Here is a 57,671-nt window from a genome sequence, read left to right as displayed (position 1 = left end):
ATAGAGGATAACGACGCCCTTCGGGAAAATACAGCCGAGATTCTGGAACTGAGCGGCTATCAGGTATTAACGGCCGAGAACGGGAAAATCGGTGTCGAAGTAGCTATTCGGGAAAAACCGGATCTGATTATCTGTGATATTATGATGCCGGTTCTGGACGGATACGGCGTTCTGCACATGCTCCATAAGCACGACGATACAGCGCATATTCCGTTTATTTTCCTGACGGCCAAAACCGAACGGAACGATTTCCGGAAAGGTATGGAGATGGGAGCGGACGACTATGTGATGAAGCCATTCGAGGAAATTGAACTGCTGAGCGCAGTAGAGAGCCGCCTCCGCAAAGCCGATCTGACCAAAAAACACTATGCTCCCACACTCGAAGGCCTTGACGCCCTGATCCGCGATGCCGGTGGTAGTTCCGAACTGAATAAACTAATTGAGAACCGGGAAATCCGGACTTATCGTAAAAAGGAAGAGATCTACGCAGAAGGCCGGCCGAGCCATTACCTGTTTTTCTTACAGAAAGGCCGTGTTAAAACCTTCAAATCAAACGAGTTAGGCAAAGAACTGATCGTTGATTTATTGGCGGCACCTACCTACTTCGGCTATAAATCACTGCTTCAGGAAACGTTTTACGCAGACACCGCCGTAGCGATGGAGGATGCCGAAGTTTGCCTGATTCCAAAGCAGGACTTTTTTATGCTACTTAACAAAAACGTGGATGTTGCCCAGCAGTTTATCCGGATGCTGGCCGAAAACATTGACGAAAAAGAAGATCAACTGATCAAATTGGCCTATAACTCGGTCCGGAAACGGGTAGCCGATGCGCTGTTACGGTTCTATGAATCCGTTAAGGCAAACGGGGCTGCCAATCCGGGATTACCGTTGCTACGGGAAGATCTGGCTAATGCAGCGGGTACCTCGCTGGAAACCGCCATCCGGACACTGAGTGATTTCAAAGACGAGAAACTAATTGATATTCAGGCAGGTCAGGTAATTATTCTGTCGGCAGACCGGTTGCGGAAAATGAAGAACTAACTATAAAAAAGAGACAAGGCGTACAGGCTCGCCGGAATTTCCGAATTCCGGCGTACATAACCGCGGATTTGCAAATCCGCAGTTAGCAGCATCCGGATTTTAAATCCGGATGAGCAAAACGTACGGTTTGTTTTTAATTAACGATTGCGTCAATGATCCAGGTAACAACCGACACGACGAAACTGAATAACAGCGCGGCAATGAAGCCGCTGACGGCAAAACCACTGACCAGATACGCTGCCAGATAGACCATCAACACGTTGATGACCAGGTAGAATAACCCCAGCGTCAGGATAGTAATCGGAATAGTCAGAAACACCAGTATTGGTTTGAGGAATGCATTCAGCAAACCCAATACAATGGCGACAAGCAAAGCCGTTCCGAAGCTGGAAACGATAATGCCGGGAATAATTTTACTGGCGATGAACACAGCCACCGCACTAATCAATATGCGTACGAGCAGTCCCATGGTTGTTGAGAGTTGTAGTTTATGGTTCAGACAGGCCCTATATACAGGTGTTCCTGCACACAGGTATCCCTGCGCAAACTACAAACTCTAAAGGTCAAACCAATGTTCAACTGTACTATTTTGCGTGCCGTTTTTTCAGCACCGCAATTACCTCGTCGAGATCGATATTTTTATGTTCGAGCAACACGAGGAAGTGGAACAGCAAGTCGGCCGCTTCGCCCTTAAACAGATCGTCGTTTGAATCTTTCGCTTCGATTACCAGTTCAACCGCTTCCTCCCCTACTTTCTGCGCAATTTTATTAACGCCACGCCCGAACAGCGACGTAGTATAGGATTTTTCGGAGGGGTTTTCTTTCCGGTCACGGATAACGGCCTGCAGGTAATTCAGGAATTGCCCTTCGCCGGTATTCGTTTCATTGAAGCAGGTATCCGCACCAGTATGGCAGGTCGGGCCAGCCGGCAAGGCTTTGATCAGGATCGTATCCTCGTCGCAATCACCCAGAATTTCCTGCACATGCAGGAAGTTGTTGGATGTTTCGCCTTTGGTCCAGAGGCGTTGTTTACTACGGCTGAAAAACGTGACAACACCTTCAGCTTTTGTTTTCTCATAAGCCTCCTGGTTCATGTATCCCACCATGAGTACTTTCCCCGTATTCGCATCCTGAATGACAGCCGGTATCAGGCCATCGGGTGATTTATCGAAAGTAAGCATTGATTGCATTGATTGAGTGATTGAACAATTGAATAGCGTATACCTATATATAGGGCCGCCATCAATCGGTCAACCTGCCGGATCGCCGGCAATGGTCAGTACAAAGGTACGGAGTATGGGGGAAAGGATTACCAACGCATCGGGCGAAACTATGGTTTCTATTCATTTTCAGCCTCCAGAGCCACCTCTTTATTACGTCGCTGAATCAGCACCGGAATGATCAGGAAGCTAATACTGCTCAGGACAAGATTAATGGCAAACCCGACAGCATGCATGAAGGTGGCAACCACGGCACCTTCAGCGGTACTGAGGCCATATAATACCAGTGCCCGGCTAACGAGAAAGTGGTAAGTACCAAGTCCGCCTTGGGTCGGCACAGCAAGCCCGCCGATGGAAGCAACAACGAGAATCGTGAGAGCCGCTACAGGAGGCAGGTGGCTAGTTACAGTTTGAGACTGTAAAAATAAATAAACGATTAAGCAAAATAAACCCTGAATCAAAAAAGTTAATGAAACAAATAATATAGGATTGGGCAATTCTTTTAAAGCAACAAATCCATTCCAAATTTCCCGAATAAATAAGGTGATTTTTTTAAAATACAAATTGGATTTTAAACCAGGACTTTGAAAGATTTTCTTCAACAACAAAAACAACACTGGGGATAGGCTACAAACAAGTAAAAGAAATTTAAATAAATCCATAGCCTTAAACATTTTTGCATACTCATATATACGACCAAACTCTATTATTGTTGTTACAAATAATAATATCAATAATATCAAAAGATCAAGCACCCTTTCTGCTACAATCGACCCAAGGCTATGGGCCAGGGGAACATTATCAATACGTTGAAGTGATACCCCACGAGTAAACTCGCCAGACCCTGGAATAACCATGCTAGCAATCATCCCAGATTGCAATGCAATCATAGCTCTAAAAGCAGTAGTATGATGGCCAAGTACAGCTAATGGCTGCATCCAGCGAAGGCCTCTCAGATAATCAAGACATGCAACAACAAATATAATTGCAGTTATGTAATAATAGTTTGCTTTATAAAATTCACCTGCCAAATCTTTATATCGTATGTCTTTGAGCGCATAGTATAGCAAGCAAACAGCTAAAATGGAAGGGGCTACCCGTTTTATCAACTTCATCATAAAGAACCTTTAAAGCGAAAGTTATTACTTTTCTCACATCATTTGATGTCAAAGTATTTGGTGTAACACAAACATAAATGTATTTTTGGCATTACATTTGAGAATTAATGCATCATTAACTTATTACTTGATCTAGCTATTATTTATTGTCTTTATGTCAAAGTCTAATAAGAAAAATACAACACAGACTAGGAATAGTACAACAAAGAACCTTGGTAAGCCGAATGCAAACACTGATCCGTCTAAGACAGACAATAACCATCTATCAAATGGTATACCCATAAAGGATACTGCTTTCGCACTAATCAGCTTCGACACAAAGGTAAAGCGTTTACTATTCATAACTTTAGGACTTTTCTTTATATTAGTTTTGGCGAAGATTAATTACTCTTCAATTTCTATATGGAACCAAGTGTTACCAGATGGATCAGACATGAGAAGAGGCTTGATATCAGGAACGCCTAAACAAATAAGAATGGATGACTGGGCAGGGGGAACTCCAATGACCATGTCGCAAGTAAACAATAATTTTGCTTTAGTAAATCCATCACTCGGAGGTGAGATGCCGTCCATGGTGTGTGGTGTGCCGAATAAGCATTTTTCTACATTGTTTAGGCCCGAAAACTGGGGTTATATAGCTTTCGGTCTGGAACACGGTTTTGCTTGGCGATGGAACTTTGTTGTCTTTGCTGGATTTCTAGCAATATTCTTTACCTTCTTAATTTTAACAAGAAATAAATTCTGGTTATCACTATTTGGAGCCTTCTGGCTTACTTTTTCTCCCGGTATTGCTTGGTGGTCTTTGAATAACCTTACCTTCCTTTATAGCGGTTGTACTCTATTAATTGCCTCGTTACATATATTTTATTCTAAATCAATAAAATCTTTACTATTGGCCTGTACCATTTATATATGGTCTTTTGTTGTCTTTTGCCTTTTATTGTACCCTCCATATCAAGTCCCAATCGGTTACATGCTAATTATTCTATTGATTGGCTTTTTATGGAGGAACTTTCATAAAGAAATATTATTTAATCAATTAGGCTACAAAATTTTGCTTTTAACATTATCTCTAATCACAATTGTATCAATTTTATATTTCTATTATAAAGATGCAAAGTCTACAATTGAGATAATGTCAAATACTGTATATCCCGGACGTCGTAGTGAAACAGGAGGAACAGGTTTTGTAGCCAACTGGCTGTCAGAATATTTTTCTGGATGGTTATTATCAGAACAATCTATCCCTAAAGGCTGGATGAATATATGTGAATTATCACACTTTGTAACACTAACACCTACAATTGCACTTTGTTGTATCGCATATTTTAGCACTCAAAAAAAAGTAGATCCCTTATTGACGATGCTAATAGCTTTTATTGCAATACTAATGATATGGATAGAAGTAGGTTTCCCTTCTTTTCTAGCGAAGCTAACATTGATTGATATGAGTCCTACTCGTAGGACTCAAGTTCCTCTTGGAATAGCAAATGTTTTTACGGCTGTCTTATACTTAGCTTATATTGATGAGAATAAAATAAAACTACCCTCAAAATACAGCTTCTTAATATTTGCGTTTATTGTAATATTCATGTTTTATGCAGTTTGGTTGAATATAACAGATTCGCAAGGGTATTATAAAGTTCATCAACTTTTTATCCCAACAATATTCTTTATTGTATTAAACTCACTCCTAGTACCTTATATTGAGTTTGCAGGGAAAGAAATAATTGTAGCTGGTTTACTAGCTGTGTTTACCTTACCAAGCCTAAAAATAAATCCAATCGGTATTGGAATGTCTCCGATAACAGAAAATGCATTTTATCAGAAAGTTAATGAAATACATCAGAAGGATAAAAGTGCCAGATGGGCGGTTTTTGGTAATCAATACCTTACATACATAGTTACAGCAACAGGAGCAAACCAGCTAAGCGGTATGAAATACATGCCTGATTATAAAACGATGAGAGTATTGGATCCACAAGCAAAGAGAGACTCAGCGTATAATCGATTTGCTCATGTCGTTTACAGCTCATACATTGATGGAAAAGATTCAGTTGTTATATTTAATCCGTATGAAGACGCTTACACTGTTGCAATGGATGGTTGCTCCCCAAAACTAAAAATATTGAATACAAAATATTTTGTTTTTGATAAAGCTCCACAACCAGTTGAAGTTAGATGTATGACATTATTATCGGAGATGGGAAACATAAGAATTTATAAACGCAATGACTTCTAAAGTATTTATCATTATTCCCTCTTTCAATGAAGGAATTGTAATACGACAAACGATATTGGGTCTAGATGGAAAATATAATATTGTTGTCGTAGATGATGCATCTACGGACAACACTGACCTGATGATAAGTGATTTGCCAATATATTATTTAAAGCATCCAATAAACCTTGGGCAAGGTGCATCACTGCAAACAGGAATGGAATTTGCTTTAAAAGAAGGAGCAGATATAGCTGTTCACTTCGATGCAGATGGCCAACATAACCAAGATGATATTGAGCGTTTTATTCATAAACTCCAAAATGAGAATTTAGACATAGTTTTAGGTTCACGTTTTATAAAAAGAGAGCATACTAACTTAGTTCCTCCATTTAAACGGTTAATTCTTAGAATAGCAAGATTACTAAATGGTCTTATGACAGGTATGTGGTTAACAGACGCACATAATGGTTTCAGAGTGATGAATAGAAAAAGTCTCAAGCTTATACGGCTAAAGGAAAATCGAATGGCTCACGCAACCGAGATACTATCTCAAATAAATATAAATAAATTATCGTACGCTGAACTAGACACTCAAATTATTTACACAGAGCATAGCATTAGAAAAGGTCAGTCATGGACAAATTCATTTAATATACTTTTTGAATTATTGGTCAATCGTTATCTTAGATAATCAGGATATGTTGTCACCTATACAATATCTACTCTTAAGCTTAGCCATAGTTCTAACTGTGGCTTCCATTAAACTTTTTCATAATAAGCTTTATTATAGGCTCCTTATTATTAGTGGGCTTTTACTTGCTTTTCTCTTTATATTATCCCCCGGAATTACTACTAACATTGCGTTAATATTAAATGTAGGACGGGGCGTTGATTTGATATTTTATTTACTTTTTTTTATACTGGGATTTGCTTTAATAATTATTTATAAAAGATTATTGAAACTTGATGAAACAATTACAGCAATGAATCGTCAAGAAGCTATTCGTAATGCAAAGCGCCCAATTTTATGAATATTCTCATAGTGGCATTTACCTTTCCACCAGATACCAATGGTGTATCCTATGTTGCCTATCAACATGCAATCGGTTTATCTAAAAAAGGATATAATGTTGAAGTAGTCACAACCTTTTCAAATAAAAGAGAAAATAAATTCATTGATGATATTAAAATAAATGAATTTAAAATTACTGGAAATGGATTACTAGTTAATCCATTTAGAGGAGAAATAAATAAGTACCAGGAATTTATAAAGAAAAACAATTATGACTTAATCTATGTTCATGCTTGGGAATCTTGGCCGTCTGAGCTAATCCTTCCATTAATCTCTAGCCTTAAAACACCAGTAGTTTTAGTAAGTCACGGCACATCTTTTAATTGGTTAACAGCATCTTTATGGGGCTTTATTAGATGGATTTTATATCGTCCCTACGCTTGGACATTGAAAAATAAAATGCAACTTTTTTCGCATTTTGTGTTTTTAAGTAGTATAGATGATAAGGTTAGATTTAGTGATGTCAGAATGGTTCGAAAATTAAATTTAAAGAATTATACAGTCATTGCTAATGGATGTACGTCCACATTGTATACAAAAACAAAATCTGAATCAAGTTTCAGAGAAAAATACAAAATAACACAAACTAATATTCTATTATGTGTTTCAAACTATATACCATCTAAAGGGCAAGATATTATTTTAAAAGCTTTTCAAGAATTATCTTTGATAGACACTGCATTAGTATTTATTGGTGGAGAAAAGAATAAATTCTGTAAGTCCTTAGAAAGGCAAATACAAAAAAAGAATCTTAACAACGTGTATATAATGCATAATATTGTAAGAGATGATATTTATGAGGCCTATTTAGATTCGACACTATTCGTTACGGCGACCAAAACAGAATGTCAGCCATTAATGCTTCTTGATGCAATGGCGGCAGGTTTGCCTTTTATAGCTCCAAATGTTGGATGTATAAGAGAGTTCAAAGGAGGAGTTGTGTATGAAAATTTCTACAAATTAAAAAGTTCAATTCTTTCATTATTACAAAATGAACAATTAAGATTTTCCCTTTCAATTGAAGGGAAAAAGCAGGCAAGGAATCAATATTACTGGCAAAATATTATAGAAGATTATGCTTCATTAACTCAGAAACTAGTAAATGTTGGTTAATTACTTTATTTACTTATTATCAAGTTTTCAAAGACTTATAAAATGTCAACAGAAGTGAATTGTAAAATATGTGGCTCAATAGCTACATTAATTAAAGAGGGACTTACAGGTTATCAGGAAAATAAAGTATATGATATATACAATTGTTCAACCTGTGATACTAATTTTTCAATACCAGGAGAAGTAGATTCTGGAATATATGACGCGATCTATAGAAATGGACTAAATGTTCCGAATTATGCATATTATCATAAGTATAGTAAAGCTGTACTTACACAAGAAAACCCCCTAAAATATTTAGCAAAAGAGGGAGATGCATATTGGGCTATAGAAAACTCTATTAAATTAGGTAATATTCAAAAAACAGATAAAATTTTAGAGGTTGGATGCGGATTAGGGTATCTGACATATTCTCTTAAGAGAGCAGGTTTTGATATTACAGGTATTGACATATCTCAAAAAGCTATTGAACTGGCAATAAAAACATATGGTAATTTCTACCGCTGTGCAGATATAAATGAGATGGCAAAAAATGATCATGAAAGATACGATGTTATTATTCTAACAGAAGTTATAGAACATATTTCAAATCCAGTCATTTTTATTGAAAGTTTAAAAAAATTATTAACACAAAAAGGAAAGATTATACTTACAACTCCTAACAAAAGTGCATTTCCTAAAAGCTCCGTATGGGAATGTGACCTACCTCCTGTCCACTTATACTGGTTATCAGAAGATTCATTTAAAATAATTGGTGAAAACCTGCAAATGAACGTAGGTTTTATGGACTTTTCGGGTTACAATTGGTTGCATTTCGATGCGTCAAAAATTATGCCTAGCCTAATGCGGGGAACTACAATATTAAATTCAAATGAACAAGTAATTGAGCAACCGAAATCCCCAATTTTTTCTTTTGCTGTAAACACGTTAAACAAGTATCGATTCTTAAAATTTTCAATTAGCTTTGTTTTAATGTCTCCAAACTTTTTTTCTAATAATTGGAAAAGAAGACATTTTATGTGTGTAACACTTAGTGCTAAACAATAACTCTTTGGGTACTTTACGAATTATTGTTCAATCAGGATTTTCTCATAAAAGCGAGCAAGTAAGCTAAGTGCTTAGTTTTGAGGCTTCTTAAAATGACAACACCAATGCACTCAGCTACTTGCCCTCACCAAGATAGGGCTTTATGGATCTGCCCAACCAACAACCTGACCTGAAGCAAGGAGACAGCCGAGCCGAGGTAAAAAACATTCGCTGCCTTTGGTACTAATGGGCGTGGTTATGGCCCTGCTGGGGGATGCGATGGGAATCTCCTGGCTATCCAGCGGATATGAAAAACCATTTTGACGCCCTCCGCGGACGCTAACTACACCAGCCAAACAGGTCAGTTACCGCGCCTGCTCACTCGGGTGAACTATATGCTGCTAGCCCAACAGGTTCAACAGCACTATGTGTTTTCCCTCCCTGAAGGCTTTGCCGACGGGCTCAATAGTGATGACAAAAAATTGCGGGGATTTATCGCTAAAGGCCAGTAACGGGGGAGGTGTGTATCTCGGTCGTGAGCCACACTCAGGCTGTTGTGGCACAAGCCTATTAACGGAAAGAAGCAGAGCGAGCGGCTAGACTAGTGAAAGACAATGATTTGACAAACAAAAAGATTGTACTCGACCCCTTACATTTGGCATCTTCGCTCCTAGTATCTATCCATAAGGCATCGGATAGATACCTCATTAACCTCAACCAATCAACGGCTGTTACGGCGGCTGTGTCTAATTCAAACGCTGCTACAAAAGCCCGCTTTTGAGCAGATCGATGAGCCAGTACGCGGGCATGGGCGTATCGCCCAACGTACCTATCGGTGTTACACGCTGGCGGATCCGACACTGGACAAGCGGTGGGCTTAACGACAGTAGTGGTTGTTACAGGGGTACGTAAAACGCTGACGGGTATAGAAATAGCTCAGACGGTGAGCTATTTTGTGACCAACCGCGCTATGAATAGTCCGTCGGAAGCGGATTCGTTTTACGATGCCATTCAATGTCACTGGTCGTTAGAGGGGCTTCACTAAAGGCGGGATGTAGTTCTAGCAGAGGATGACTACGGCAGCAAATCAAGTAGCTTGTTCCAGGCCTTATCGAATCTTAATACACTAAAAATGATTATATTATGAATATTAAATCCACCTAACATGGCAGCTCAACTCCAGCAGTTTACTGAACAAGTGCCCGAGCTAATTGACTTTTTGAGACTCAGAGGGATTTTATGAGAAAGCCCTTTAAGAACAAAAACTACTACGACAAAATAAAATGCACCCAACCAAACAGCCAAAAACTAGTTATTAAATTGATTACGAAGTCTTAACAAAATAAACATTAACTTATTTGGCATATAACGTATAAATGCATCAATAAGATATATAAATGTTTTGTATCTAAAATAAACACTAATATTGCTATCAATATACCTTTTTATCTCCATATTTACCATCCATTGTTCTTTTAATCGAGAAAAGGTTGTGTTACTATTATGTATTCTATATTTAACTAAATAATCAGGAATGTTCGCCATTTTAAGCCCTTGTTGCATATGTAAAAAATGGGTATAGTAATCATTCAAAGCTTTAAATCTCAACTTATAAAAATCATCAGGTATAATTTTATTTCGAAACATAATAGTAGGGTGACCTATACAGTTTCTCAAATAGAATTCCCTCAATATATCTTCATTATTAACTGGGTACTTTCGTTTTCCTTTTTCAATTCCAGCTTGATCTATTATCTTCATCCAACTACCAACAAGAAAGATATCCGGATTATTAATTAAATACTGAATTTGCTTTTCTAATCGATCTGGCATTGCAACATCATCAGCATCAAGCTTAGCAATAAAATCTCCGCTTGCAATTTTATAGGCTTCATTAGATGCTTTTTCTCCCCCATACCCTAAAGCATTTCTATTTGTGATTACCTTGATTCTTTGATCGTATGAAGCATATTCAGCTATAATTTTAGAGGAATTATCAGTAGAACCGTCATTTATAAGGAGTATCTCCAAATTAGTATACGTTTGATTTATTATACTTTCAATAGCTTCCTTTAAAAACGCTTCAGCATTGTGTACTGGAATTACAACAGTTACTAGAGGGTTTTCATTAAATTTCTCCATCGGTTATTTTGAATTATTTATTTTATATTCTTATCCAATTATGAGGAATTAAATCATCCACTATAATAGAACTATTAAACCATTTATCCGGAGTAATTACTATTTTATTTTTGTCAGCAGATGAAAGCCAGGCTGCCCACCAGCTAAACGTACTATTGGATATAATAAAATGTTTACATTGTGACATTAAATAAAAATGGCCTTCAGCTTTTTCACCAGCTAAGCTATCTTCAACGAAAATTGTAGTGTAAGGTATACTAATATGTTCTTTACACCAAATAAGATCATCAGAAAAGACAAAAAAAATAGGATTTTTTACCTTACCTTCAATTATTTTAACAGCTGTATTTACATAATTTTCGGAGACAACACTATGTAAAGTTGTGGTAAGAAAATCTGTCCGACGGATATGTAAACATATAGCATCACAGCTTTTAATTTGTGAATCTATTAATGATAAATTCCTATTAACAAACTTAAATGACGTTAGCTCACTCCTTATCAAATCTTCAATTTCAGTAAAATATTTATATGACTGCCAATATCCGTTTAGATAAATTTTTGACGAATCATTCCTAAATAGTTTATTATTATAATTAAACTTTCGCTCAAAAACGTAATTGAATCCGGAAAATCTCAACCTTATATAATGAAGTACATTAAATAATTTCGATCTAATACTTGCTTTTGAGGAAAATTGAGGAACATTACTTTCATCTGCAATAATACCACTGATATTATCAAATATATCTAAGTTATATTCCCTGAATGTATAATCTGATACTTTTTTTCTATTATTTAATACTGAGCAATCAAAATACAGGTCCGCATCATTACGGATGGCCATTGATCTCCCAATTGCATATTGGAACATTTGATTTCCCAACCCTCCTTTTAGCTGTACTACAACTTTCTTTTTTTTTGCCATATAAAAAACTTAACTTATCATTGTAACAATTATATTATTAATAAACTTTATGTTAAGATTCGCGCCTTTGCTCTTATTCCTCCTCACAACCTCCACCCTCTTCGCTCAGGCACCCACATCAGGCCTTGTCGCTTACTACCCGTTCAACGGCAATGCCAATGATGCCAGCGGTAAAAATAATCATGGAACCGTCTTTGGCACAATCAATTCTGTACCGGACCGTAAAGGTAATGCGAATAACGCATTTCAGTTTACGGATGGCAGTAAAATTCGTGTTACCAATAATGCTTCGCTGACTTTCTCAACCGGGTTTTCGTTCAGCGGGTGGGTGCGGCTACGATCGATGGCTGGGCGGGATGGTGATACGGGGGCAATGGCAGAGCTCGGCGTTCATACAATCTTCGCTAAAAACTGCGACCGCGATTGGCTGTATTCCGTTATGGTTGCCACTCAACCAAATACGCTGAACTTCTCATCAGGTACCTGGTACAGCACGTGGCTATCTAACTTTTTAACCTATTCGCCCGGCACGTGGATGCACGTAACCATCTCATACGATGCAAACAGCCATTACCTGCAAAAATATATCAACGGACGGCCTGTCGCTGAAGCACGCGCAACCATCGATTTCGCCGCCAGCAACACGACTGATCTTCTGATTGGCGGCATGGATTGCTGGTCGTATTATTTCAACGGCGATATGGATGAGCTTCGGTTTTATAACCGGGCGCTCACACGGGAGGAGGTTATTTCAACTTATGCATTTGAAAAAGCACCGATTCAATCCATTAAAGACGGCAGCTGGAACGATTATACTGTCTGGTCTTGTAACTGCATCCCTCAGCCTTCAGACGTATTGCAGGTTAGTCATCAAATTACAGTCCCTGTCAACAACATCGCCCAGGCCTTCCAGATTAACTATACTAACAACGGAAAAGTAACCCTTGGCCAGGGCGCCAAACTCTTCCTCAATAAGTAAATCCCACCGCGTCCTGTGCTTATACCGGCACATGACTCGACGAATACATACCAAAGGGTCTGGCTATGGACAGGCCCTTTTTCTTTGGCTTGCCCTGTCAGGCACGACCCTGCTTGCCCAGCCTAACCGCTTTACCTTCCAGCGCGGACTGATGGGGACGCAATTTAACGTAATTCTCTACGCGCAGGATAGCCTGACGGCTAATAAAGCGTACCAGGCGGTTTCGGCACGTATGGATACGCTCAACCAGATCATGAGCGATTACCTCGATGGCTCCGAAATCAACCGGCTGTCGGCCAGCAGCGGCTCGGCACAGTGGGTGCCGGTATCGCGGGAGTTATTCGATGTACTGACCAAAGCCGTTACCATCGCCCGCACATCCGGTGGCCGCTACGACCCGACCATCGGGCCACTCTCACTGCTTTGGCGGCGGGCTGTCCGGCGGAATCAGTTTCCGTCTGCCCAAGAGCGAAAACAGGCCAGAAAGTCCGTTGGTTATCAGCACCTTGACTTCGACACTTCCAGACAATCAATCCGCCTGAACCGGCCCAATATGCGGCTTGACGTCGGCGGCATCGGGCAGGGTTTTGCCATCGATGAGGCGCTGTTGGTAATTAAACAGTTTCCCGTGCAGGCAGCACTGTTCGACATTGGCGGGGATATCCTTGCCTATAATGCTCCTCCGCAACAAGCCGCCTGGCGGATTGACGTTGGTTCCGGCAAAACCGGCGATACGGATACACTAACAGTGAACTTGCTGAATGCGGCTATCACAACGTCCGGCGATACGTACCGCTACCTGAATTACCGTGGCCGGCGCTATTCTCATATCATGGATCCGCGCTCGGGCCTGGGCCTGCGTCACTTTGTCCGGGCTACGATAAAGGCGCCGGAAGGCTACCATGCCGATGCGCTTACGAAAGTGTTCAGCGTGGCCGGATGGAAGAAAAGCCGCCGGTTACTGCGCCGCTTCCCGGGTGCTGAACTGTATATTATTGAAAACAAAAAGGGCAACATCCGCAGCTGGCAGTCGCCCGGATTCCGGTAATGACCGTTTAAATAGTTTCCGGACTACCAAACCGGCAATTCGTGTACATTTAGGCACAAACTATTTTGTCATCATGAAACAGCTATTTTCCGTCTTAACCGCTTTGTTCTATTCCGTTTGTGCTTTTGCGCAGCAAGGTACTATTCAATATAAAATAACCCTTGGTAATAGTGAAAAAGCCATAACAAGCACCAGTACTATGTATTTCCTGAACGGAAGTACACGTGTAGAAGCCAACATTCCTATGCCCGGTTCCGGAAAACCAATTAAGCAAACTGTCCTGATGCCGGCCAGTAAACCGAATGTGATGTATAATCTGGACGATGCCAACAAGTCCTATACGGAAACCACCGTCAGCCCGTCGGCTACTAAAGATGTGAAAGCAACCGTTAAGGTGCTGGGCACCGAAACCATTCAGGGCCTAAGCTGCAAGCACCTGTCGGTAACGATGGACAAAACCAACATGGAGGTCTGGACAAGCAAAGATATTCCGGGCTATGAAAAGATGATGTCCTACTGGCGGTCAAATCCGGCGATGAGCAGTAACAGTTTTTACAACGAACTCAAAAAAAATAACGCGGAGGGCTTTTTCGTAAAAACGAAAACCAATGGAATGCGCGGCGGTAGTATGGTTATGGAAATGGTGAGCTACAACACGAAACCGGTAGCGGCGTCGCTGTTCAGTATTCCGGCGGGGTATAAAAAAGAAGCAGGTTTCGATCCGGCCGCCATGGAGAAAATGAGCCCTGCCGAGCGGCAGAAAATGGTCGAACAGATGATGAAGAAATACGCGCCGAAGCAGTGATATAGTGGTGACACGACTTAAGGGGCGGTCCTCCGCTCGTAAAAAAAGCCCTTCCCCTGTCTTCAGGGGAAGGGTTTGGGATGGGGTCTATTACACCGTAATCGTCTTACCCGGCACAGCTACCGGATAGAAGCCATCGGCGTTTGGCAATAATTTCGGCATGGCGTCCCACGCAAGCTTGTCAGGGAACAGGTTGATCTGCGAATTAATCGCTTCGTCCCACGTTACCATCTTACCCGAATACGTTGCCATCCGGCCCATAATCGATGTCATCGTACTTTTTGCCCCGTTTTCGGCATCGGCAAACTTATACATGCCTTTGGCAATGGCCTCAAACAGTTCGTCGTGCTCAACCTGATACGGGTTCGGATCCGGCTTTTTCGCATCGTTCGGGTGCGTATAAATTGCCTGTCCGTTATATTTTTTCAGCACGCTGTTGCGGCCGAATGAGTCTACTTTTCCTTTTGTACCCACAAACTGCTCATCAACCTTGCTGTACGTACCTTCATAGTGCCGGCACTGGCTGTTGATGGTTGTGCCATCGGCATAGACGAAGTCAACAATATGGTGGTCAAAAATTTCACCGTACTCTTTACCTGTACGCACCTGACGACCGCCTGTACCCTGCGCCGATACCGGATACCCTTGTTTTACCCAGTTTGCTACGTCGATGTTGTGAATATGCTGCTCGTTGATATGGTCACCGCACAACCAGTTGAAATAGTACCAGTTACGCATCTGGTGCTCCATTTCAGTCTGATTCGGCTGACGTGGTTTTACCCAGACACCACCACTTACCCAATATACTGAACCACCAACGATATCACCCAGCGCACCATCATGGATGCGTTTGATCATTTCACGGTAGTTGTATTGGTAATGGCGCTGTAACCCTACTACCACGTTCAGTTTTTTCTTCTTCGCTTCTTCAGCCGCTGCCAGCACTTTCCGGACACCCGGCGCATCGGTAGCCACCGGTTTCTCCATGAAAATGTGCTTGTTCTGACGAACCGCTTCTTCAAAGTGCATCGGGCGGAAACCCGGAGGGGTCGCCAGAATAACCACATCAGCCAGGGCAATAGCCTGCTTGTAGGCATCAAATCCGACAAATTTGCGGTCTTCCGGTACGTCTACTTTCTGAGCAGCATCACGGCGTTTGCTCAGGTTGCTATACGCTTCGTCCAGCCGGTCACGGAAGGCGTCGGCCATCGCAACAAGCTTCACATTCTGCTTCGTGTTCAGTGCCTGAGCAGCAGCTCCGGACCCACGACCACCACAACCAATCAACGCAACTTTAATCGTGTCATCGACAGAATGGTGAAAACCTCCTGCCTGAAGACCAAAAGGTAAGCTAGTTAACAGAGCACTACCGGTCAGTAATCCGGAGGCTTTCAGAAATTCGCGACGATTCGATTCGTTCATCATATGCGCTAAGAATTTGGAGAGTTGAGCAGAACACAGGGCATCCGTGCAGAATGTCTTTTTCCTGCTTACTATCCAAAGCGCCACCGCCCTGAAATCTCCTTTTATACTGCGGAATTTAGTCTACTTAATTCTAACGAGAAGCCACTACGTACGGCTGATTCCCAAAAAGGTAGCCGTTAATCATAATCGCGCTGTACCAGACAAACCCGGGTTTTGCAGACTTCGTACCAGTCTTTACGGCCTTTTTCACGCGCAAGTTTGTGTTCAGCGTTGTTTTTCCAGTGCCGGATGGCTTCTTCACTTTCCCAGTACGACACCGTAATCCCCAACCCGTCGCGGGCACTTTCTTCGCCCAGAAAGCCGGGCTGTTGTCTTGCCAGTTCCAGCATACGGCTGGCGGTTTCGGCATACCCGTCGTCGATGTCCGTGCGGACAGAGGTGAAAATAACAGCGTAATACGGTGGCTTCGGTGTCTGTGCAATCATGGCGTTATTGTTGTATACGGGTCCTAAAAATCTCCGCCCAGCGCACGCAGTAACGCAACCGTATAGCCGGCCTCCTGCCCGCGCAGCTGCACCAGCAGTTGCTCCACGTTCAGGATTGTCCGCTGCGCATCCAGTACTTCGAGGTAGGTGGTCAGGCCCCGGATATATAACTCCCGGTTGTATTGCTCAGTCCGGCGGGCCAGCGCCAGCGTCTGCGTTTGGGCGTCAATCTGCTGACGGAGAATCTGTACGTTATCCAGCGCGGTTTCTGCTTCGCGCTGTGCAACCTGAAGCTGCTGCTGGTAGGTCTGCCGGACCGTTTCAACCTGCTGAGTAGCAAGGCTGACGTTCTGCCGGTTACGGCCTCCTTCAAACACCGGTACCGACGCATTGATGCCCAGAAGATAAGTCGCACTGCCCGGTGTAAACCAGGGCCCGATCCGGCCGGACAACAGCCCGCCGGTACCATTGACCGATACGCGGGGCATCTGGGCGGCATTCGTGACGGCCACCTGTGTTTCGGCTGCCTGCGTCAACCGGTCAAGTTGTTGCAGATCAGGACGGCGTTTCAACAGCTCGACAGAAATGTCTGTGTATGGGTAGGTCGGGTAAGCCGCCGGTAAACTACCCGCACTCAATGTAAACTGAGCCGGTGACTGCGCACATAGCTGCGCCAGTCCATTGACCAGCTCTGCACGGCCACGCTGTAGGGTAAGCAGTTGTACCCGCAACTGGGCCAGATCCGTTTCCGCACGCTGCACGTCGATCTGATTGATCAGCCCGACACGGAAGCGCTCGCGGATAATGCCGACCGTTGAGTCGCGGGTCTGCACATTGCGGCGAAAAACGGCCTGTTCGGCATCATTCGCGCGGACCAGCCAGTAGACACGGGCTATCTCCGACGCCAGCACCAGCCGGAACGACCGGTAATCGGCCTCCGATGCCTGGACTTGTAAACTGGCCACCGTTACCCCGTTGCGTATCCGGCGAAACAAATCAAGCTCATACGACGCATCAACGGGCAGTATCTGCAAGGTGTTCATCTGGACCCGCGCCAGCCGGTCCGACGTTACCGGCACCGATACCGGCCGGTATTCCGACAGACTTTGCGTCGATAAAACTGCACCCGAACGGATCGATGGCGACAAATACGATTGAGCAACCTGCACCCGTAACCGGGCTTCTTCGACCCGGCTCAGGGCCGCTTTCAGGTTCGGGCTGTTTGTCAGGCCCAGATTAATCAGTGAATCAAGCGTTGTGTCATGGAAACGGGCCCAGCCTGTAGACTCCGTTGTTTGTGCCTTTGTAAGTTTCACCGGCAACAAGAGCAGCAGGCAAAAACAGGCGGTAAGTACCCTCATAGTCATAGGTGCCGAAGCGGCGTATATCGTACGTATGTGCCATGACCTGAACCGGATAAATGTCAGGTGCCCATGACATCCCCTAAATTACACCGCAGCGAATACATTGCACAGCCGATGTCACCATATCCGCAAAAATTGCTATTCTTGCTTTTTTTAGGTCAATCCCGGTAAGTGGGTTTCTGACAGGATTGCATGATCTGCAACCTCCGGACATGTCAACAACATATTTGCGACAGGATTACATGATTTACAGCAATCTTCCCGTAATCCTGTCAAAACAAAATCAATAATCCTTAATCGGTTTAATACCATAGTAGGCTGCGATTTCTTCCTTACTCGGTGTTTTGGCCGGCCGGACAATCCGGAAACCAACAAAGGAGGCACTCGTCAGCCACCAGTCACTTTTAGGGTTCTGCGGATCCAGTACTTTCCAGGCCGGATCCGACGGAATACGTTTCGCCGAGCGCAGATCAGCCGGTTCGTCATCCCATGAACCGCCACGGGTGCTGTTCGGGTATAGCATCGTCACCGGTGCCCACGGCTCGTTCACCGTACCCTTCGCTTTTTTGGCATAATAGTCTGGTATGTACTGGTCCATCGTCCACTCCAGCACGTTGCCATGCATATCGTGCAGTCCCCAGGGATTTGGCTTCTTAGTACCTATTTTCTTGTATGCGGATCCGCTATTCCCCTTGAAAACAGCATATTGCGGTAATAATTTCGGATCATCGCCAAATGAATAGGCCGTTTTAGTACCGGCACGGCAAGCATACTCCCATTCGGCTTCTGTGGGCAGGCGATAAAAAACGCCGGTTTTGGCATACAGCCACGCACAGAATTTAATGGCGGCATACTGTGTCATATTGATAGCCGGATAGCCCGCCCGTCCCATGCCGAACGACATATCCACGTACGACGGACTAGGCCGGGTGCTGGCATCGGTTTTCGACAAATCGGCACCCTGCGGATACCGGGCGGCCATTTCCTTCTCGATATTTTTCGTCGTGAAGAGATCATAGATGTCCCAGATGACTTCGTATTTACCCATCCAGAACGGCTCAATGGTAACCTTGTGCTGCGGCCCCTCATCCTGACCCCGGCCTTTCTCGCCGGCAGGGCTTCCCATCATAAATTCGCCGCCCGGAATAGCGACCATTTCATACGACTGATTACTGCCGCCAATCGCCTGGGTATACGATTTAAATTCCGTTGAGTTCTGTGCCTGCACCAGTAGTGGGGTTGTTATGGCCAGCACGGCAATCATTTTTTTTGTCAATTGCTTCATTATTCAGAGGCATTCGGTTGTTCTATCCTACTAAAGCACAAATCACGGCATATTTCCTTTGCCGAATCGACTAACTTTGTGTACTTGAAAAGCTTTTTGCCACAAAGGCACTAAGAAATGTAAGATACACAAAGCGTTTATCTTATACGGCCTATTGCTTAATGGCTTTGTGGTCCGGAGAATTAACAATACGATGAATTACCTATCAGCCGAAAATATAGCCAAGTCGTACGGCGACCGGATTTTATTTAAGAACGTCAACTTCGGCATTAGCCGGGGCGACAAAATTGCCATTGTCGGTGCCAACGGCTCCGGTAAAACTACTTTATTGTCCATTCTGTCGGGTATCGTTCCGCCGGAAGACGGCCTCGTTTCCCACCGTAAGGACATTACCGTTGGCTATCTCGACCAGCAGCCCGACCTGAACGATGCACTCACGGTTATGGAGCTGATTCTGGCCGGTGAAAGTGCGCAGCTGAAAGCTGTCCGTGCCTACGAAACAGCGCTGGCCCACAACAATCCGGCCGAGCTGGAACGGGCCATGGTCCTGATGGAAAAACACGAAGCGTGGGATTATGAGGCGCAGGTCCGGCAGATTCTGGGCGAGTTGGGTATCCACGACGTTGAACAATCCGTCGGGACGCTATCGGGCGGGCAGCGTAAACGGGTAGCACTGGCCCGGGTGATGATCCAGAACCCTGACCTGCTGATCCTTGACGAACCGACCAACCACCTCGACCTGGAAGCCATTGAGTACCTCGAAAACTTCCTGACCACCAGCAACGGTACCCTGCTGATGGTCTCCCACGACCGGTATTTTCTGGATGTGGTCTGTAACCAGATTGTCGAACTTGACGGCGGGCAGTTGTATAGCTATAAAGGCAATTACGCCTATTTTCTGGAGAAAAAGGCCGAACGGCTGGCGATTGAAGCGGCTGAACTTGATAAGAACCGTAATACGTTCCGCCGCGAGCTGGAATGGATGCGCCGCCAGCCGAAAGCCCGCAGCACCAAAGCCAAGTACCGCGAAGATGCGTTCGATGATCTCAAGGATAAGGTAAGCGGCAAACGCGGCGCGGCCGAACTCGACCTGAACCTGCGCACCTCACGCCTCGGCAGCAAAATTATGGAGGTCGAAAATCTGTCGAAGCGGTTTGGCGACAAAGTCCTGCTCGATCATTTTACCTATACCTTCAAGCGGTTTGACCGGGTAGGCCTGATCGGGAAAAACGGGATGGGTAAAACCACCCTGCTCGAAATGATGACCGGCAAACTGCGGCCTGATTCGGGGGTGATCACTACCGGTGGGACGGTCAATTTCGGCTATTTTACCCAGTCAGATATTAATATCCCCGAAAATCAGCGGGTGATCGACGTAGTGCAGGATGTAGCCGAAGTGATGAAGCTGGCCACCGGCGAAACCGTGACGGCCAGTCAGCTGCTCCACCACTTCCTGTTCGACCGGCAGAAGCAGTATGACTATGTCCATAAGCTGAGCGGCGGCGAAAAACGGCGGCTGCAACTGCTGCTGGTGCTGGTGAAAAACCCGAACTTTCTGGTTCTCGACGAACCGACCAACGACCTCGACATCACGACGCTGAACGTACTCGAAGAGTTTCTGCTCAACTTCCCCGGCTGCATTCTGATCGTTACCCACGACCGTTATTTCATGGACCGGCTTGTCGATCACGTGTTTGTGCTGGAAGGCGAAGGCAAAGTCCGCGATTTCCCCGGCAATTACACCGATTACCGGGACTGGCGCGATAACCAGCCGAAGAAAACCGAATCCTCAGGTACGGCGGCAGCAAAGAACCAAAAGGCTGTTACTGAGGTTAAAGAGGCAACAGGCAGCGTATCTCCGTCGCCGGAGCCGGCCAAAAAGCGGCTTTCGTTTAAAGAACAGAAGGAATACGAAAACCTGGAAAAAGAAATTGAGGACCTGGAGCAACGCAAAGCCGGTGTTCTGGATCAGTTAAACAGCGGCGGTCATCACGAACAGCTTACGGCATGGGCCCGCGAGCTGGAAGAAATTGACCAGCAGCTGACCGCAAAATCAGACCGCTGGCTCGAGCTGGCAGAATATCTTTAATTGCGATTGATTGAATGATTGGATGATTGAATTAAACGCGTCAGCGATTCAATCATTCAATCACTTAATCAGTCAATCATTGTCAACTACATGGATCAGCTTATCGGCTTTTTTCAGTACCTGCTCAACTCAGAAGAAATTATCCGCACCGGTGGCCTCGTGCTGATTACCCTGATCATTTTTGTTGAAAACGGCCTCTTTTTCGGCTTTTTCCTGCCGGGCGATTACCTGCTGTTTCTATCCGGCGTATTTGCCGGTACCAAGCTCCTGGCGGTGCCGTTCTGGCTCCTGGCCGGCTGCATTTTTGCGGCGGCCGTGCTGGGTTCACTGACCGGATACGGAACCGGATACTTTTTCGGCACCCGCATCCAGGCGCGCCCCGACGGCCTTTTCTTTAAGAAAAAACACATCGAAACCACCCGCCAGTACTTTGATAAGTATGGTAGCCGGACGTTGGTGATTGCCCGTTTCCTGCCGATTGTCCGGACATTTGCCCCTATCCTGTCCGGCATTATCCACATGAATTTCCGTTATTTCATGCTGTATAACATCATCGGCGGAGCTGTATGGGTCATGACACTGGTTGGCAGCGGCTTTTACTTCGGCGAGCGGTTTCCGGGTCTGATCAACTACGTACACTGGATTATCATTTTCTTCCTGGGTATTACGACTTTCACCGTTGTACGCGGTTACCTGAACGCCCGGAAAGAAATGCGGGAGCAGCAGACCGAAAAGGTATAATCTATTCTTTAAACCATTCGGCGTACATCACATAGTTATTGGCCGTCCGCGCAAAGACCTCGCCCAGTTCCGGTGAAACGGCTTTGAGGAATTTAGCCGGATTACCGGCATAAATACTGCCCGGCGGCACAATGGTCCGCTGGGTTACAATGGCACCGGCAGCGATAATACTGCCCTCCCCGATCACAGCCCCGTCCATGACAATAGCACCCATACCGATCAGCACATTGTCTTCGATCGTGCAGCCGTGTACAATCGCGTTGTGCGCAATGGAGACCGAATTGCCAATAATGGTCTGGTGTTTCTGATACGTACAGTGAATCACCGCACCATCCTGAATATTGGTCCGGTCGCCGATGGTGATGCTGTTGACATCGCCCCGAATCACGGCGTTAAACCACACCGTACAATCACGGCCCATAGTTACATCACCAACAATGGTTGCATTATCGGCATACCAGCAGTTTTCGCCGAATTGAGGCGCTTTGCCCCGGACAGATTTTATCAAAGCCATTTGTTCCGTTTTTTGTTGGCCGCTAAGTTACGTCAGGGCATAAAAAAAACGATGCCAGCCAAAGGCCGACACCGTTTCGGGTGGATATAAATTGGGCTAATCCTTTTTCTTTAAATCTTCTTTTACGTCCTTCGCCGCATCTTTTACATTATCGGCAGCACGGTCAAACCAGTCTTCTACGTCGTCGACAACCTTATTTGTTTCGCGGCGTACTTTTTTAAAGTCTTCTTCCGATGAGCGCTGAACCTTATAGTAGGCGTCGCGCAAATCGCTGCGTTTCTTTTCGAGCTCGTCAATTTTCTCTTCGCGGTCCTTGCGGTCACGACGGCTTTCGTCCTTGACGTCCTCTTTCAGCTTATCAATTTTGCTATCGAGCTTGTCCATTTGTTCGTCGATCCGGTCAGCCAGCGAACGACGCTCGTTTGTATACCTGTCACTGCCACGGCTGTCATTATTGCGGTTGCTGTTCCGGTCATTATCGTAGCGGTCTTCTGATGTCCGGTCACGGTCGTCGCGATTGCTCTGATCACGGTTGCGGCCATCAAACAAGCCTCCTAAAAAACCGTTGCGGTTATCGTCGCGGCGGTTATCAGTATCAGCATACCGGTTGTCTTCCCGACGGCTGTCATCATTCCGGCGCATATCACGATCATCATAACGCCGGTCGTCGCTACGACGGTCGTCATACCGGCTGTCGCTGTAACGGTTGTCATCATACCGGCGACTGTCTGAATAACGGCGATCGCTGTTCATGTTGCGATCATCGCTGCGGTAACCATAAGCGTATCCGTCTGTATAACCACGGTCATCGTTCATACGGCGCGGCTGGTCATACCGGCGGTCGTCGCTACGGCTATCAGCATACCGGTTATCATCGTAACGGCGGCTATCTGAGTAGCGGTCGTCGCTGCGGCGGTCGTCGCTACGGCGGCCGTCGTAACGGTTATCGGAATAACGGCTGTCATCATAGCGGCGGTCGTCACTGCGGCGGTCGTCACTGCGGCGATCACTGTTCATGCTGCGATCCTCATCGCTGCGGCGCATGTCGCGGTCGCCGTTACGGAAATAATTTCGTGTATTGTTTCGGTCATAGTCAGTAGAACGGTCATTACTGCGCCGTGAATCACGCTCCATATCACGGTCTGAATCTGCATTGCGGTCACTACGGGCCATACGGTCATCACGGTCACGCGCGTTGCGGTCATCCCGTGAAGCATATTCTGATGTTGACTGACGATCACTACGTGCTTTATCGGAATCGCCGTAGAGCCAGCTTTCCATAGATGCACAAGACGATAGGCTGATAGTTGCCGCAATGAGCGAGCCCACTACCCAGGTTCTTTTTATCATAACGTAGATTTGTAACACTGTTTCACTTACATCACTTACTAAAAATATACCACAGCACTAAAAATTAGTCAGCAGACGGCCTATCCGGAATTAGCTTCTACGTAATCAATGACTTAGCATTAAATAAATTTATCTTTCAAAAGGGTTAACTTAACAAAAACAGAGCAAATCTGTGGAGTAAAATACCTTTTGTGAGGAACAGAATAAACAACTTAAAAGCATTTGATCTTATTAAATCATAGTTAGTTTTGAACCTAAACTATGCTTTGTTAGTGTTACGCATACAAAAGGCTTGTTTTTGCCCCCGAACGGGCCTTAAAGCCTAGCGTCTGGCAAATACGTTGTATAATTTTTTCAGTAAATAATATTTTTATTTTGAGTAAGTCGTTGGCCGGATTAGTAGTTTTACGGCATTTTACTCAATATAGCAATAGTAGAGGTAAGCCATAGTCTAAACTGCAAACCCTAGAACCTTGGAATCAGTATTTTCAACATCGAAACGTAAGCTCCTGCTCGAAATCGCCTGGGAGGTTTGTAATCAGGTAGGCGGCATTTACACTGTGATCCGGTCGAAGGTACCGGCGATGGTCGAAAAATGGGATGATAATTACGTTTTATTAGGTCCATATTTTCCACAAAAAGCAGCGGCAGAATTTGAACCCATTACCGATTCGGATGAAACCGAAATCGGGCAGACGGTCCGGAAAATGCGCCAGATGGGTTATGAAGTTGAATACGGCTACTGGCTCGTAACCGGTCGCCCACGGGTCGTGCTCTTCAACGTTCAGAGCATTATGGCGCAACTCAACACCATTAAGGCAGGTTTATGGGAACGTCATCAGCTCTCCACGCTGAATGTCGAAGACCTGGTCAATCAGGTAATCGGTTTCGGAGAAATGGTCCGTGTATTCCTGACCCTGCTGGCCGACGACCACGCGAAGCGGGTCGACCTGTGCGCCCACTTCCACGAATGGATGGCCAGTACGGGCTTGCCTGACCTGCGCCGCGATAATGTCAAAATTGCTACCGTATTTACCACCCATGCCACCATGCTGGGCCGTTATCTGGCACAGAACGTCGATGGATTCTATGGTAAACTGCCTTTCTTCGACTGGCAGAAAGAAGCTAAAAACTACGGTATCGAAGCCCAGGCCACTATCGAGCGGCTATCGGCCCTGCAATGCCACGTCTTTACGACCGTCAGCGATGTGACTGCCCGCGAATGTGAAGTATTTCTGGGCCGGAATCCGGACCTGATCCTGCCGAACGGCCTCAACGTGACCCGGTTTGCGGCAACCCACGAGTTCCAGAACCTGCACGTCAAGTTCAAGGCCAATATTCACGAGTTTGTGATGGGCCACTTCTTCCAGAATTATTCATTCGATCTTGACAAGACCCTATACTTCTTTACATCCGGACGGTTTGAATTTGTCAACAAAGGCTACGACGTAACCCTCGAAGCCCTTGCCCGACTCAACTGGCGGATGCGCGAAGCGGGCATGGACATGACCGTCGTGATGTTCATGGTTACCAAACAGCCCTTCCGCTCGATCAACCCCGATGTACTGCATACCCGGGCACTGCTCGACGAAATTCGTGATACGGCGAAAAACATCGAGCAGCAGGTCGGCGAAAAGCTATTCCTGGAGTCGGCAGCGTCCAGCGATCTGACCATGCCGGATCTCAACAAATTTGTCGACGAATACTGGCGGCTCCGGTTACGGCGTACGATTCAGAGCTGGAAGACGAAAAAACTGCCAAGCTTCGTAACCCACGATCTGGTACAGGAAGATGCCATGACGGATTATATCCGGCGGTGCGGCCTGATGAATCATGCCCATGACCGGGTTAAAGTGGTGTATCACCCTGATTTTATTGCCTCAACCAACCCGCTGTTCGGGCTTGATTACGGTCAGTTTGTCCGTGGGTGTCACCTCGGTATTTTCCCGAGCTACTACGAACCGTGGGGCTATACCCCGCTGGAATGCGTTGTGCGCGGCATTCCGACCGTTACCAGCGACCAGTCGGGCTTCGGGGATTTTATCATGCAGATTATGCGTGATTATGAAAACCGCGGCATTTATGTCGTTAACCGCCGGTCACAGACGTTCAACGAGGCCGCCGATCAGCTGGCCAACATCCTCTTCAAGTTTGTCCGGGCCAGCCAGCGCGACCGGATCATGCAGCGGAACCGCGTTGAAAGCATTGCCGAGGTCTTTGACTGGAGTAACCTGCGTTCGTATTATGACACGGCACACGATTTAGCCGTTAAACGCCGTAAGCCTTAAGCAGCGTAAAGCGCTTTTCATAACTGCTGTATGCTACAGAGGCTGATAACCCGTTGTAGCATACAGCATTTTTCTTTTTCAGTATGCACATCCGAATTGGCATTATCAATGTATCTGACCGCGCCAGCGCCGGTATCTACGAAGATATTCCGGGCAAGGCCGTTGTCTCTCTGCTAAACCAATACCTGACCTCGGCCTGGGAGCCGGTTTATCGCGTCATTCCCGATGAGCAGGACCAATTGTCGGCGGCCATGATTGATATGGCCGACAACCACCAATGCTGCCTGATCGTGACGACGGGCGGTACGGGCCCTGCCCTGCGCGACGTCACACCCGAGGCCACCGAAGCAGTTTGTCAGAAAATGCTCCCCGGCTTTGGCGAACTGATGCGGCAGGAAAGCCTGAAGTACGTACCAACGGCCATCCTCTCCCGCCAGACCGCCGGTATCCGTAACCAGACACTGATTGTGAACCTGCCCGGTAAACCAACCGCCATTGAGCAATGCCTGTCTGTGGTTTTTCCGGCCATTCCGTACTGCATCGACCTGATCGGCGGACCTTATCTGACCTGTAACAGCGACGTTATTAAGATTTTCCGGCCTAAACAGGCGTAGTGTTATGCGTGATTACCAACCGATCGGTGTCTTTGATTCGGGTTATGGCGGGTTAACCATTCTCAAATCCATCGTCAGCAAACTGCCGCAGTACGACTATGTGTATCTGGGAGACAACGCCCGCACGCCCTACGGCACACGTTCCTTCGACACCGTTTACCAATACACCCTGGAATGTGTAAAGCATCTGTTCGACATGGGGTGCAGGCTGGTTATTCTGGCCTGTAACACGGCTTCGGCCAAGGCGTTGCGGAATATTCAGCAGCTGGACCTGCCGCATCTCGCACCTGATCGGCGGGTACTGGGTGTTATCCGGCCGACCACCGAAATCATCGGCGAATACAGCCCGTCAAGACACATTGGTATTCTGGCTACGCGCGGAACCGTAACGTCAGAGTCGTATCTGGTCGAAATCGAAAAGTTTTTTCCGGATATAGCCGTTTATCAGGAAGCCTGTCCGATGTGGGTACCGCTGGTCGAAAACGGTGAGCATACCAGCCCCGGAGCGGATTATTTTGTCCGTCAACACATTGACCGGTTGCTCAGCCAATCACCGGCCATCGATACCGTGCTGCTTGCCTGCACGCATTACCCCCTGTTACTACCTAAAATTCAGGCCTTTATGCCGGAGCAGATTACGGTACTGAGCCAGGGCGATATTGTTGCCAACAGCCTGGCCGATTACCTGAACCGGCACCCCGATATGGAGGCACAATGCAGCAAGCAAGGTAAACGGACCTTTTACACAACCGATTCAACCGAAGAATTCGGGCGGCAGGCCAGTCTGTTCTGGGGCACACCGGTCGAAGCGTCGAAGCTGACGCTATAAAATGTAATGGATAATGTGTAATGAATAATACTGTCAATAATGGGGTTCAGCTTCTATCCACACCGAAAGCCGGAACGCCCATTATTCATTATTCATTATCCCCCCTCACCGCCCAACGACAAAATATAATCAACCATTTCAGTGGCTTCGGCGGCATCAAGCTGCGGGTGAGCACTCATTGTATGGGTACCCCACACGCCCCCGCCGCCCCGGATTACCTTTTCCGCCAGCTTTTCCTTCAGGCTTTTCCGATACTGATACCGGTGTGCTATTTCGCGGAAAGACGGGGCGGCCATCCGCTGGTTTTCCGCATGACAGCTCCGGCAATCACTCTGATTAATCAGCCTTTGCCCTTTGGCACCGGCCAACGCCAGTAAGGGTTTATCCGGTGGTACGGAGCCTGCGTTCAGGTTATAGTCAATCCGAACAAGGCTTGCATCCGCATTTTTGTGCCAGAAGCCACTCCCGTATTCCAGCAGGTATAAAGCCCCATCGCGGCTGAACGCCAGATCAACCGGTTTATTAAATACCGTTCCGGCCATGAACGGCTCCATGCGCTGATAGCTCCCATGCGGCGTTAACCAGATAGCGGTCAGCTGGTTCCGCATCCAGTCAAAGGCAAACAAGGCCTGATCGTAATAAGCGGGCACGGCTCCTTTTTTACCTGATAACGAAGCATGATAAACGGCACCAACCATGGCGGCGCGCCCCCCTTCACCCAGCAACGGAAACCGCTCTGACTCTGTATACGGATACCAGATCAGGGCCGGTTGTGCGGGCGGGAGCCGATGCGTTCCGGTGTTATTCAACGAGTAATTCCTCAGCTGAGCCGGATTAAACAGCGCCCCGAAACGGTCTTCGGTAAAGTCATAGGCACGATAGGGCTGATTGTCGGCCACTACATAGGGCCAGCCATAATTACCGGCCTGCGTTGCCATATTTATTTCGTCGTAACCGCGCGGGCCGTGGTAATCGTCTTTACCATCGTCAGGGCCAATCTCCCCCCAAAACAGTCGTTTAGTGACTGCATCATACGTAATCCGGTACGGGTTCCGGCAACCCATGATGTAAATTTCCGGACGGCCATCGGCTGGAGCAAATAAATTACCCGCCGGAATGGTATACGTTCCATCGGGCACCGGATGAATGCGCAGGATTTTGCCCCGCAGATCACGGCTGTTGGCGGCCGTTCGCTGAGCGTCATAGATGGTGCGGCCAACCCGTTCGTCAATCGATGCGTAGCCATCCTCCACAAAAGCTGCCGTATTATCACCGACAGACAAAAATAGATTACCGGCTTCGTCAAAGGCCATCGAGCCGCCGGTATGGGCATTGTTTTCGACCTCCCATGGAATCTCTAGTAAGACCTTTTCGGTGTGGTAAAGCAGGCTATCCCCCAGTGTAAATCGGGAAAGCCGCTGCCGGAGCGGTTCGCTACGCGGCGTATAGTAAAGGTATACGTGTTTTGACTGGCTGAAATCAGGGGCTAATGCAAGTCCCAGCAAACCAAGCCCCCGATCGGTCAGCACGGGCAGCTGATTTAATTTCCGGACTTGCTGATGGCTCGGATTATATTCGCGGAAAGCGCCATACCGATCAATAAAAAACACGCGCTGATCGGCCGCCACAGCCAGCTCCATCGGCTCGTCCAGATGATCGGCCAGCACCGTCCGCGTAAAGCACTGCTCATCAATACCGGTTTTAGCTGACAATGAAGCTACTGTAGTCCAGCGCATCGGCTCTTTTTGCTGCTTTTCCGTATCCGCAATGGTCAGAAAGCCAAAGCAGACACTCAGCAAAAGAACTAACACAAGTTTGTGGATCAGACAGCGCATTTTGTCAGAAAATGTTAACTAGTTTTGTCGTACGCTTATCAAATATAAGACAAGTCACTCTAATCTTTATAAGTAAACATCTATCTATTCACAAACGGTTACGTATGCAGTCAGAAATACGGGTTGGTCTGCTTCTGGATAACTTACAAGTGCCGCACTGGCAGCACGCGCTGGTAGAAGCCCTGCTGACAGCTAACATAGCTACGGTTTCTGTTCTTGTGGCACCGCCACCGGTTTCGGCACCTCATTCGTTTCTGTTTAATTTGTTTACACGGCTCGATCACGCCGCTTTTGCCCGCAATACCCAACCGGATGCACTCGCGGTCAGGACACTCAGCGGTTTGCCGGTCTACGATGCCGGTAATCTCGCTTCGTATACGCCGGATGTACTCCTTGACTTTCGCCGGCAGCCCTCTCCTATCGTTTTTCCGGAAACGACTTCAGGCGTCTGGGCCGTTTGCGGAGCCGGTGGACAGCCCTGGTCATTACCAGGCGTACAGGAAACCAGTCACGGTCAGCCGGTTGCCGAAGTACGGCTGGTAATGCAGGCTGCATCCGGCAATCGTTCCGTTGTGCTGGCCCAATCGTGGGTATCGACGCATCCGGTTTCGCCGCATCTGACACGCAACCACCTTTGCTGGCGGGCCTCGCAGTTGATTCTCCGGAACCTGAAGCAGCTGCACCGGACCGGCCCCGACGCGTTCCGGCGATGGGCTGACCAGCAACCGGTTTCCGATAAAATACCCGCCGGACTGGCCGTTTCCCTTTCACAATCCATCGGTTTGGTTGCCCGTTACAGCCAGGCCATTGTCCGGAAAATACGTCAGCGGTCCCGTTTTCAGGATCAGTGGTTTTTACTGTACCGTTTCGAAAACCTGAATCCGGCAACTGATTTTGCAGCGTTTACCCGCATTATGCCTCCGAAAGGCATGCAGTTCTGGGCCGATCCCCACGTTGTTTTTCATGAAAACCGCTGGTATGTGTTTCTGGAAGAATTGCCCGAAGGAGCATCCAGAGCCCATATTTCGGTCATGGAACTGAAACCCGACGGTAGCTACACCATGCCGGAGCGCATACTGGAACGACCGTATCACCTGTCCTATCCGTTTGTGTTCCGGTGGCAGGAGACGTATTATATGATACCGGAAACGATGGACAACCAGACCATCGAGCTTTACCGCTGTGTCGATTTCCCGATGAAATGGGAGCTTGCCGGTAATCTCATGACCGGTATTCAGGCCGTTGACGCCACGGTGCTCTATCACGATGATACGTGGTGGTTGTTTGCATCCGAAACGGACAAAGGTCTGAAGCCGTGGGACGAGCTGTCCGTTTTTTATACCAACGACCTGTTCAACGGCCCCTGGACGCCCCATCCGAAGAATCCGGTTGTGTCTGATGTTCGCCGTGGCCGGCCGGCCGGCCGCATCTTTCAGCATCAGCATCAGTTGTACCGACCTTCGCAGAACAGTTCGGGTATGTATGGCTACGGCTTGAATCTGAACCGCATTACCGTGCTGACGAAAACAGACTACCAGGAAGAAACGATCCGGACTGCTACGCCCGACCTAGTACCTGATCTGGAAGGTCTGCATACATTCAGCCACGATCACGGACTGACCGTAATTGATGGTTTCTGGTGGAAGCCTAACGCTTAAAGCAAGTATAAAGCAATTGACGCCCATGAAGGCATTTTACCCGTTTCTCGTTTCCATATCGCTGGTCATCTTATCGATGACGGGCATACTGTCCTGTAAAAACCGTGTCATTGAAACGGTTACGCTGACCGGCATGGTCGATTTTGACCGGTACAAACCCGATAAATCGGGGGCTGCCGATGTCAGTTCCTTATTGCAACAGGCTATTGATGACTGCGTTGATCAGCAATGTATTCTGCTGCTGAGCGCCGGTACGTACCGGCTTGATAAGACGGTCAACATCCGCGGAGCACTGACGATACGGGGAGCCGGTAAGGCAACCACGACCGAACGGGGCGTTACCAGGCTCATTACTACCTCACTGACCAATACGCTGATCAATGTCGAGGCCGGTGGCAAAAACGTGGTTTTCGAAGATTTTTCGCTGGAGAATACGGCCACGGCGAACCCTACTGCCGGTAGCGGTCTGCGGATCGTCGACGCCGACGGGACAATACTGAACCGGATGTCGTTCATTAACTTCTTTAACAACATCAGCGTCGAAAGCGGCATTTACTGGAAAGTAAATCAATGCTCGGTGTTTGATCCGGTCAATTACGGTATCTGGATCCGGAATACGAAGGTGGCCGACATCGGCGACATGAGCATTACCGCCACCGATTTTGTGACCAACTACATGCAGGAGCGCTCGCCGGTTGCCGCTATTCAGTGGCAAAGCGGGGGCGGACTGCGGTTCCAGAACAATAAAATCAACTGGGCGGGCGGTTCACGGTGGCAGTACGGACTGCGGCTGATGCCGGATGCCGGTGTGCAGACCTCTGATTTCCTGATCACCGGTAACAGCATCGAAAACTGTACCGTTCACGGCCTTTATGTCGGGGCAACAAACAGCAACTATACGATCAACTCCCTGATTATGACAGGGAATCAGTTTGGCATCATTCACGACACGTCGGTCTTCCTCGACCTGCCGAACCGCGACGATAACCCGGACAACCAAGGGTTGCAGAGTGTCGAGATTACGGGCAATCAGTTGTACGGGCAGTGGGGTATCCGGGCGCGTAATGTGAGTTATCTCAATATCGGTTCCAACCATTATTCGGTATCGGTCGGGATGGTAAAGATAGGTCGGTGTCACAGTGTCGGATACGTACCGGGCAACCTCAAGCCTTTTCCAAATCCGAATGGCCATATTCTGTACGAAAATGAAACGGCCGATGAGCTGGCCACAGCGCAGGGCAATTTACAGCTCAACTTCAGCCGCGAGATACCTACGGCTAACGATGGCGCCCTTTATGACATTACCGTCAGTTCGCGGGCGGGCAGCATGATTACTGCCGATGCAACCGGTACCGTTAACGGCGTCGGTGATTTTGCCACACACGTGGTCCGCTATGTCAGCCAGAACGGTAGTGATACCCCCAACATGGCCGTCGTCGGTAACGACTTCACGACCGGCAACGCTGCCTCCCTGAACTGGCTGCCGTCCAATGATAAAGTTACCTTACAGATTGCCGGTCGGGGCGGCGCGGCTCAGGGCACCCTGCGTCTGTCCATCGCCGGGCCACTGAAGAAAATTGTGCAGCGGTGAGGGCGTATATTCTTTCTTTCCACGAAAGACTTTCCATGAAAAGCATTTCGTCTAATTAGATAAACGCTCTAGCTCAGCCTGTGCTAATGTGAGCTTATCTGAATTTATCTCGAATAACTCCAGCCACCTGCCAAAACCGCCATCGTTTTTACCCGCTGCTCTTTTTGCTGCGGCGGCTTTGCGTTCTTCACTTTCTTTAACAACTCTGCTTACCATAATTCTGCCTTTGGCAGCCCTATCTTTTAATTCGCTGGCAGGAATTTTGCCCGCTAATTTCTTTAGTGCAGCGACCAGAACCAGTAAGGAATTTGACTCTGATGCCAGTAATGCATCAACATAATATGTAATTGCATCACTATTGCCGCTTTCCAGAACCCCATAGCGTACCAAAAGTATCTGTGCGTAATACCCACGAAAAACGTTTGTTGCAGGGTCATCGGCGTACTTACTGATAAACGCTTTATACTTTTTGTCAGCATCTTGCCAGTCTACCTTTCCCGCAGGTTTCTCTTCAATTCCGCTTTCTTTGAAGTAGCGGATTCGGTTTTGCACCCATCGCATACGATCCAGATCCGTCATAGAATTAAACCTCTCGTGGCTCAACCCTAAGTGCATCACGTTAACGTTTAAGTTAATCTGGTTTTCGTTCGCTACAGAATCACGTTGACATAGAGCCGACCTACCTATCATCAGGACTACCAGTAAAACCATTGCCACCGTTTTCATGAATATTTTTTAGCTATATCTCAGATTTCTTATTCATACGAATTTTATAATATCGCTTTATAAGCCTCAAAATACATATTTATATTTTCTTATTTATTTGCAAGCATTCAACAGGATTACACTAAATCTCATCACACAAACAGTAGCTGGCGGAGCTGTCCCCCGCTGGAGGCTAAGCTTGTAAGGGTTTTAGTCGTGTTTTACCTCACCCCTGCCCCTCTCCTGAATCGTCGGCCCAGCCTGAAAAACAGGAGAGGGGATGCGTTTCAAAGCTCTAAGGCCCCTCTCCTTATTTCAAGGGGAGGGGTTGGGGTGGGGTACATGACGTTCGAATCCAGCCAAGGCCTTACTTTTCAAAACCCCTACAAGCTTAGCCTCCAAAGGGGGACAGCTCCGCCAGCATAACCGTCAAGGCTTTCCGGCACTTACTGTTTCCTGCGCCTCTTTCCAGAGGGGGATAGCTCCGCTGACATGCCCTTCCCTTACCCCTACACCACTTCCGGTCGTTTGCGCTGAAAAAAGGATTGCGTGGAGCTTATAAGGTAGTGCCAGTTCATATAGCGGCCGTCAAGCAGCGAGATGGAGGCCCGTTTCAGGCTGATGTACAGGCAGGTGCAGATAAACAACTCCATGAACACCAGCGAAAACGCCGTACCGATGTAGCCGAACCAGTTAGCCATTGCGGCATTCAGCGTTACACCGACCACAGCCGCCAGACAGGTTACCCGGAAAAAGGCAGCATCCATCTTCAGGTTGATCATGGTCTGAATGCCAAAAAACGAGTTGCAGTTGACAATAAACGGCTGAAAGGCCAGAATCCGCAGCACGAGTACGGCCGGTGCAAACTGCTCGCCGTAGATGATGTAGATCACCAGCGGGCTCATGACAAAAATGCTCAGGCTATACACAAACGCGAAGGCAAACGAAAACGGAATCAGCCGCCGCACCACCTCAACGCCCTCCGCCTGACTCCGCCCGAACGCCGCACCGATGTAGGGAAACAGCGTGTTGTTGATCGGGTAAAACAGCAGAGCCTGCGCCACCCCAATCAGCCGGTTGGCTGCCGTGTACTGCCCGACCTGCTCTGCATTCTGGAAAATACCAAGAATAACAATGCTCGTTGTCGTGTAGAGGTTCATCGTTACTTGCGTCATAAACACCGTTTTACCTTCCCACAACGACGCCCGCACCGATGGCCAGTGCCAGCCCCTGAGCCGGATGCCGTACCGGACCAGCGCATAGGCAAATGCCCCGACGCCCACCACAACCTGCGCCACGCTCATGGCCAGCGGTTGCCAGAAATAATCGGCTTCCTGCCGGACCAGCAGGAGAATTACCACCGTGAAAATAACTTTCGAGAGGAGATTAAATAAGGCCAGCTGCCGCATGTGCTGCATACCCTGAAAGAGCCAGTTCGGCGTAATCACGTACGCAACCGTAATCAGGTACGAAAACAGGGCTACCCGCCCGTCGGCGCTGAATTTGGGCATCAGCCCGTATACTAGCCCGAAACCGATACTTGATACCAGAAACAAGAGGAGTTTGGTATACAGCACCGTACTGAACAGGTGATTAACCTTATCCGGATCGTCCTGATATTGCGCCACCTGCCGGGTAGCGGTCAGGTCAAAACTGTAGTTGACGACCAGCGTAAAGTAAGCAACAATGGCAGCGGCATAATTGATAACCCCCAGCTTTTCGGGGCCCACAATCCGGGCAATGATGGGGAGGGTCAGCAGCGGCAATACCAGGTTGGCAACCTGTACGCCGCCCGTCCAGGCAATATTTTGTAAAATCGTCTTTTTATCAGACATGCGGTAAAACTGATTCTGACAGGCTCAATAGCTTTGCTTTAAAACGCAGACAAAGCACAAACGCCTTATAGTCAACTATTTACCACATAGCCTCATAGATAATTAAAGATTTGCTGTCTTCTTATATGTTCTATGTGACTATGTGGTAAAGTTAAGATTTAAGGCTTCGTTAAAACGGGTTTAGGCAAAGGGACGGAGGCTGTCGTCCCGTTTGCCTGCTCCTCCAGAAACCAGAGGTTAGCCCACTTCATAAAACCATACAGGGCAAACAATACGCAGAGGATAAACCCCCGCGTGCCGTCCCGGTAGCCTTGTTTTCGTATGTAGCGTACAAAAAAATCTTTAACCGGCTGATACACCAGACGCGTTTTCGAAAAGCGCATACCGTGTTCATAATCATACCGGCTTTCAACATCCGCATAGAATCCGATTGTTTTTACCACGTATTTTTCGATGGTCGGATACGCCAGATGGTAATAGAAATACCGTTTGTCGAGATGTAACGGCGCTTTGGCCAGCTCAGCCACCCGCAGAAAACCACGGTGCGCCCGTAGTTCAGAGTCATCGAACGTCTCCAGATATAACGCTTTCCGGAACAGCCGTACCTGCTCATAAAAAAAGCCCCCGTGTTCTACGTAATCCCCGAAGTAGAGATTTTTCGACCAGAGGAACACGGCATCGTACGCCTGCGTGATCACTTCCCGTATCTTATCTGCCGTTTGGGGCGCCATGCGCTCGTCAGCATCCAGGACCAGCACCCACTCGCCTGACGCGGCTGAAACAGCCGTATACCGGGCAAGCTCGGCTACCGGTTCCTTTTTATGATAGACAACTTTTGCCCCGAGCGATGTCGCAATAGCAACGGTTTGGTCGGTACTGTACATATCGCAGATGACCACCTCATTGGCCAGATGCAGCGCACTCAGGATGCAGTCGGCAATATCGCTCTCGTTGTTATAGGTGTTAATGACAAGACTCAGCATCACAGGTTATTAACAGGTTTGCCGACACCGGCTGGTACTACCCCTGGTGTCAGCAGGTTTTTATAAATCTCCGCCAGCTGCGTAAAAACGGCTTCCGGATAAAAGCCACGGATCATCCGCGCCGATTCGCGGCCCATCATTTCGACCAGCCCGTTTTCGGTCAGCATCCGCTGAATAGAGGCATAAATCTCATCACGGTCGCCGGGTTCTACCAGAAAGCCGTTCTGATCATGAACGACCATATCGGGGATACCGCCAATGCGGGTTGAAATCACCGGCATTTTATAGCTCATGGCTTCCAGAATTGATAAGGGTAATGCCTCGTTATAGGAAGGCAGTACAAACACATCCGACGTCAGCAGCAATTCGGTTTTCTTCTGACCCGATACCCAGCCGGCAAACGTCACCATGTCCTCCAGTCCGTATTCGCGGATAGTCTGCTGCACCCGCTCCGTTTCGCCGTTGCCGCCAATGGTCAGGGTAATGTTACCGGCCCACTCTTTTTTGTGTTCGTAGAACACGTCGAGCAGGTCGAAAATACCTTTACGCTCGCCGATCAGCCCCAGAAAGAGCAGTTTCAGCGGACCCGTCCGCTGCCGGCTGACCGGCACCACGGGCGGACTGACTACGTTAGGCAATACCATCACATTCGCCCTGGCAAACCGCCGGGTGTAGAGCCGTTTCCAGCCTTCAGACAAGCAGATGACCACGTCGCTGCCTTCGACCGTTTCACGTACCCATCCCTGCACGCGCGAGGAACGGCTCATGTAAAAATCGAGAAAGCTGCCACTGTGAATGTGGTAAATGACCTTGCGGTTAAACAACCCTTTGGCTGCCTTAAACAGCAGGTATTTCCGGTAAAAACTCCCTTCTGCCGCCCCGTGAATATGGACAATCTCAATGTCTTTATCCCGCCACAAACGCCAGCAGAAACGGGTGTACTGCACCGCAAAATATGGTATATACAACAGCTTGTTTTTAAACGGGCGATAGGATGCCAGACATTTAAAAGGGCTGAAATAGCGTGCATAAATGGCAATAACTCCCCCAATACCACCCCTGTTATGCACATGGTGTGGCCCCGTCAGCAGCACATGCTTCGTCAGATGTTCGGTCAACATATTGTCAGGTCTGATCTTTCGTTGCTAAGTTCATGATCGTTTATTTATCGTTGATATAGGATAGAAGACTTTGGTTAATAAGCCATTACGTACTGACGGGCGGTCTGCGTAACGCTGAACGATTTTTGGGCATGTTCCCTGGCAAACCGGATTTTCTGCCGGAAGGCTTCGGTTTCATACACCGCTTGTATATGGGCAATCTGACGGGCACAGGCGGCAGCATCTCCCACCGGAAAGTGCCAGCCAAATACCCCTTGCTGAATGATCTCCATCGGGCCTTCGATATCGGATACCAGTACCGGTACACCGGCCGCCATAGCTTCCGCAACAGTCAGCCCGAACCCTTCATAACGGGATGGCTGTACCAGCAAATCGTAACTCCGGAACTGCGCATAGATGAACTCACGGCTGCGCAGGCCCAGAAACGAAACATAGGGGACGATATCCAGCGAGCTGACCAGTTCCTTCAGATAGTCGAGTGATTCTCCTTCGCCGATCAGATCGAGCCGGAGCCGGTTCATGCCCTGCTGATGCACCAGAATAGCCAGCGCCTGCAACAGGATATCCTGCCCCTTTTTGCTATGCATCAGCCGGCCGATCTGCACCATGCGGAAAACCGGCGAAGCACGGTATGGGTCCCGCGCCGGAATATGCCGGACATTAATGCCGTTCGGAATAACGACCGGCGTCACGGCGGTTCGCTGCCGCAGGTCATTCGCTACCGCTTCGGAAATGGCAAACACCTTATCGTACTTAGTAAAATACCGGTTCGGGTAATTTACATCGTGCACCGTCAGGCAGGTCGAGTACCAGTGCGGAGCCAGCAGCCCGATGAGCTCGTTGTTATGGCAATGCACCACCCACGGATCAAGCCGGTATAACAGCCCGTTTAGTTTGAGCAACGGAATAGGGTTGCGGCTGCCGGGTTTCCGGTTCAGGCAGAACACCCGCACCCGCGGGTCAATTTCGTCAATCAGTGCCTGCTCATAGAAATCATTAATAATAATCAGTGACACCTCGTGCTGCCGGCATTGCTCATTCAGTATATCGACCAGCATGGTCTGCAAACCACCGGTTTCAAAGCTGAAGGTAAGATGGGCGATCTTCATCGGCTTATCAGGGTTTGTTTGACAAATGCTTTAACGGATTCGTAATATACCTGCCGCACCGACGGTGACCAGCGCGAAGCGCCGTGCCGCAGCAGGGTTGTTTTGATATCGGTCAGGAAGCGGTTGCCGCCCGTGGTCGTCTTGGTCGTTTCCCAGATCCGGAACGCCGATAACGGCCCGTCGGTAATGGCGTAAATCGGCCCGCGCTCCAGTAACCGCAGCCATAAATCCAGATCCATGCAGTACTGCACCGATTCGTCGAGATAACCAACCTCGCGTACCAGCGAGGTCGCATAGAACGACCCTTGCTGCACAATGTCGTACTTCCGGTGCAGCAGATGCGGCCGGCCCGGAATCGGGATATTCCGCCCGTCAAACACGCGGCCCTGCCGGTCGATCAGGTCGGTTTGGGTACTGTAGTAAATCGCACCATCCGGTTTTTGCCGGTACAGGGCCACAATTCGTTCCACGCAGTCGGGATACAGAATGTCGTCGGAATTTATCCAGCCCACCAGTGCTCCCTTAGCCAGCCGGAATCCCTTATTGATGGCATCCGATTGCCCGCGGTCCTTCTCCTGAATAAATACATCGACCTTATGACGGCCCGGCTGCCCCTGAAAGTGCTCCACCACCGAACGCGTCTGATCGGTAGAGCCACCGTCGGCAATGATGTATTCGATGTTCGGATAGGTCTGGTTCAGCACCGACTGAATCGTCTCGCCAATGAACTCCCCCTGGTTAAACGAAGGAGTGACGATCGTAACCAAGGGTTGTTCAGGCATAGTTGTACGCGTTTGGCTGTGACTTCGGTACTACTGTTTTTATCAAGTCAGCCGGTTGCTCCCTCGACCGGTAGAGGTCGGGATGCAGCAGGCCGATGAAATAACTGATTGGAAAAAAGAGCTGGACAAAGCCACCGGCTCCGTTATAGACGTTGCCCCAGAAGAACGGCACGAAAAACCAGAACACACACAAACTCAGCATTGACCAGTAAGCGCCCAAGGCATGTTTGTAACACAGCACGGCCATTTGGCCGAACAGCACATAAAAAATAAGAACCACCAGCAGCCCGCTTTGCAGGGCCAGCCCGATGGTAGCCGAGTGCGGGTCGTTGAGTTCTTCGTCAAGGTCGGTTGTGGCTTTGTGGTCAGACTCCAGAAAGCTTTTCGAGCCATAGCCTGTGATGGGCTGCCGCTCAATACCACGGATGGCATACTGCCAGATCCGCATCCGGAACTGAAAGTCGCTTTCGGTATTATAGTTGGTTGCTACCTTTTTGGCCAGCAGGCTCTTGCCAAGCAGGCCTGCCGGTAGCAGCAGAATAACGCAACCGGCTATGATGTATTTAGCCCGTAACGACAGATATGGAAAGGCCAGTAATATATAGGATAAACCCACCCCGCCCCACGCGCTGCGGCAATCGGTATAGACCAGAAACACGTTGGCGATCAGGAACAGAAATCCGTACCAGATCTTGTCTTTCAGGGCGTCGCTCGTCAGCAGCAGCCAGAGCGCAAACAGGCCGCCCACGCCGAGCACCATCGCCGTATGGGCGTAATAAAGCATCCCGCCAAAGCGCAGCATGTTGTCGGTTGTCCGGTCAGGAAAGAGCACCAGCGGCCCGACTTTGGTCAGGTGGGTAAACGCAGTGGCCGGTAAGAAGACAAATACCACAAATACGGCTATCAGCTGCATGACCTTCCGGAAATCAATGGCATAAGCCATGGCGCAAAAGCCCAGAATAACCATGTAGCTCAGCATAATATTTAAGGCATTCCTGACCTGCGATGCGGCATCGTCGCGGCCGAGGCTCACCAGCAGGGCTGTCAGCACAAACAGGCTCAGACCAACCCTGAACCTGAAAAAGACCTGCAGGTGGCGCAGGTAGCCGAACCAGGCCATGATGCCGATCTGCACGGGTAATACCAGGGCAAAAAACAGCACGTGATTTGGGGCTTCAGCTTTCTGCACACTCGATATACCCTGCAAATCCCCGAAGTGGAACAGCAGCGCGGTCAGCAGCAGTCCCATAAACACCATCGTGTATGTGTTCCGGCTCATCATTCCGTTACTGTTGTTGATACGTCTGTTGTTCTGAATAAGGTCTGATCGTCTGCTCCAGCACATCGGCAAATGCCTGTTCTGAATAGTCGCGGACCAGTTTGCGGTATGCTGCCCGGCCCATCTGTGCCGGATCAACCTGACCGGTCCGGAGCTTGCGGAGCAGCTGTGGTAATTCGGTTTCCATATCCGCCAGCAGAAAACCGGTTTCATGGTCTTCAATCAGTTCGGTCAGGACGTGGGTTTGCGTGGCGATAACTACCTTCTGAAAAGCCATCGCCTCCAGCACAAACGACTGTCCGGCCGCACCGGTATCATCTTTAATGGGCAGCAGACACGCCTGCGCATGTGCCACCAGTTCTTTAAATTCAGCCCGTGGCAAGTCGCGGAATACCGTGATGTTACCGTAGGTTTTTCCCGTCGGCAGGTCGTCATTCAGACTTGCGCCACAAATCACCAACTGCTCAGACCGCTGCGCAAACACCCGTATGAGGGCAGCATAATCGCGGTTGGTGTAGCCACCGGCAAAGAAGTACTCAGCGGGCAGCCGGCCGGTAAGCAAGGTGGCAGCCGGCTTTTGCTCAGGCTGATACGGCAGCGGAGCGTACAGCAGCTGGCTTTTTTTCAATCCAAGTTTCTGCTGGTACAGATTCAGCTCATGCTGCGAAAACACCTGCACAATATCCTGATCGGTAAGCAGCAAGCGGAACAACCAGCGAAACAGCGGGAAGTAGCGCGGTGCATGCAGAAAAAAGCCGAAATAGATCAGCTTCCGGTACCGGATCAGTCCCAGCCGGTGCAGCAACAGCACCGATAGGGCAACGTATGAATTGACAACAATAACGCCGGAATCCTGCAACGCTCTCCGCTGCCGGAACAGGTGCCAGCTGTCTCTGATAAAATCCAGCCCCAGCCCAACCTTTGATTTAATCGGATTCCGTTCACCCTGCTGTAGCAGCATAAAGCGAAAGTTCAGCTCACGCAATGTCGTGATCAGAACCGGCGGAACGCCCGTGGTTGGACTGATGAAGTAATTCATAACTCGACAGAAACAGGGGTTTGGGCCCGGGCGGTTACCGTTCGGTTCAGTACCCGGCCATAGAAACGCAGCAGCTTGACCTGCTCAAATTCCCACGAAAGCTCATTTAATACACGCCGGTAGCCGTACTCGCCCATCCGTTTCCGTTCTTCCGGCCGGTCAAGCAGCCATTCAATGCGGTACGCAAACTCACTGACATTGTTATGACTGACATACAGCGAAGCCTCCTGTGCCGACACACGGCCTTCTTTCAGGTCGTATTGTACAACCGGCTTTTTCAGGGCCATGTATTCCATGATTTTGTTCATGGTCGAGAGGTTGTTCAGGTCGCTGAATTTATCCGGATTCACACAGACATCGGCGGTGTTCAGAATATCGACCATCTTATCGTCGGGTACGCGACCGTAGAAATCGACAAATTCCGTCAGGCCCATTTGCTCCGACATGGCTTTCAGGGTTTCCAGACTGGTGCCGCCGCCGACAATGGCAAACTGAATGTCCTGCCGCCGCCGGGTCAGGATATCAATTGATTGCAGCAAGAGGTCGATGCCTTCCTGCTCGCCCATCGTGCCCAGGTAACCGACCAGGTAGCGGCGACCTTTACGGTAAGCCGGATTACCGGCCGTGAGCCGGAGCCGGTCCAGCTTGGGTCCGCTGCGGATCACCTGTACTTTGTCGGGATCCATCCCGCCGCGCCGGATGGCAATCTCTTTGTATGACTCGTTGGTCGCGATGCTGAAACTGGCCGTTTTAAATGTCAGGCGTTCGAGCAGCACCATCAGACGGTAGAATAAATCCTTCCGGCCGAACTTGGCAATGTATAACTCAGGGTTAATGTCGTGATGATCAAACACATATTTCACGCCGAACGGCTTAAACATTGCCGCTACCAGAAAAATCAGATCGGGCGGGTTGCAGCCGTGGATCACATGAAACCGTTTTTTTGCAAACACCCTGATCGCCAGCACCGTCCACCAGAACAGGGCTGAACTATATTCAAACAGATACCCCAAAGCACCGTCGGCTTCGGTTGCCAGCGGATGCCGGTAAATATCGATGCCGTCCAGGTGCTCAAAACGCCTGGTATATCCTTTCATAATGGGCGAGATAATACTGACCTCGGCCCCTGCTTCGCGCAGAGTCGTTGCTTCCTGCCATACGCGCCGGTCGAAGGGCACGGGCAGGTTTTCGACAATGATCAGTATATGCTTACCGGAAAAATCAGCCTGAGTAGTCATTCCGTTATCTAATAAGTTTGTAATTCATCTTCGACCGGCGTCAATGCCCAGTTGATACCGATGTATTCATTCGTTGCATTCGGCAGTTTCGGTAAACGCACCAGATCCACTACCACTTTATTACTCACGCACGATATCAGGTCGGCAAACTCCGCTTCGGGCGTGCAGACCACCAGTACATCACAGGACTCAATCAGCTCACGGCCGCTCGTGGCCAGTAACTGCGACAGGTGCGGTATATGCTGGTCAATAAAGGCTTTGTTGGTGCCGGTCAGTTTCGACATGTTGATGTTCCGGTCGTAGATCATCAGCGAGCACCCTTTACCCAGCAGTGATTCGGCCAGGGCTACGGCCGGGCTGTTGCGCAGGTCGTCGGTACCGGCCTTAAAACCAAGGCCCAGGAAACCGATGCGGCGGTGAACATACTGCATCAGCGTACCGATGGCCCGCTGCATCTGAATATCGTTGGTCAGGTGAATGCTGTTGATAACCGGTACGGACACGTACATGTCGTGCGCCAGCATCTGGAGACCTTTAAGGTCTTTGGGCAGGCATGACCCGCCGTAGGCAAAGCCGGGTTTGAAGTAGTATTTCGAAATATTCAGCTGGGTATCCTTACAGAAAATGTCCATGACCGCATGCGAGTCCAGCCCCATGGCCGAACAGATATTGCCGACTTCGTTGGCAAAGGAGATTTTCAGCGCATGGAACGTATTGTTCACATACTTCATCAGCTCCGCAATCTGAATCTCTGTCACGGTAATTTCGGCCGGCAGGGAGTCATACAAACTGCGCATCATCAGCGTAGCCTGCTCCGACTGCGAGCCGATCAGCGTCAGCGGCGGATTGAAATAATCCCGCACGGCCGAGCCTTCCCGCAGGAACTCAGGGTTGCTGACGACAGCGAAATCCACATTGCGCAGCTTATCGGTCCGCTGCTCGATCAGGGTTGCGATTTTATCGCAGGTGCCGGGCATAACCGTTGAGCGGATGGCGATGACGTGGAACGACGTTTTTTCGCGCAGCACTTCCGCAAAATGATCAGCCACGTTAAAAATATACCGCAGATTCAGGTGACCTTTGGCCGTTGACGGCGTTCCTACGGCGACAATGGAAAGATCAGTATCGAGAATAGCTTCCCGATAATCACTTGTTGCGCGGACACGCCCTTTCTCGGATTCTTCGGCGATAATCCCGCTGATGTCGCGTTCAACGATGGTTGCCCGGCCTTGGTTAATCTGATCGATTTTGGTTTGATCGACATCAACACCGATGACATGATGCCCGTTCCGGGCCAGACACCCGAGACTGACACAGCCAACATAACCTAGTCCAAAAACACTTATCTTCATTGCTTTAGGGAATTACGTTTGTTAATGATCTAAACGGTGAGTATTTGAATGACGCTCTGTAAATCAATGGTTTCGCCGGCCGGCACCGTTGTCATTGCCCGGATTACCGATGTCGGTTGTTTGCGGTAGAACCGTTCGGAAAACCAGCCGAGCGGCTCCGGTTCGGTTTCACCGCGATGAATGGTGGTGGTCAGCGACGGCAGCAAGTCAATCCGTACGAGCCGGTCAGGGCAGTTCAGTTGGAGCAGTTCAAAATGATTCTCGGCCAGCTGGGTTACAAACACATCGGGGTGCAGGTGAAACATCAGTTCGATCTGCCGGTCCTGGGTGCCGTAATTTACAATCCGGTCGCTGATCAGCAGCCGGTCTTCGCTCTTGTCGAAATGCAGGGCGCGCTCATGCCGGCAGGCCAACCGTTCGTAGCCTGTGTGCGTGGCGGTAATTTCATCTGTCCATTCTCCCGACTGTACCTTCGTGACATTGGTCTGGTAATGGTTGAGCCACAGCAATGCCCCGCCCTGAAAGGCCTGATTCTCCCCATCGATGCAAACCGTGTTGTGTGCCCGCGTACTGACAAAGTAGTTGCGCCACGCCGATTCGGTATGGTAGGTATAGGTGCCTGGATCGACAAAAAACGGGCAACCGTCGATGTGCAGGCAAAACGACAGCGCATCGGCATGTCCGTGGGCCGCAATCGACAGGAAACCCAGCGGTGCAGCATCAAAGTAGATGTAAATTTCCCGCTCGGCAGAATCCTGCTTGCGCAGAATAAAATGCCCTTCTTCGGTATAAAAGCCACTGCCCAGCTGGACATTGACTGACGGCAGCTCGTCGAACTGCTCCTGCCCTTCCTGCCCGAACAGGAGGTAATTTTTCAGGTCAAATATCTGCCCGGAAGCGGGTTCGACAGACCAGGCACACTGCTTGAAGAACGAATCGAAAAACAGCACGGCCGCCGACGCCAGAATGGACCGGAAGTTGATGTTAGCCTCAAAGTTATCCAGTGCCACTACCCGCCCGTTGTCTTGATCGCCGTAGTTGGGCAGGTTGCCGCGGCAGTCGAGCAGCACTGAAATGTAAATGGCAATCTGCCGGAGCTGATCGGTATAGGCAAATGAAAAAGCGTTGTTGGTCCGGATGCCGACTACGTAAGCGATCAAAAAAAAGTCAGTGATAAACTGGATATAGGTTGCCGTCTGCTCCAGATTAATACCCCGGCGGTGCTGTAGCTGAATTTCGCGTTCAAGACCGGCCTTTGCGTATTTCGTCCACTCATCGGCTTCCGGAAACTGCCAGAATGAGCCGGCAATAAATAACCCGGCATACTCAGCAATCAGGTGGTTATTGGCCGACGAATAGTGCGACGGATTCTCCCGGCTATACACGCAGTGCTGGTAAATAAGTGGTACCCAGCACCGTTCGACGAACCGGCTGAACGCCGGATTTTTCTTCACTAACTGACTGGCGTTAAGAATATTCCAGCAATAGAACCAGTTAATCAGCCGCAGATTTACTTCAATATTACTATACCAGTTAACGCCGACCAGGTACGGATTCTCCTGCGCCCACGACTCAATCAGTTCCATAAAGCGGGCCAGCAGGCCGGGACTTTCAGCGCGGCGGTAGGCCAGGGCCAGGGCCGGCAGGAACGGCATCCGGTTTACCTCCCACACGTATTTGGCATTACCGGCCTCACCGGTCCGGATATCAATGTCTTTTGCGTATGTGAGCGGGAAACGCCGGCCGGTCGACAGATCCAGATGCCAGTCAACCGTTTGGGTCAGATCGACCTTGTGGTTAAAAATGGGAGCCTGTAACGGTGGCAGGTTCGTAAACTGCCCGAGATTATCGGTAAACAGAATCGATGCCGGTAATTTCGCCAGCCGGATAACAGGTTGCCAGTTCATATGCGAACGATCCGAGCGCTTCTGGACGTACTGCCGCAGCCTGAAGCCGACTTCAGGCAACGACATGGTCCGGAAGCGATAATAAAACCAGCGGTATCTGGTCATGCTATCTTTTTTCTCGTTCGTCATTCTAAGTGCTGTATCCGTATGCAAACCCGTCAGATGTTAAGCATGCTGCCGTTCGAAGCCGGCAAACCAGCGATCGAGCGACATAAGGGTAAATAATTGTTTTTCACGATTGTAGCCGCGTACCTGATGGTCGTCAAAGAACCGCGCTACGGCTTTGGTATTGATATGCCCGGCCAGGGCAGAGTCCTCTCCGGTCAGCTGATGGCGGTAGTCAGCCCCCACGGCACCTTTCAGCCAGCGCTCAGCCGGAGAGCCGAAGCCTTTCTTTTTACGGTGCGTAATGGTCTTGTCCAGAATCGACTCCGCGTAGGCCTTATGGACGATTTTTGTTTTCCGGAAGTCCAGCTTGTAGTGATACGGCAGGCTGTCAATAAAATCGACCAGCTCATTGTCGAGGAACGGTACACGCGCCTCAATACCGAAATGCATTGAAATCTTGTCGGTGTAGTTCAGCAGGTCGTCAGACAGGTTCATGTGCATATCGTTGCGCATCATGGCCTCCACCGGATGCGTGCGCTCACTACCACCCATCAGGTCGTAGTAATAGCGGATATAATCCTGCGACCGGGTAGCCGGAACGCCCGTCAGCTCTTCGATTTCCTCGTTAGTAAAAATGGCATACGACTCATCAAACCGCCGGATCGGGTCTGACTCCTGCCAGGCCGACAACGCACGGCGCACCGTTTCTTTTTCCTGAAAGCCCGGAATCTGTAAAAGTGCCGACGCCAGTTTCCGGGCAAAGGGCAGGCGGGCGTAAATCAGCTCGCTCTTATACCGGAAATACCCGCCCAGCGGCTCATCAGCCCCCTGACCGGTCAGAACCACTTTCAGGTGCGGGGCCACGGCCTGACAGAGGTAGTACATCGGAATGGCCGAAATCGTAGCGGAAGGCTCTTCAATGATGTCTACCACCGTTGGCAGCACCGACTGAAAATCAGCTGCCGAAACGCGCGTGATAACATGGTCGGCCCCGATAAACTGAGCCGTGTAGGCAGCATGTTCCGTTTCGTCCTGCTCATGGTCTTCCGTATAGCCCACGGTAAAGGCCTTGATGCGGTCGGGATAATGTTTAGCCGCAAGGTGAGCCACAATCGCCGAATCGACCCCGCCGCTGAGCAGCACACCGATCTCCACATCGGCCATCAGCTGACGCTTAACCGCCGCTTCGACCAGCCGGCCGTATTCCTCAACGGCCTCGTTAAATGAAATTGACGGAATCAATCCCTGCTGACGGCGGACGAAGGGCATCACCGTGCAGCTGGTTGACGTTTTTGCTCCCAGCGGGAAAGTGATGACATGTCCCGGACGGACTTTATTCACCTTATTCCAGAGCGTATCGGGAGCCGGGTTGTACCGCAGCCGCAGCAATACGGCCAGTGCATCCTGATTGAGTTCCGGACTGGTTTTATCCACAATCGGACGCAGTTCCGACGAGAATAACAGCGTATTGCGGCTCCGGTAGTAGTACAAAGGCTTTACCCCGAACCGGTCACGGACCAGCGATAGCTGGCGGCGCTGCGTGTCCAGAAAAGCCAGCGCAAAGATGCCGTTCAGTTTTGCCAGCCCGTCGAGGCCGAACCGGATAAGGTAATGCAGGACCGTTTCGGTATCCGAATGCCCGCGAAAGGCAACGTCCGGCAGCTCACGGCGCAACGCCTGATGGTTGTAAATTTCTCCGTTGAAGACAAGGTGATACCGGCCGCAGGCAGACGCCATCGGCTGTGCTCCGGCCGGACTCAGGTCAACAATCGACAGCCGCCGGTGGCCCAGCCATACCTGGTCATCATCGACCGTCAGTTGCTGCAGCGCCGAGGCATCGGGGCCCCGATGCGCAATCTTATCCAGATCGGCCTCTGTCAGCGGAAGATTTATGCTACCGAGAATCCCACACATGTCTGTTGTCTGTTTATAAGTCTCTTACCTGCCTGTTAATCAGTGTGCTTTTTTATCACCCGCCAGCATTTTTGTTACGGTCCACAAACAAATCCGCAGGTCGAACCAAAGCGACCGGCGTTTGATGTAAAAGCGGTCATAGCGTACGCGGTGCTCCATTTCAATCAGCTGCGAGGTCAGGCCGCGGTTACCGCGCACCTGTGCCAGTCCCGTAATGCCGGGCGTCACCTGATACCGGAGCGGGTAGTTTTTCAGCCGGAACCAGAACTGAGCATCGTGATTAACGGCATGCGGCCGTGGGCCTACCACGCTCATTTGCCCCAGCAGCACGTTAATGAACTGCGGCATTTCGTCCAGATTCGTCTTCCGCAGCAAGCTTCCGATCCAGGTTACACGGGGGTCGTTTCTGACCGCCTGGCTGAAATGCGCCTGTCTGTCGAAATACATCGTCCGGAACTTCAGACACCGGAACGGCTGCCCGTTGCGCCCCGAACGAAGCTGTACAAAAATCACCGGTCCTGCCGATGTAAGCCGTATCATGAGTCCGACCAGCGGAATCATCCACGAGAGTACAAACACAATGACCAGCAGCGAAAACAGCAGGTCGAACAGACGCTTCTTCCGGCTTAATCTCGGCGCAGGTGTCAGCAAATCCACCTTTTTAGGGGACAGATTATGCTTTGGAGGCGCTGAGGTAGAAAATGACATCATCGTTTGTTAATGGTTGCATAAACGTGAGTATACCAACGGACCGGATCCGTCATGACTCATGGTTATTCGTTTCATTTTCAAGAAACTGGCCGGCATCGGGCAGCTCATTTTTATAGGCGTAGCGATACGGCAGACCGTTTTCAAAGCCGTTCAGCACGAGGTGTAAATTCGGGAAACGACGCTCGTACTGCAGCTTATCCAGTACCGGCAGCTGTGCCTTCGGTGTTACGCTTTTACGCACTACCAGCAGGCTGGTATCAGCGCAATAGGCCAGTAATTTGGCATCGGTAAAAAAGCTGATCGGCGGCGAATCCACCACGATGTGTGAAAAACGGCGGCGCAGTTCCTGGAACAACTGCCCCAACCCGGCCTGTGCCAGCAATTCTGCCGGATCAGCAACCGGCGTACCGCTCGTAATCACCCAGTACTGGTAATTGTAATCGGTTACGGGCTGCATGATGTCGTCGAGTGTGGCGCGGCCGGCCAGATAATCCGAAATTCCGGGTTTGCTTTCCGCATTCAGCGCTTTGTGGGCCCTTGGCTTGCGCAGGTCCATTTCAAGCAGAATCGTCGGCTGGTTGGTGAGGGCAAAGCTGGCCGCCAGGTTCATGGAAATAAATGACTTGCCCTCGCCGCTGATACCGGACGTAACCAGCACTACCTGCGCCATGTGCGGGCTCACACGGATATGCTGCACATCGGTCCGCAGCATTTTAAACTGCTCAATAATCTGCGACTGGGTGCGGGGTTTGACGACCAGCGGCTGCTTTTCCTTGCTTCTGACAATCTCCCCGATCACCGGCACCCGCGTTACGCCTTCTATTTCGCGGCGCTGCTGAATCCGGTTGTTCGTCATGTCTTTCAGAATCAGTACACCCATTGGCAGGATAAAGCCAGCCAGTCCGAAAATCAGAAAAATGATCAGCTTTTTGGGTTTTATAGGGTCGGGGGTACTGTGTGCCACATCAACCATGACATTTTCGGAGACCTCAGCCGCATACGAAAGCGCCGTTTCTTCCCGCTTCTGGAGCAAATACGTGTACTGGCTGTTCTTGATGGCCTGCTGCCGCGTAATATCCAGCAAGGTACGTTCCTTGCCCGGCACCGTCCGTATCTGGCTTTCGGTCCGGTTGTTCGTTTTTACCAGCGTGTTCTGTGTCAGCTGGAGTGTCTGCTTATTATTCTGGATGTTTTCGTTAATGCCCGTCCGTGTTGCACGGATCTGGTCGTCGAGGCTTTCAATCAGGGGGTGCTCTTCGGGCGTCGTCCGCAGCAGCTGATCCCGCTGCATTTCCAGATCGCTGAGTTTGGTTACCAGATTCAGCAACACGGGATCATTCAGGCCCATGGTAGCCGGTGCCACACCCCGCTGATTGGCTTTCGAACCGACATAGCGCTCAACGTCGCGCAGGGCACCCAGCTGGATATTTACCTCGTTCAGCTGGGCATCGTTCTGTTGTACCTGTTGCAGAAACGACTGGGCCTGTGCGTTCAGATCGGTAATCCCTTCCGTACGTTTGTAGGATTCAACGCCTTTTTCGGCCTGATTCAGTTCCTGTGACAGGGATGCCAGCCGGTCGTCCAGAAACTTAAGGGCGTTCTGCGCCAGGCGGTTCTTGTCGGCAACAACCGCCTGATTGTATTCCTGCACCAGTTCATTCAGAATTTGCTCACCCCGTTCCGGCACTGTGTCTTCAAGCGTCAGAATGACTACGGTTGATGCCTTATTAGTCGGCTCAATGGTCAGAGTATTGATGTAATTCGCTACTACATACGGCAGTGGTGTTACCTGTACATACAGATCTGTGCCCGGCAAGACCGACCGTATGGTCTGAATCCGTAACTGGCCATAGGGCGTCGAAACAGACTGATTGAGCGGGTAAGGTACGTCGTCAATCGCCACCGTCCGGTCAGACGTAAAGACCAGGTGTATTTTGTCTTCATACAGCAGTTCGCCCGGTTTTTCAACGATCAGCTCAATGGGTGATTTACCGTAGAGGTCTTTCTTTTTGAAGGCATCTTTCCGGAAATAGGTGACGCCCAGATTAAGCTTGTTGACCACCTTGTTCATCAGCCGGAACGAATGCAGGATTTCAATTTCGTTCTCAACCACCTTTGAGGGCACAAAACTCGGCTCGTCTTTCAGAATACTCTGTTCTTCAACGCCCTTTTTCTCATCCTTGATCAGCACGCTGGCCTGAATCCTGTACACAGGCTGCTGCCGGTACACGTATGCAAACGCCAGCCCCAGACACACGATCATCGATCCCACAAACCATTTCCACTGTCCTACATAGCGCCGGAGTGCCATTTGCACAACAGCTCTGTCAGCTTCGTAAGCCATGTAAGGATCGTATGTTGATGTTGTTTTTGACATAAGCAAGTAAGCTGTAACGGGTTCTGATGTGTTATCGCCGGATGATAATAGCTAATAGTGACAGTGTACTGGCAAGGGCCGGAATCAGCAGATACCAGCGGTCGGCGCTGGTAATGCGGGCCTTGCCGGGTTCAACGTAGATGGTATCGTTGGGCCGCAAATAGAAATGAGGCGACCGGAAGAGGTCACGCCGCGTCATATCAATCCGGATAAAGCTGCGCTGCCCGTTTTGCTCACGGATGAGCAGCACATTATCGCGCCGGCCATAAATGGTAATATCACCGGCCAGGCTCAGCGCTTCGAGCAGGGTAATGTGGTCGTCCGGAATTGTAAAAAGGGAAGGCCGTGTAACCTCACCCAATACTGAAATACGAAAGCTCTGATTACGGATACTGACTGTCGGTTCGCGCAGGTATTTCTTTAATCGTTCACGAATAATACCGGCTGCCTGGGAAACAGTTTGATTGCGTATTTCAATTTTCCCGATCAGCGGCATTTCAATTGTGCCTTCCGGATCAACTAAATAACCTACTGCCGGTGGTAATGGATTTGTACCGGTAAATTGGTACGCTGTTTTATTTTCAGTTGTTGAATTTGTATACGGATTAAAAAAGTCCGCCGCTTCAGGATTCAGGCTACTAACCTGAATCGATAAAACATCTCCAGTACGTATCGTTAAAGGGGCCTGTTCTAAAATTGCCTGCGTGCTATTTGAAAAACTGTCCTTCTGAAAATACACCAGTTCTTTCGCGGAAGTACATCCGATAAAAAAGCCAGCCAGAAATACGCCAACTGTTAATTTTATTACACTAATATTTTTCCAAAAAAAACGCATCATGATTACGTATGGTACAGTATTTGCTAAGCAGTCTATCTTTTTTCATAGCGTCCATAAAGTCAATTAAAAATTGACTTTAGCAAGAATCGATATAACTATATTGATAAAAAGTTGATTGATACACATTTCTTGCACAGTTATTGCACAAAGTTTATCAATGCGACCTCTAGCAGACTTTTAGCAACTGATATTTTAATTTTCCTAATAAGTTTAGACTCTCTTGGCGTAAAAAGTAACAGGAGGTTTAAAGTTATTTTTTAAAAATTACAACTATATATCATATGTTAAAAGATATTATATTATTATAAACACCTAATTCTAAGCACTATAAGCCTTAAATTAACTCTGACGTATTTCTGCTTATGAAATATATTTCTGTGATAAAAGAAAGTGTCGAAGAGTTGCTGACGATTGAAAAACAGCAACGTCAGGCACGGTTGAGAGACCGTGTCCGGTTTCTGAGGTTTTTGAAGGAAGGTCGGGCACAAACACAACAGCAAGCCGGGGAGCAGTTAGGCCTGTCTTTACGACAAAGCCAGCGGCTTTGGCAAACCTATCGTCAGGAAGGCATTGATAAGCTTTTGCAGACCGGCTACCAGCATGGATTCGGTAAATTAAGTACGCATCAGCTCAGTGAGCTAAAAAAATGGCTGATAACGCCTCCACATAAAAAGTTGAGCCAAATTCAGGCTTATATAAAGGATCGCTGGCAGATTGATTATACAATTGCTGGTTTAAGCCTGCTTTTTAAGCGAATGAAAATAAAATATAAGCCGGCCAGAATTGGCAAAATGAAAGAAAATATTGAACAGCAATACTAAGTATTACGTAAGTATTACGCATTATTTACAGGTGCAGACAGCTGAAAAAACGGCATCAAAATACGCCCGAATGATTTAATTTTATTACGTAAGTAAGGTATTAATGAATTGAATACTATAGTAATTATTACTTATTAATACTGGCTTATTACGCTGATTTTATAAAAAAGAAAGGCTATGTTTTAGTCTGTAATCATGATTTGGAGGTCCGCCTCCAAATCATGAGAAATCATTTTTTTTCTTACCCGATAATCAGCCGCTGACCCGGGCGTAAATTATTCCCTTTTATCCGGTTCTTTTTCTTAAGCTGCTCTACCGTTAATCCATTATAGCGCTGCACAATGTTCCAGAGTGTATCGCCATGCTGCACGGTGTGGTACTTAGGCTTATGCACTTTTGACTGTACAGCTTTACGGATTGCCTTCTCTGTTCCCTGATCGGCCAGCTGCTCAAGCCGCGTTTCGGCTGCTTCACGGTAAATAACCAGTCGCTGGCCGGACTTTACATGCGTACTGCGCAGCTTGTTCCATTGCTTCAGGTCATAGACATCAACTCCGTACCGCTCCGCAATCCGTGCCAGTACGTCGCCCCGCCTTACCACATGGGTAACTTTCTGCGGCTTCCGGGCGATCACCTCTTCAATGTCGTCAGGCTGGTTTTCGGGATCGTCAAAAACGCTGACCGAGGCATCGGCTGAGGCTAACAGTTTTGACTCCGCCAGTAGCGGGCTGGTATCCCGCATAAGCCGTATGGAATCAGCAGTCTGTTGTTGTTCTTCGGCATCGGCAAACAGGACATTAACCATCATTCCCGGCGTATGGGCCGACGAATCCATGATAGAAGCACGGTTAGCAATGATATAATGATGCTTCCCGCTCGGTACACGCAACGGGAACTGGCGGGTGTGTGCCGGCAGCACGGTAGTAACAATCTGGGGATTCAGCTTCTGCAGGTCCTCCAGCTGGAGACCACTGTAGCGGGCAAACCGGGGCAGGTCAACGTACGAGTTAATGTGTACCGTATCGTGCGGGATTACGTATTCCGGATGTTCTGCCACAATGCCGTGATCGTCGGCATAATTCATCAGGTAGGTAAAGGCAATAAACTGCGGCACATACGAGCGCGTCTCTTTCGGCAGGTGATCGTAGACCGTCCAGAACGAATTGCCGCCTGACCGGCGCATAGCCCGTTTTACCGTGCCGGGCCCGCTGTTGTAAGCCGCCAGCGCCAGGTGCCAGTCGCCGAAAATCCGGTACAGTGATTTGAGATAGCGGCAGGCGGCCTCGGTCGCTTTCGCCGGCTCCATCCGGTCATCGATAAATTCGTCCTGGTACAGATTCATGTCGCGGCCTGTTGCCGGCATAAACTGCCAGAGCCCTACGGCTCCTACCCGCGAGACTGCCCGCGGATTCAGCCCCGATTCAACAATCGACAGGTATTTCAGTTCGTCGGGCAAGCCATATTTCGCCAGCATCTTTTCGTACATAGGGAAATAGATATCCCGCCGTTCGAGCATGGTACGCGTATAGCTTGGCTTCCGGAAGGCAAAGTAGTCAATATAGCTTTGTACAGCGCTGTGGTACGGTAACGCTATACTCTTCTCCAGTTTTGGCAATCGCTCCTGTATCAGCGCGGGCGAAATAGTCGGTAAGTTAACGACTTCCTCGACAATCAGGGTATCAGTCGCTGTTGTATCGGTCTGTGCCGCAAAAGCAACCGGATGAATACCGGCAGTACCGGACGTACTTGTCAGTACCAGACCCAGCGCACACCCAACTCCACACATCTTCAACAGGCTATGAGTCACTTTTTTCATCTACCAAAACGGCTATAGGTTAATAACTACATTGGATTATGTATAAAACCGGCTATGCCGGGCTATTTGTCAGTTCTTTTGCAAACGCAACCAGCTTTCCTTCTTCGAATGGTGCGCCAAGCACCTGAATACCGATCGGCAGGCCGGCAGCATCCGTTCCGTTAGGCACGGCAATCGCCGGATAACCCACTACATTGGCCTGCACCGTAAAAATATCGGCCAGGTACATTTGCAGCGGATCAGCCGTTTTTTCACCCAAACGGAACGCTGGAGAAGGTGTCGTTGGTGATACTAAAAAGTCATATCTGGTAAATAACTCCTCAGTTTCTTCGCGAATTAATCGCCGGACCTGCTGCGCTTTCGTGTAATAGGCATCATAGTAGCTGGCGCTCAGCGCAAAGGTACCAAGCAGAATCCGCCGGCGCACTTCAGCACCGAAGCCTTCCGTACGGCTTTGTTTGTAAAGCGCGATCAGATCAGTTACACCCTGCGCCCGGTGACCATACCGCACGCCGTCAAACCGCGAAAGGTTGGAACTCGCTTCGGCAGTTGTCAGAATATAGTAGGTTGGCAGCAGATGCGGGAGATTTTTGAGTTCAACCGGCTCAACGACATGGCCTGCTGCACGCAGCGCATCCAGCTTCCGGCGGGTAGCCAGGCGAATGGCTTCGTCCACGCCTTCACTATCGACACCGTCTTTCAGATAGGCAATCCGTAACGGCCGGTCCGGCAGGGAGGCACTTGCATATGCCGACACGGGCTGGCTGGAAACGGTACTGTCATATTCATCGGCACCGGCCATAACTTCGAGCAGTAAGGCAGCATCATACGGATTATTGGCAATCGGCCCGATACAGTCGAATGACGACGCGTAGGCAATCAGGCCCCAGCGGCTGATGCGGCCATAGGTTGGTTTCAGGCCGACAACGCCGCAGAAAGCTGCCGGCTGGCGTACCGAACCACCCGTATCCGAACCGATTGACGCCAGACACAGACCTGCCTGAACGGCTACTGCTGAACCGCCCGACGATCCGCCCGGTACCCGATCCGGATCGGCGGCATTGCGCACCGGCCCGAATGCCGAACTTTCATTGGAAGAGCCCATAGCAAACTCATCACAGTTTTGCCGGCCGATGACAATTGCGTCTTCGCTGAGCAGCCGCTGAACGGCCGTTCCGGTAAACTGAGCAGTAAATCCCTCCAGAATAGCACTACCGGCCCAGACAGCATGGTCCTGGTGGCAAAGCACATCTTTCAGGCCGATTACCATACCGAAAAGCCTACCTAACGGCTCCCCGGCGGCGGCTTTGCGGTCTAAGGCATCTGCCTGCCGGCGGGCTTCGTCGGCATACACCTCCGTGAAGGCGTTCAGATGCTGAAATTCATTGATACGATCGAGGTATTGGTCGACCAATTGGCGGCACGTAACAGCACCACGCTGCAGATCGGTCTGAACGGCGGTAAAGGAACGATAAATTGTCACGGTACAATAATGACCGTAGGGTTAGCGTCCTGGGCTACGGAGCATAGGCTACATAGCGCAGGACGCTAACCCTACGATAAATGAGCATTAGGTTAATTTATTTCGATTCTTTCAGGCCGTCTTCGATATTATCACGGACTTCCTTAGTAGCATCTTTAAATTCACGAATGCCACGACCCAGGCCACGTGCCAGTTCCGGCAATTTTTTAGCGCCGAAAAACAACAGCAGGGCCAGGAAAATTAATAACATTTCCTGTCCACCCAGACCCATAAAAGCTAAGATCGATGCGAAAGTCATATTCGTTTCGGATTATAATGTATGCAAAAATATAAAAGTAATTTGTAATACTCTATTAAAACACCGTGAAAATAGTTAACTACTCACTGACCTTCACAGGTTACCGGAATTCTAGCCAATAGGGATGATTTCCTTCCTGTTAACAGCCTGTGTTGACTCCCAGGCACGGAATTTTTCGATGTCATCCCGTATCGCGCTGATCAGCCAGACGACCAGTGCAATATCGTCAGTAATCCCGATGACCGGCAACAGGTCCGGTATAAAATCAATCGGTGAAACGAAGTAGATCAATACAGCGATTACCCGGATCAGGGTTTTCCAGGGGATCTCGCGATACTGCCCTGATGCATATGACTTCAGCATGCGGCTCAGCAAGCCGATGTGCTCGCGGAAAACCTGCATTTTTTCACCGGTTAACCCGCCGCTTTTCTGTAACGCTTCACGGATCAGGTTTAACAGGCTGGTACTATTCCGGGCATAGCGAACTGCTTTCGAGTTTGCCTGCCGGAAGAAAATCGAACTTAGAACACGTTTTATGAGTGAATCCTTAGCCATGACTTAATATACGTTTGTCTGTAGGATGGTGGATTTGTTGATTGGTTTAAAAACCATTCAAGCGTATAACAAATTTTGTTCGCAATTATTTCAAAAACCGAGTTAGTTGTCCATTAAATTTCTGCCGGTGTCTATACTGATTAACCAAAGAATATGAGCAAGTCGTTGGTTTCAAAAAAACTACACTCGTATTTTTGCCCCGATCTTTTTCATTCTCCTAATCAGATTTTATATGAAAATTACCGTAGTAGGTGCCGGAGCCGTTGGTGCAACCTGTGCCGATAATATTGCCCGCCGTGAGTTAGCCGAAGAAGTAGTACTGCTTGACATCAAGGAAGGACTCAGCGAAGGCAAGGCACTGGATATGTTCCAGACGGCTGCGCTGTGTGGCTTTGATACCAAAATCGTCGGGTCAACGAACGATTATTCAAAAACAGCCGGTTCTGATGTTGTAGTGATTACGTCAGGTCTGCCCCGTAAACCGGGCATGACCCGCGAAGAACTGATTGGTACCAATGCCAACATCGTAAAAGGTGTTACCGAGAATATCCTGAAATATTCACCGGATACGATTATCATCATTGTATCGAACCCGATGGATACCATGACGTATCTGTCA

The 57,671-nt window shown here is 48.8% G+C and carries 50 protein-coding genes (2 of these 50 only partly in view); 19 read left to right on the top strand and 31 right to left on the bottom strand.

All coding sequences use genetic code 11. From position 1 onward, the window contains the following. Positions 1-1,041, top strand: the 3' portion of a protein-coding gene (locus tag AC23NW_RS07220) for a response regulator (RefSeq protein ID WP_487448606.1). Its footprint begins 18 nt before the window's first position; only the last 1,041 of its 1,059 coding nucleotides appear in the window; the start codon falls outside the window, past its left edge; its stop codon occupies positions 1,039-1,041. Between the two features lie 133 nt (positions 1,042-1,174). On the opposite strand, the gene AC23NW_RS07215 is transcribed toward AC23NW_RS07220, so the two are convergent. The 3 genes from AC23NW_RS07215 to AC23NW_RS07205 form a co-directional block, all read right to left on the bottom strand. Further along, positions 1,175-1,510, bottom strand: a complete 336-nt coding sequence (locus AC23NW_RS07215) for a phage holin family protein (RefSeq protein WP_487448604.1) — start codon at positions 1,508-1,510, stop codon at positions 1,175-1,177. 115 nt (positions 1,511-1,625) lie between these two features. Next, on the bottom strand, positions 1,626-2,231 hold the full coding sequence (hisIE, locus tag AC23NW_RS07210; RefSeq protein ID WP_487448602.1) for a bifunctional phosphoribosyl-AMP cyclohydrolase/phosphoribosyl-ATP diphosphatase HisIE: 606 nt from the start codon (positions 2,229-2,231) through the stop codon (positions 1,626-1,628). A gap of 149 nt (positions 2,232-2,380) precedes the next feature. Next, positions 2,381-3,379, bottom strand: coding sequence for a lysylphosphatidylglycerol synthase transmembrane domain-containing protein (locus AC23NW_RS07205; protein WP_487448600.1), 999 nt, complete (start codon positions 3,377-3,379; stop codon positions 2,381-2,383). A 154-nt stretch (positions 3,380-3,533) separates the two neighbouring features. Here AC23NW_RS07205 and AC23NW_RS07200 point away from each other — a divergent pair, with 154 nt between their 5' ends. From AC23NW_RS07200 to AC23NW_RS07175, 6 genes are all read left to right on the top strand, one after another. Then, positions 3,534-5,621, top strand: a complete 2,088-nt coding sequence (locus AC23NW_RS07200) for a DUF7657 domain-containing protein (RefSeq protein ID WP_487448598.1) — start codon at positions 3,534-3,536, stop codon at positions 5,619-5,621. Next, the gene (locus AC23NW_RS07195; protein ID WP_487448596.1) at positions 5,611-6,291 is read left to right on the top strand and encodes a glycosyltransferase family 2 protein; all 681 of its coding nucleotides are present in this window, start codon (positions 5,611-5,613) and stop codon (positions 6,289-6,291) included. The genes AC23NW_RS07200 and AC23NW_RS07195 overlap by 11 nt, the downstream gene beginning before the upstream one ends. Positions 6,292-6,298: 7 nt before the next feature. Continuing rightward, positions 6,299-6,631 (top strand): DUF2304 family protein, encoded by a 333-nt coding sequence (locus AC23NW_RS07190; protein ID WP_487448594.1) that lies wholly within the window; start codon positions 6,299-6,301, stop codon positions 6,629-6,631. After that, entirely contained in the window at positions 6,628-7,785 is a 1,158-nt protein-coding gene (locus AC23NW_RS07185; protein WP_487448592.1) for a glycosyltransferase family 4 protein, read from the top strand. The genes AC23NW_RS07190 and AC23NW_RS07185 overlap by 4 nt, the downstream gene beginning before the upstream one ends. A gap of 42 nt (positions 7,786-7,827) precedes the next feature. Continuing rightward, complete coding sequence (locus AC23NW_RS07180) at positions 7,828-8,832, top strand: class I SAM-dependent methyltransferase (RefSeq protein ID WP_487448590.1); 1,005 nt, start codon at positions 7,828-7,830, stop codon at positions 8,830-8,832. An 850-nt stretch (positions 8,833-9,682) separates the two neighbouring features. Continuing rightward, complete coding sequence (locus AC23NW_RS07175; protein WP_487448588.1) at positions 9,683-9,856, top strand: hypothetical protein; 174 nt, start codon at positions 9,683-9,685, stop codon at positions 9,854-9,856. A gap of 263 nt (positions 9,857-10,119) precedes the next feature. On the opposite strand, the gene AC23NW_RS07170 is transcribed toward AC23NW_RS07175, so the two are convergent. Both AC23NW_RS07170 and AC23NW_RS07165 read right to left on the bottom strand, forming a co-directional pair. Further along, the gene (locus tag AC23NW_RS07170) at positions 10,120-10,953 is read right to left on the bottom strand and encodes a glycosyltransferase family 2 protein (RefSeq protein ID WP_487448586.1); all 834 of its coding nucleotides are present in this window, start codon (positions 10,951-10,953) and stop codon (positions 10,120-10,122) included. Positions 10,954-10,975: 22 nt separating this feature from the next. Beyond that, positions 10,976-11,881: an alpha-1,2-fucosyltransferase gene (locus tag AC23NW_RS07165; RefSeq protein WP_487448585.1), complete on the bottom strand. Its 906-nt coding sequence runs from the start codon at positions 11,879-11,881 to the stop codon at positions 10,976-10,978. A 49-nt stretch (positions 11,882-11,930) separates the two neighbouring features. Here AC23NW_RS07165 and AC23NW_RS07160 point away from each other — a divergent pair, with 49 nt between their 5' ends. From AC23NW_RS07160 to AC23NW_RS07150, 3 genes are all read left to right on the top strand, one after another. Then, positions 11,931-12,860: a LamG domain-containing protein gene (locus tag AC23NW_RS07160; protein ID WP_487448584.1), complete on the top strand. Its 930-nt coding sequence runs from the start codon at positions 11,931-11,933 to the stop codon at positions 12,858-12,860. Between the two features lie 31 nt (positions 12,861-12,891). Then, entirely contained in the window at positions 12,892-13,908 is a 1,017-nt protein-coding gene (locus AC23NW_RS07155) for an FAD:protein FMN transferase (protein WP_487448582.1), read from the top strand. A gap of 73 nt (positions 13,909-13,981) precedes the next feature. Next, positions 13,982-14,713 carry a DUF4412 domain-containing protein gene (locus AC23NW_RS07150; RefSeq protein WP_487448580.1) on the top strand — a complete coding sequence of 244 codons (732 nt, stop codon included), beginning with the start codon at positions 13,982-13,984 and terminating at the stop codon, positions 14,711-14,713. A 90-nt stretch (positions 14,714-14,803) separates the two neighbouring features. Here AC23NW_RS07150 and AC23NW_RS07145 read toward each other — a convergent pair whose 3' ends face one another. The 4 genes from AC23NW_RS07145 to AC23NW_RS07130 all read right to left on the bottom strand — a co-directional run bounded on the left by AC23NW_RS07145 (position 14,804) and on the right by AC23NW_RS07130 (position 19,251). Further along, positions 14,804-16,138, bottom strand: coding sequence for a Gfo/Idh/MocA family protein (locus tag AC23NW_RS07145; RefSeq protein WP_293839970.1), 1,335 nt, complete (start codon positions 16,136-16,138; stop codon positions 14,804-14,806). A gap of 176 nt (positions 16,139-16,314) precedes the next feature. After that, positions 16,315-16,623: an antibiotic biosynthesis monooxygenase family protein gene (locus AC23NW_RS07140; RefSeq protein ID WP_293839967.1), complete on the bottom strand. Its 309-nt coding sequence runs from the start codon at positions 16,621-16,623 to the stop codon at positions 16,315-16,317. 23 nt (positions 16,624-16,646) lie between these two features. Next, entirely contained in the window at positions 16,647-17,984 is a 1,338-nt protein-coding gene (locus AC23NW_RS07135; RefSeq protein ID WP_487448577.1) for an efflux transporter outer membrane subunit, read from the bottom strand. Positions 17,985-18,270: 286 nt separating this feature from the next. Next, a complete protein-coding gene (locus AC23NW_RS07130; protein ID WP_293839984.1) occupies positions 18,271-19,251 on the bottom strand; it encodes a formylglycine-generating enzyme family protein in 981 nt (326 codons plus the stop codon). A 214-nt stretch (positions 19,252-19,465) separates the two neighbouring features. Here AC23NW_RS07130 and AC23NW_RS07125 point away from each other — a divergent pair, with 214 nt between their 5' ends. Both AC23NW_RS07125 and AC23NW_RS07120 read left to right on the top strand, forming a co-directional pair. Continuing rightward, a complete protein-coding gene (locus AC23NW_RS07125) occupies positions 19,466-21,361 on the top strand; it encodes an ABC-F family ATP-binding cassette domain-containing protein (protein ID WP_487448575.1) in 1,896 nt (631 codons plus the stop codon). Positions 21,362-21,451: 90 nt separating this feature from the next. Next, complete coding sequence (locus tag AC23NW_RS07120; protein ID WP_293839960.1) at positions 21,452-22,102, top strand: DedA family protein; 651 nt, start codon at positions 21,452-21,454, stop codon at positions 22,100-22,102. A gap of 1 nt (position 22,103) precedes the next feature. On the opposite strand, the gene AC23NW_RS07115 is transcribed toward AC23NW_RS07120, so the two are convergent. Both AC23NW_RS07115 and AC23NW_RS07110 read right to left on the bottom strand, forming a co-directional pair. Continuing rightward, a complete protein-coding gene (locus AC23NW_RS07115) occupies positions 22,104-22,616 on the bottom strand; it encodes a gamma carbonic anhydrase family protein (RefSeq protein WP_487448574.1) in 513 nt (170 codons plus the stop codon). 96 nt (positions 22,617-22,712) lie between these two features. After that, entirely contained in the window at positions 22,713-23,966 is a 1,254-nt protein-coding gene (locus AC23NW_RS07110) for a sll1863 family stress response protein (protein WP_487448572.1), read from the bottom strand. 473 nt (positions 23,967-24,439) lie between these two features. On the opposite strand from AC23NW_RS07110, the gene AC23NW_RS07105 reads away from it, so the two are divergent. The 3 genes from AC23NW_RS07105 (at position 24,440) to murI (ending at position 27,697) form a co-directional block, all read left to right on the top strand. After that, complete coding sequence (locus tag AC23NW_RS07105) at positions 24,440-26,254, top strand: glycosyltransferase (RefSeq protein WP_293839953.1); 1,815 nt, start codon at positions 24,440-24,442, stop codon at positions 26,252-26,254. A gap of 83 nt (positions 26,255-26,337) precedes the next feature. After that, the gene (gene mog, locus AC23NW_RS07100) at positions 26,338-26,868 is read left to right on the top strand and encodes a molybdopterin adenylyltransferase (RefSeq protein ID WP_293839950.1); all 531 of its coding nucleotides are present in this window, start codon (positions 26,338-26,340) and stop codon (positions 26,866-26,868) included. 4 nt (positions 26,869-26,872) lie between these two features. Next, complete coding sequence (gene murI / locus AC23NW_RS07095) at positions 26,873-27,697, top strand: glutamate racemase (RefSeq protein ID WP_487448569.1); 825 nt, start codon at positions 26,873-26,875, stop codon at positions 27,695-27,697. Positions 27,698-27,792: 95 nt separating this feature from the next. Here murI and AC23NW_RS07090 read toward each other — a convergent pair whose 3' ends face one another. After that, on the bottom strand, positions 27,793-29,532 hold the full coding sequence (locus tag AC23NW_RS07090) for a PQQ-dependent sugar dehydrogenase (protein WP_487448567.1): 1,740 nt from the start codon (positions 29,530-29,532) through the stop codon (positions 27,793-27,795). A 104-nt stretch (positions 29,533-29,636) separates the two neighbouring features. On the opposite strand from AC23NW_RS07090, the gene AC23NW_RS07085 reads away from it, so the two are divergent. Together AC23NW_RS07085 and AC23NW_RS07080 are read left to right on the top strand one after the other, a co-directional pair. Beyond that, on the top strand, positions 29,637-31,190 hold the full coding sequence (locus AC23NW_RS07085) for a glucosamine inositolphosphorylceramide transferase family protein (protein WP_487448565.1): 1,554 nt from the start codon (positions 29,637-29,639) through the stop codon (positions 31,188-31,190). 25 nt (positions 31,191-31,215) lie between these two features. After that, positions 31,216-32,781 carry a right-handed parallel beta-helix repeat-containing protein gene (locus tag AC23NW_RS07080; RefSeq protein WP_487448563.1) on the top strand — a complete coding sequence of 522 codons (1,566 nt, stop codon included), beginning with the start codon at positions 31,216-31,218 and terminating at the stop codon, positions 32,779-32,781. A gap of 51 nt (positions 32,782-32,832) precedes the next feature. On the opposite strand, the gene AC23NW_RS07075 is transcribed toward AC23NW_RS07080, so the two are convergent. From AC23NW_RS07075 to AC23NW_RS07005, 15 genes are all read right to left on the bottom strand, one after another. Continuing rightward, positions 32,833-33,507 (bottom strand): hypothetical protein, encoded by a 675-nt coding sequence (locus tag AC23NW_RS07075; RefSeq protein ID WP_487448561.1) that lies wholly within the window; start codon positions 33,505-33,507, stop codon positions 32,833-32,835. A gap of 488 nt (positions 33,508-33,995) precedes the next feature. Continuing rightward, positions 33,996-35,321, bottom strand: a complete 1,326-nt coding sequence (locus AC23NW_RS07070) for a flippase (protein ID WP_293845024.1) — start codon at positions 35,319-35,321, stop codon at positions 33,996-33,998. 158 nt (positions 35,322-35,479) lie between these two features. Further along, positions 35,480-36,304, bottom strand: coding sequence for a glycosyltransferase family 2 protein (locus AC23NW_RS07065; RefSeq protein WP_487448922.1), 825 nt, complete (start codon positions 36,302-36,304; stop codon positions 35,480-35,482). Then, positions 36,304-37,425 carry a glycosyltransferase family 4 protein gene (locus AC23NW_RS07060; protein ID WP_487448559.1) on the bottom strand — a complete coding sequence of 374 codons (1,122 nt, stop codon included), beginning with the start codon at positions 37,423-37,425 and terminating at the stop codon, positions 36,304-36,306. Before AC23NW_RS07060 ends, AC23NW_RS07065 begins: the two co-directional genes overlap by 1 nt. Before the next feature lie 74 nt (positions 37,426-37,499). Then, entirely contained in the window at positions 37,500-38,534 is a 1,035-nt protein-coding gene (locus tag AC23NW_RS07055) for a glycosyltransferase (protein ID WP_487448558.1), read from the bottom strand. Next, entirely contained in the window at positions 38,531-39,316 is a 786-nt protein-coding gene (locus AC23NW_RS07050) for a glycosyltransferase family 2 protein (RefSeq protein WP_293837349.1), read from the bottom strand. Before AC23NW_RS07050 ends, AC23NW_RS07055 begins: the two co-directional genes overlap by 4 nt. Further along, on the bottom strand, positions 39,309-40,598 hold the full coding sequence (locus AC23NW_RS07045; RefSeq protein ID WP_487448557.1) for an O-antigen ligase family protein: 1,290 nt from the start codon (positions 40,596-40,598) through the stop codon (positions 39,309-39,311). The genes AC23NW_RS07050 and AC23NW_RS07045 overlap by 8 nt, the downstream gene beginning before the upstream one ends. A 4-nt stretch (positions 40,599-40,602) precedes the next feature. After that, on the bottom strand, positions 40,603-41,634 hold the full coding sequence (locus AC23NW_RS07040; RefSeq protein ID WP_487448556.1) for a glycosyltransferase: 1,032 nt from the start codon (positions 41,632-41,634) through the stop codon (positions 40,603-40,605). After that, positions 41,631-42,872 carry a glycosyltransferase family 4 protein gene (locus AC23NW_RS07035; RefSeq protein WP_487448555.1) on the bottom strand — a complete coding sequence of 414 codons (1,242 nt, stop codon included), beginning with the start codon at positions 42,870-42,872 and terminating at the stop codon, positions 41,631-41,633. The genes AC23NW_RS07040 and AC23NW_RS07035 overlap by 4 nt, the downstream gene beginning before the upstream one ends. An 8-nt stretch (positions 42,873-42,880) precedes the next feature. Next, the gene (locus AC23NW_RS07030) at positions 42,881-44,224 is read right to left on the bottom strand and encodes a nucleotide sugar dehydrogenase (protein WP_487448553.1); all 1,344 of its coding nucleotides are present in this window, start codon (positions 44,222-44,224) and stop codon (positions 42,881-42,883) included. Between the two features lie 29 nt (positions 44,225-44,253). Then, the gene (locus AC23NW_RS07025) at positions 44,254-46,260 is read right to left on the bottom strand and encodes an alginate lyase family protein (RefSeq protein WP_487448552.1); all 2,007 of its coding nucleotides are present in this window, start codon (positions 46,258-46,260) and stop codon (positions 44,254-44,256) included. 36 nt (positions 46,261-46,296) lie between these two features. Continuing rightward, on the bottom strand, positions 46,297-48,153 hold the full coding sequence (gene asnB / locus AC23NW_RS07020) for an asparagine synthase (glutamine-hydrolyzing) (RefSeq protein ID WP_487448550.1): 1,857 nt from the start codon (positions 48,151-48,153) through the stop codon (positions 46,297-46,299). A gap of 39 nt (positions 48,154-48,192) precedes the next feature. Then, positions 48,193-48,864, bottom strand: a complete 672-nt coding sequence (locus tag AC23NW_RS07015; protein WP_293837342.1) for a sugar transferase — start codon at positions 48,862-48,864, stop codon at positions 48,193-48,195. Between the two features lie 49 nt (positions 48,865-48,913). After that, positions 48,914-51,208 carry a GumC family protein gene (locus AC23NW_RS07010; protein WP_487448548.1) on the bottom strand — a complete coding sequence of 765 codons (2,295 nt, stop codon included), beginning with the start codon at positions 51,206-51,208 and terminating at the stop codon, positions 48,914-48,916. Positions 51,209-51,272: 64 nt separating this feature from the next. After that, complete coding sequence (locus AC23NW_RS07005) at positions 51,273-52,079, bottom strand: polysaccharide biosynthesis/export family protein (RefSeq protein ID WP_487448546.1); 807 nt, start codon at positions 52,077-52,079, stop codon at positions 51,273-51,275. A 362-nt stretch (positions 52,080-52,441) separates the two neighbouring features. Between AC23NW_RS07005 and AC23NW_RS07000 the strand changes: the two genes are divergently transcribed. Next, on the top strand, positions 52,442-52,900 hold the full coding sequence (locus tag AC23NW_RS07000) for a helix-turn-helix domain-containing protein (RefSeq protein ID WP_487448544.1): 459 nt from the start codon (positions 52,442-52,444) through the stop codon (positions 52,898-52,900). A gap of 241 nt (positions 52,901-53,141) precedes the next feature. Here the strand turns inward: AC23NW_RS07000 and AC23NW_RS06995 are convergent, their stop codons facing one another. The 4 genes from AC23NW_RS06995 to AC23NW_RS06980 form a co-directional block, all read right to left on the bottom strand. Beyond that, a complete protein-coding gene (locus tag AC23NW_RS06995) occupies positions 53,142-54,716 on the bottom strand; it encodes a lytic transglycosylase domain-containing protein (RefSeq protein WP_487448543.1) in 1,575 nt (524 codons plus the stop codon). Positions 54,717-54,768: 52 nt separating this feature from the next. After that, positions 54,769-56,199, bottom strand: coding sequence for an Asp-tRNA(Asn)/Glu-tRNA(Gln) amidotransferase subunit GatA (gene gatA / locus AC23NW_RS06990; RefSeq protein WP_487448542.1), 1,431 nt, complete (start codon positions 56,197-56,199; stop codon positions 54,769-54,771). 97 nt (positions 56,200-56,296) lie between these two features. Further along, entirely contained in the window at positions 56,297-56,497 is a 201-nt protein-coding gene (locus tag AC23NW_RS06985) for a Sec-independent protein translocase subunit TatA/TatB (protein ID WP_071504395.1), read from the bottom strand. Between the two features lie 111 nt (positions 56,498-56,608). Then, positions 56,609-57,052 (bottom strand): YkvA family protein, encoded by a 444-nt coding sequence (locus AC23NW_RS06980; protein ID WP_293837337.1) that lies wholly within the window; start codon positions 57,050-57,052, stop codon positions 56,609-56,611. A 232-nt stretch (positions 57,053-57,284) separates the two neighbouring features. On the opposite strand from AC23NW_RS06980, the gene mdh reads away from it, so the two are divergent. Continuing rightward, a protein-coding gene (mdh, locus tag AC23NW_RS06975; protein ID WP_293837336.1) for a malate dehydrogenase crosses the window boundary here: on the top strand, positions 57,285-57,671 show its start. Its footprint extends 555 nt past the window's final position; only the first 387 of its 942 coding nucleotides appear in the window; its start codon is at positions 57,285-57,287; the stop codon falls past the right edge of the window.

The organism is Arsenicibacter sp. R0_47 (assembly GCF_057652235.1).
Note: the sequence above shows the minus strand (reverse complement) of the source record. Positions and strands in the feature narration are given on the sequence as shown.

Bases quoted from the DNA above. Each gene is read 5' to 3' on its own strand.
- AC23NW_RS07205 (WP_487448600.1), bottom strand. From the start codon at position 3,379: ATGATGAAGTTGATAAAACGGGTAGCCCCTTCCATTTTAGCTGTTTGC.
- hisIE (WP_487448602.1), bottom strand. From the start codon at position 2,231: ATGCAATCAATGCTTACTTTCGATAAATCACCCGATGGCCTGATACCG.
- AC23NW_RS07000 (WP_487448544.1), top strand. From the start codon at position 52,442: ATGAAATATATTTCTGTGATAAAAGAAAGTGTCGAAGAGTTGCTGACG.
- AC23NW_RS07010 (WP_487448548.1), bottom strand. From the start codon at position 51,208: ATGGCTTACGAAGCTGACAGAGCTGTTGTGCAAATGGCACTCCGGCGC.
- AC23NW_RS07075 (WP_487448561.1), bottom strand. From the start codon at position 33,507: ATGAAAACGGTGGCAATGGTTTTACTGGTAGTCCTGATGATAGGTAGG.
- asnB (WP_487448550.1), bottom strand. From the start codon at position 48,153: ATGTGTGGGATTCTCGGTAGCATAAATCTTCCGCTGACAGAGGCCGAT.
- AC23NW_RS07060 (WP_487448559.1), bottom strand. From the start codon at position 37,425: ATGTTGACCGAACATCTGACGAAGCATGTGCTGCTGACGGGGCCACAC.
- AC23NW_RS07065 (WP_487448922.1), bottom strand. From the start codon at position 36,304: ATGCTGAGTCTTGTCATTAACACCTATAACAACGAGAGCGATATTGCC.
- AC23NW_RS07030 (WP_487448553.1), bottom strand. From the start codon at position 44,224: ATGAAGATAAGTGTTTTTGGACTAGGTTATGTTGGCTGTGTCAGTCTC.
- AC23NW_RS07040 (WP_487448556.1), bottom strand. From the start codon at position 41,634: ATGAATTACTTCATCAGTCCAACCACGGGCGTTCCGCCGGTTCTGATC.
- AC23NW_RS07090 (WP_487448567.1), bottom strand. From the start codon at position 29,532: ATGCGCTGTCTGATCCACAAACTTGTGTTAGTTCTTTTGCTGAGTGTC.
- AC23NW_RS07195 (WP_487448596.1), top strand. From the start codon at position 5,611: ATGACTTCTAAAGTATTTATCATTATTCCCTCTTTCAATGAAGGAATT.
- AC23NW_RS07215 (WP_487448604.1), bottom strand. From the start codon at position 1,510: ATGGGACTGCTCGTACGCATATTGATTAGTGCGGTGGCTGTGTTCATC.
- AC23NW_RS07200 (WP_487448598.1), top strand. From the start codon at position 3,534: ATGTCAAAGTCTAATAAGAAAAATACAACACAGACTAGGAATAGTACA.
- AC23NW_RS07120 (WP_293839960.1), top strand. From the start codon at position 21,452: ATGGATCAGCTTATCGGCTTTTTTCAGTACCTGCTCAACTCAGAAGAA.
- AC23NW_RS07155 (WP_487448582.1), top strand. From the start codon at position 12,892: ATGACTCGACGAATACATACCAAAGGGTCTGGCTATGGACAGGCCCTT.
- AC23NW_RS07050 (WP_293837349.1), bottom strand. From the start codon at position 39,316: ATGCCTGAACAACCCTTGGTTACGATCGTCACTCCTTCGTTTAACCAG.
- AC23NW_RS07160 (WP_487448584.1), top strand. From the start codon at position 11,931: ATGTTAAGATTCGCGCCTTTGCTCTTATTCCTCCTCACAACCTCCACC.
- AC23NW_RS07025 (WP_487448552.1), bottom strand. From the start codon at position 46,260: ATGACGAACGAGAAAAAAGATAGCATGACCAGATACCGCTGGTTTTAT.
- AC23NW_RS07045 (WP_487448557.1), bottom strand. From the start codon at position 40,598: ATGATGAGCCGGAACACATACACGATGGTGTTTATGGGACTGCTGCTG.
- AC23NW_RS07055 (WP_487448558.1), bottom strand. From the start codon at position 38,534: ATGAAGATCGCCCATCTTACCTTCAGCTTTGAAACCGGTGGTTTGCAG.
- AC23NW_RS07180 (WP_487448590.1), top strand. From the start codon at position 7,828: ATGTCAACAGAAGTGAATTGTAAAATATGTGGCTCAATAGCTACATTA.
- AC23NW_RS07005 (WP_487448546.1), bottom strand. From the start codon at position 52,079: ATGATGCGTTTTTTTTGGAAAAATATTAGTGTAATAAAATTAACAGTT.
- AC23NW_RS07185 (WP_487448592.1), top strand. From the start codon at position 6,628: ATGAATATTCTCATAGTGGCATTTACCTTTCCACCAGATACCAATGGT.
- AC23NW_RS07070 (WP_293845024.1), bottom strand. From the start codon at position 35,321: ATGTCTGATAAAAAGACGATTTTACAAAATATTGCCTGGACGGGCGGC.
- AC23NW_RS07135 (WP_487448577.1), bottom strand. From the start codon at position 17,984: ATGAGGGTACTTACCGCCTGTTTTTGCCTGCTGCTCTTGTTGCCGGTG.
- AC23NW_RS07085 (WP_487448565.1), top strand. From the start codon at position 29,637: ATGCAGTCAGAAATACGGGTTGGTCTGCTTCTGGATAACTTACAAGTG.
- AC23NW_RS06995 (WP_487448543.1), bottom strand. From the start codon at position 54,716: ATGAAAAAAGTGACTCATAGCCTGTTGAAGATGTGTGGAGTTGGGTGT.
- murI (WP_487448569.1), top strand. From the start codon at position 26,873: ATGCGTGATTACCAACCGATCGGTGTCTTTGATTCGGGTTATGGCGGG.
- AC23NW_RS06980 (WP_293837337.1), bottom strand. From the start codon at position 57,052: ATGGCTAAGGATTCACTCATAAAACGTGTTCTAAGTTCGATTTTCTTC.
- AC23NW_RS07140 (WP_293839967.1), bottom strand. From the start codon at position 16,623: ATGATTGCACAGACACCGAAGCCACCGTATTACGCTGTTATTTTCACC.
- AC23NW_RS07015 (WP_293837342.1), bottom strand. From the start codon at position 48,864: ATGATGTCATTTTCTACCTCAGCGCCTCCAAAGCATAATCTGTCCCCT.
- mog (WP_293839950.1), top strand. From the start codon at position 26,338: ATGCACATCCGAATTGGCATTATCAATGTATCTGACCGCGCCAGCGCC.
- AC23NW_RS06985 (WP_071504395.1), bottom strand. From the start codon at position 56,497: ATGACTTTCGCATCGATCTTAGCTTTTATGGGTCTGGGTGGACAGGAA.
- AC23NW_RS07170 (WP_487448586.1), bottom strand. From the start codon at position 10,953: ATGGAGAAATTTAATGAAAACCCTCTAGTAACTGTTGTAATTCCAGTA.
- AC23NW_RS07190 (WP_487448594.1), top strand. From the start codon at position 6,299: ATGTTGTCACCTATACAATATCTACTCTTAAGCTTAGCCATAGTTCTA.
- AC23NW_RS07035 (WP_487448555.1), bottom strand. From the start codon at position 42,872: ATGACTACTCAGGCTGATTTTTCCGGTAAGCATATACTGATCATTGTC.
- AC23NW_RS07165 (WP_487448585.1), bottom strand. From the start codon at position 11,881: ATGGCAAAAAAAAAGAAAGTTGTAGTACAGCTAAAAGGAGGGTTGGGA.
- AC23NW_RS07125 (WP_487448575.1), top strand. From the start codon at position 19,466: ATGAATTACCTATCAGCCGAAAATATAGCCAAGTCGTACGGCGACCGG.
- AC23NW_RS07145 (WP_293839970.1), bottom strand. From the start codon at position 16,138: ATGATGAACGAATCGAATCGTCGCGAATTTCTGAAAGCCTCCGGATTA.
- AC23NW_RS07130 (WP_293839984.1), bottom strand. From the start codon at position 19,251: ATGATTGCCGTGCTGGCCATAACAACCCCACTACTGGTGCAGGCACAG.
- AC23NW_RS07150 (WP_487448580.1), top strand. From the start codon at position 13,982: ATGAAACAGCTATTTTCCGTCTTAACCGCTTTGTTCTATTCCGTTTGT.
- AC23NW_RS07080 (WP_487448563.1), top strand. From the start codon at position 31,216: ATGAAGGCATTTTACCCGTTTCTCGTTTCCATATCGCTGGTCATCTTA.
- AC23NW_RS07110 (WP_487448572.1), bottom strand. From the start codon at position 23,966: ATGATAAAAAGAACCTGGGTAGTGGGCTCGCTCATTGCGGCAACTATC.
- AC23NW_RS07115 (WP_487448574.1), bottom strand. From the start codon at position 22,616: ATGGCTTTGATAAAATCTGTCCGGGGCAAAGCGCCTCAATTCGGCGAA.